52 protein-coding genes, 1 tRNA gene and 1 riboswitch (2 of these 54 running past the window's edge) are annotated in these 57428 nt (G+C 71.1%); of the genes, 36 read left to right on the plus strand and 17 right to left on the minus strand.

Translation table 11 applies throughout. The features are described 5' to 3' along the window. Positions 1-834, plus strand: the 3' portion of a protein-coding gene (locus ABZY45_RS22610; protein ID WP_356742390.1) for a hypothetical protein. It extends 33 nt beyond the left edge of the window; only the last 834 of its 867 coding nucleotides appear in the window; its start codon lies beyond the left edge, outside the window; it ends in the stop codon at positions 832-834. Positions 835-921: 87 nt separating this feature from the next. Here the strand turns inward: ABZY45_RS22610 and ABZY45_RS22615 are convergent, their stop codons facing one another. Then, entirely contained in the window at positions 922-1653 is a 732-nt protein-coding gene (locus ABZY45_RS22615) for an HNH endonuclease family protein (protein ID WP_356742526.1), read from the minus strand. A 170-nt stretch (positions 1654-1823) separates the two neighbouring features. Between ABZY45_RS22615 and ABZY45_RS22620 the strand changes: the two genes are divergently transcribed. Beyond that, on the plus strand, positions 1824-2150 hold the full coding sequence (locus ABZY45_RS22620) for a hypothetical protein (protein WP_356742392.1): 327 nt from the start codon (positions 1824-1826) through the stop codon (positions 2148-2150). Positions 2151-2270: 120 nt separating this feature from the next. Then, complete coding sequence (locus tag ABZY45_RS22625) at positions 2271-3023, plus strand: N-acetyltransferase (RefSeq protein ID WP_356742393.1); 753 nt, start codon at positions 2271-2273, stop codon at positions 3021-3023. Between the two features lie 163 nt (positions 3024-3186). Here ABZY45_RS22625 and ABZY45_RS22630 read toward each other — a convergent pair whose 3' ends face one another. Next, positions 3187-3999 (minus strand): DUF4190 domain-containing protein, encoded by an 813-nt coding sequence (locus tag ABZY45_RS22630; protein WP_356742394.1) that lies wholly within the window; start codon positions 3997-3999, stop codon positions 3187-3189. 213 nt (positions 4000-4212) lie between these two features. Here ABZY45_RS22630 and ABZY45_RS22635 point away from each other — a divergent pair, with 213 nt between their 5' ends. The 14 genes from ABZY45_RS22635 to ABZY45_RS22700 all read left to right on the plus strand — a co-directional run bounded on the left by ABZY45_RS22635 (position 4213) and on the right by ABZY45_RS22700 (position 21323). Next, positions 4213-6321 carry an N-6 DNA methylase gene (locus ABZY45_RS22635; protein ID WP_356742395.1) on the plus strand — a complete coding sequence of 703 codons (2109 nt, stop codon included), beginning with the start codon at positions 4213-4215 and terminating at the stop codon, positions 6319-6321. 147 nt (positions 6322-6468) lie between these two features. Beyond that, positions 6469-7095, plus strand: a complete 627-nt coding sequence (locus ABZY45_RS22640; RefSeq protein ID WP_356742397.1) for a hypothetical protein — start codon at positions 6469-6471, stop codon at positions 7093-7095. Next, positions 7092-8648 (plus strand): serine/threonine-protein kinase, encoded by a 1557-nt coding sequence (locus tag ABZY45_RS22645; RefSeq protein ID WP_356742398.1) that lies wholly within the window; start codon positions 7092-7094, stop codon positions 8646-8648. The genes ABZY45_RS22640 and ABZY45_RS22645 overlap by 4 nt, the downstream gene beginning before the upstream one ends. Positions 8649-8818: 170 nt before the next feature. Further along, positions 8819-9475: a SurA N-terminal domain-containing protein gene (locus ABZY45_RS22650; protein ID WP_356742399.1), complete on the plus strand. Its 657-nt coding sequence runs from the start codon at positions 8819-8821 to the stop codon at positions 9473-9475. 29 nt (positions 9476-9504) lie between these two features. Then, positions 9505-10491 carry a nucleoside triphosphate pyrophosphohydrolase gene (locus ABZY45_RS22655; protein WP_356742401.1) on the plus strand — a complete coding sequence of 329 codons (987 nt, stop codon included), beginning with the start codon at positions 9505-9507 and terminating at the stop codon, positions 10489-10491. Further along, positions 10488-11783 (plus strand): cytochrome P450, encoded by a 1296-nt coding sequence (locus ABZY45_RS22660; protein WP_356742402.1) that lies wholly within the window; start codon positions 10488-10490, stop codon positions 11781-11783. Before ABZY45_RS22655 ends, ABZY45_RS22660 begins: the two co-directional genes overlap by 4 nt. A gap of 105 nt (positions 11784-11888) precedes the next feature. Then, on the plus strand, positions 11889-12887 hold the full coding sequence (locus tag ABZY45_RS22665) for a transglycosylase family protein (protein ID WP_356742403.1): 999 nt from the start codon (positions 11889-11891) through the stop codon (positions 12885-12887). A gap of 290 nt (positions 12888-13177) precedes the next feature. Continuing rightward, positions 13178-13349, plus strand: a riboswitch (cyclic di-AMP (ydaO/yuaA leader). Next, on the plus strand, positions 13350-14036 hold the full coding sequence (locus ABZY45_RS22670) for a transglycosylase family protein (protein WP_356742404.1): 687 nt from the start codon (positions 13350-13352) through the stop codon (positions 14034-14036). Between the two features lie 442 nt (positions 14037-14478). After that, positions 14479-15765: a phosphopyruvate hydratase gene (gene eno / locus ABZY45_RS22675; RefSeq protein ID WP_073753119.1), complete on the plus strand. Its 1287-nt coding sequence runs from the start codon at positions 14479-14481 to the stop codon at positions 15763-15765. Positions 15766-15859: 94 nt separating this feature from the next. Then, a complete protein-coding gene (locus tag ABZY45_RS22680) occupies positions 15860-16330 on the plus strand; it encodes a septum formation initiator family protein (RefSeq protein ID WP_356742406.1) in 471 nt (156 codons plus the stop codon). Between the two features lie 70 nt (positions 16331-16400). Next, a complete protein-coding gene (locus tag ABZY45_RS22685; protein WP_356742527.1) occupies positions 16401-16934 on the plus strand; it encodes a DUF501 domain-containing protein in 534 nt (177 codons plus the stop codon). 35 nt (positions 16935-16969) lie between these two features. Continuing rightward, positions 16970-17911 carry a Ppx/GppA phosphatase family protein gene (locus ABZY45_RS22690; RefSeq protein ID WP_356742408.1) on the plus strand — a complete coding sequence of 314 codons (942 nt, stop codon included), beginning with the start codon at positions 16970-16972 and terminating at the stop codon, positions 17909-17911. Positions 17912-18359: 448 nt separating this feature from the next. Next, positions 18360-19766 (plus strand): NAD(P)/FAD-dependent oxidoreductase, encoded by a 1407-nt coding sequence (locus ABZY45_RS22695; RefSeq protein WP_356742410.1) that lies wholly within the window; start codon positions 18360-18362, stop codon positions 19764-19766. Between the two features lie 252 nt (positions 19767-20018). Then, positions 20019-21323, plus strand: coding sequence for a cyclopropane-fatty-acyl-phospholipid synthase family protein (locus tag ABZY45_RS22700; RefSeq protein WP_356742412.1), 1305 nt, complete (start codon positions 20019-20021; stop codon positions 21321-21323). Between the two features lie 77 nt (positions 21324-21400). Here the strand turns inward: ABZY45_RS22700 and ABZY45_RS22705 are convergent, their stop codons facing one another. The 3 genes from ABZY45_RS22705 to ABZY45_RS22715 form a co-directional block, all read right to left on the minus strand. Further along, a complete protein-coding gene (locus ABZY45_RS22705) occupies positions 21401-23926 on the minus strand; it encodes an FtsX-like permease family protein (RefSeq protein WP_356742414.1) in 2526 nt (841 codons plus the stop codon). A gap of 56 nt (positions 23927-23982) precedes the next feature. After that, positions 23983-24750: an ABC transporter ATP-binding protein gene (locus ABZY45_RS22710; protein ID WP_356742416.1), complete on the minus strand. Its 768-nt coding sequence runs from the start codon at positions 24748-24750 to the stop codon at positions 23983-23985. A gap of 170 nt (positions 24751-24920) precedes the next feature. After that, the gene (locus ABZY45_RS22715; RefSeq protein ID WP_356742417.1) at positions 24921-25940 is read right to left on the minus strand and encodes a LacI family DNA-binding transcriptional regulator; all 1020 of its coding nucleotides are present in this window, start codon (positions 25938-25940) and stop codon (positions 24921-24923) included. A 224-nt stretch (positions 25941-26164) separates the two neighbouring features. Between ABZY45_RS22715 and ABZY45_RS22720 the strand changes: the two genes are divergently transcribed. The 8 genes from ABZY45_RS22720 (at position 26165) to ABZY45_RS22755 (ending at position 35491) form a co-directional block, all read left to right on the plus strand. Further along, on the plus strand, positions 26165-27898 hold the full coding sequence (locus ABZY45_RS22720; protein ID WP_356742419.1) for an ABC transporter substrate-binding protein: 1734 nt from the start codon (positions 26165-26167) through the stop codon (positions 27896-27898). Between the two features lie 83 nt (positions 27899-27981). Further along, the gene (locus ABZY45_RS22725) at positions 27982-28977 is read left to right on the plus strand and encodes an ABC transporter permease (protein WP_145808978.1); all 996 of its coding nucleotides are present in this window, start codon (positions 27982-27984) and stop codon (positions 28975-28977) included. Beyond that, the gene (locus ABZY45_RS22730; protein ID WP_356742421.1) at positions 28974-29879 is read left to right on the plus strand and encodes an ABC transporter permease; all 906 of its coding nucleotides are present in this window, start codon (positions 28974-28976) and stop codon (positions 29877-29879) included. The genes ABZY45_RS22725 and ABZY45_RS22730 overlap by 4 nt, the downstream gene beginning before the upstream one ends. A gap of 4 nt (positions 29880-29883) precedes the next feature. Beyond that, positions 29884-30828, plus strand: coding sequence for an ABC transporter ATP-binding protein (locus ABZY45_RS22735; RefSeq protein ID WP_356742423.1), 945 nt, complete (start codon positions 29884-29886; stop codon positions 30826-30828). Then, a complete protein-coding gene (locus ABZY45_RS22740; RefSeq protein ID WP_356742425.1) occupies positions 30828-31721 on the plus strand; it encodes an ATP-binding cassette domain-containing protein in 894 nt (297 codons plus the stop codon). Before ABZY45_RS22735 ends, ABZY45_RS22740 begins: the two co-directional genes overlap by 1 nt. Beyond that, positions 31718-34123, plus strand: a complete 2406-nt coding sequence (locus tag ABZY45_RS22745; protein WP_356742427.1) for a glycoside hydrolase family 2 protein — start codon at positions 31718-31720, stop codon at positions 34121-34123. Before ABZY45_RS22740 ends, ABZY45_RS22745 begins: the two co-directional genes overlap by 4 nt. Positions 34124-34372: 249 nt before the next feature. Next, positions 34373-34459, plus strand: a tRNA-Leu gene (locus tag ABZY45_RS22750). Positions 34460-34603: 144 nt separating this feature from the next. Beyond that, positions 34604-35491, plus strand: a complete 888-nt coding sequence (locus ABZY45_RS22755; protein WP_356742428.1) for a Bax inhibitor-1/YccA family protein — start codon at positions 34604-34606, stop codon at positions 35489-35491. A 79-nt stretch (positions 35492-35570) separates the two neighbouring features. Here the strand turns inward: ABZY45_RS22755 and ABZY45_RS22760 are convergent, their stop codons facing one another. Continuing rightward, positions 35571-35801, minus strand: coding sequence for a DUF4287 domain-containing protein (locus ABZY45_RS22760; protein ID WP_356742429.1), 231 nt, complete (start codon positions 35799-35801; stop codon positions 35571-35573). 100 nt (positions 35802-35901) lie between these two features. Between ABZY45_RS22760 and ABZY45_RS22765 the strand changes: the two genes are divergently transcribed. Then, the gene (locus ABZY45_RS22765; RefSeq protein ID WP_356742431.1) at positions 35902-36231 is read left to right on the plus strand and encodes a hypothetical protein; all 330 of its coding nucleotides are present in this window, start codon (positions 35902-35904) and stop codon (positions 36229-36231) included. On the opposite strand, the gene ABZY45_RS22770 is transcribed toward ABZY45_RS22765, so the two are convergent. From ABZY45_RS22770 to ABZY45_RS22780, 3 genes are all read right to left on the minus strand, one after another. Further along, complete coding sequence (locus ABZY45_RS22770) at positions 36228-37067, minus strand: hypothetical protein (RefSeq protein WP_356742433.1); 840 nt, start codon at positions 37065-37067, stop codon at positions 36228-36230. The genes ABZY45_RS22765 and ABZY45_RS22770 overlap by 4 nt on opposite strands. A 376-nt stretch (positions 37068-37443) precedes the next feature. Continuing rightward, positions 37444-38664, minus strand: coding sequence for an acetyl-CoA C-acetyltransferase (locus ABZY45_RS22775; RefSeq protein WP_356742435.1), 1221 nt, complete (start codon positions 38662-38664; stop codon positions 37444-37446). Between the two features lie 225 nt (positions 38665-38889). Further along, complete coding sequence (locus tag ABZY45_RS22780) at positions 38890-39990, minus strand: SGNH/GDSL hydrolase family protein (protein WP_356742529.1); 1101 nt, start codon at positions 39988-39990, stop codon at positions 38890-38892. A gap of 155 nt (positions 39991-40145) precedes the next feature. Here ABZY45_RS22780 and ABZY45_RS22785 point away from each other — a divergent pair, with 155 nt between their 5' ends. Further along, positions 40146-41549, plus strand: a complete 1404-nt coding sequence (locus ABZY45_RS22785; RefSeq protein WP_356742437.1) for a cystathionine beta-synthase — start codon at positions 40146-40148, stop codon at positions 41547-41549. Between the two features lie 312 nt (positions 41550-41861). On the opposite strand, the gene ABZY45_RS22790 is transcribed toward ABZY45_RS22785, so the two are convergent. Next, the gene (locus ABZY45_RS22790; RefSeq protein WP_356742439.1) at positions 41862-42281 is read right to left on the minus strand and encodes a hypothetical protein; all 420 of its coding nucleotides are present in this window, start codon (positions 42279-42281) and stop codon (positions 41862-41864) included. 128 nt (positions 42282-42409) lie between these two features. Between ABZY45_RS22790 and ABZY45_RS22795 the strand changes: the two genes are divergently transcribed. Further along, entirely contained in the window at positions 42410-43213 is an 804-nt protein-coding gene (locus tag ABZY45_RS22795) for a maleylpyruvate isomerase family mycothiol-dependent enzyme (RefSeq protein ID WP_356742441.1), read from the plus strand. A gap of 118 nt (positions 43214-43331) precedes the next feature. Here ABZY45_RS22795 and ABZY45_RS22800 read toward each other — a convergent pair whose 3' ends face one another. Beyond that, positions 43332-43913 (minus strand): thioredoxin domain-containing protein, encoded by a 582-nt coding sequence (locus ABZY45_RS22800; RefSeq protein WP_356742443.1) that lies wholly within the window; start codon positions 43911-43913, stop codon positions 43332-43334. 177 nt (positions 43914-44090) lie between these two features. Between ABZY45_RS22800 and ABZY45_RS22805 the strand changes: the two genes are divergently transcribed. Together ABZY45_RS22805 and ABZY45_RS22810 are read left to right on the plus strand one after the other, a co-directional pair. Beyond that, positions 44091-44933 (plus strand): MurR/RpiR family transcriptional regulator, encoded by an 843-nt coding sequence (locus ABZY45_RS22805; protein ID WP_356742445.1) that lies wholly within the window; start codon positions 44091-44093, stop codon positions 44931-44933. 220 nt (positions 44934-45153) lie between these two features. Further along, positions 45154-45693, plus strand: a complete 540-nt coding sequence (locus tag ABZY45_RS22810; RefSeq protein ID WP_356742530.1) for a hypothetical protein — start codon at positions 45154-45156, stop codon at positions 45691-45693. An 18-nt stretch (positions 45694-45711) separates the two neighbouring features. Here ABZY45_RS22810 and ABZY45_RS22815 read toward each other — a convergent pair whose 3' ends face one another. The 4 genes from ABZY45_RS22815 to ABZY45_RS22830 all read right to left on the minus strand — a co-directional run bounded on the left by ABZY45_RS22815 (position 45712) and on the right by ABZY45_RS22830 (position 47850). Further along, positions 45712-46086, minus strand: a complete 375-nt coding sequence (locus tag ABZY45_RS22815) for a hypothetical protein (RefSeq protein WP_356742447.1) — start codon at positions 46084-46086, stop codon at positions 45712-45714. A 62-nt stretch (positions 46087-46148) separates the two neighbouring features. Beyond that, entirely contained in the window at positions 46149-46616 is a 468-nt protein-coding gene (locus ABZY45_RS22820; protein WP_356742448.1) for a roadblock/LC7 domain-containing protein, read from the minus strand. A 38-nt stretch (positions 46617-46654) separates the two neighbouring features. Beyond that, positions 46655-47449: a helix-turn-helix domain-containing protein gene (locus tag ABZY45_RS22825; protein WP_356742450.1), complete on the minus strand. Its 795-nt coding sequence runs from the start codon at positions 47447-47449 to the stop codon at positions 46655-46657. Further along, positions 47446-47850, minus strand: a complete 405-nt coding sequence (locus ABZY45_RS22830) for a hypothetical protein (RefSeq protein ID WP_356742451.1) — start codon at positions 47848-47850, stop codon at positions 47446-47448. Before ABZY45_RS22830 ends, ABZY45_RS22825 begins: the two co-directional genes overlap by 4 nt. 487 nt (positions 47851-48337) lie before the next feature. On the opposite strand from ABZY45_RS22830, the gene hutU reads away from it, so the two are divergent. The 4 genes from hutU to hutI all read left to right on the plus strand — a co-directional run bounded on the left by hutU (position 48338) and on the right by hutI (position 53950). Continuing rightward, positions 48338-50002, plus strand: coding sequence for a urocanate hydratase (hutU, locus tag ABZY45_RS22835; RefSeq protein WP_356742452.1), 1665 nt, complete (start codon positions 48338-48340; stop codon positions 50000-50002). Between the two features lie 17 nt (positions 50003-50019). Further along, positions 50020-51234: an allantoate amidohydrolase gene (locus ABZY45_RS22840; protein WP_356742531.1), complete on the plus strand. Its 1215-nt coding sequence runs from the start codon at positions 50020-50022 to the stop codon at positions 51232-51234. After that, entirely contained in the window at positions 51225-52595 is a 1371-nt protein-coding gene (locus ABZY45_RS22845) for a formimidoylglutamate deiminase (protein ID WP_356742454.1), read from the plus strand. Before ABZY45_RS22840 ends, ABZY45_RS22845 begins: the two co-directional genes overlap by 10 nt. A gap of 158 nt (positions 52596-52753) precedes the next feature. Next, a complete protein-coding gene (gene hutI / locus ABZY45_RS22850; RefSeq protein WP_356742456.1) occupies positions 52754-53950 on the plus strand; it encodes an imidazolonepropionase in 1197 nt (398 codons plus the stop codon). Positions 53951-54084: 134 nt separating this feature from the next. On the opposite strand, the gene ABZY45_RS22855 is transcribed toward hutI, so the two are convergent. Continuing rightward, positions 54085-55065 (minus strand): RNA polymerase sigma factor SigF, encoded by a 981-nt coding sequence (locus tag ABZY45_RS22855; RefSeq protein WP_356742458.1) that lies wholly within the window; start codon positions 55063-55065, stop codon positions 54085-54087. 290 nt (positions 55066-55355) lie between these two features. Between ABZY45_RS22855 and ABZY45_RS22860 the strand changes: the two genes are divergently transcribed. Then, positions 55356-55724 carry an STAS domain-containing protein gene (locus ABZY45_RS22860; RefSeq protein WP_356742460.1) on the plus strand — a complete coding sequence of 123 codons (369 nt, stop codon included), beginning with the start codon at positions 55356-55358 and terminating at the stop codon, positions 55722-55724. A gap of 202 nt (positions 55725-55926) precedes the next feature. Then, on the plus strand, positions 55927-56418 hold the full coding sequence (locus ABZY45_RS22865) for an ATP-binding protein (RefSeq protein WP_356742462.1): 492 nt from the start codon (positions 55927-55929) through the stop codon (positions 56416-56418). An 88-nt stretch (positions 56419-56506) separates the two neighbouring features. Here ABZY45_RS22865 and ABZY45_RS22870 read toward each other — a convergent pair whose 3' ends face one another. Continuing rightward, positions 56507-57428, minus strand: partial view of an oligopeptide:H+ symporter gene (locus ABZY45_RS22870; RefSeq protein ID WP_356742464.1) — the 3' portion only. It continues 569 nt past the right edge of the window; 922 of the gene's 1491 nt are visible here — the last part of the coding sequence; its start codon lies beyond the right edge, outside the window — the gene reads right to left on this strand; the stop codon is at positions 56507-56509.

The raw sequence follows: 57428 nt of genomic DNA on the forward strand, positions 1-57428 counted from the left end.
TGGCACCTGCTGGAGCCGCTGCACGCCGTCGTCTACTACGCGCCGGAGGCGTTCGAGGAGGCTGGCGCGCTCGGATACGCCACGGACGAGCGCTGGCCGAGCTACTTCGCGTGGCGTGCCGCCCCGCTCGGTGCGGCGGGGGCGGAACAGGTGACCGGCACCTTCCACAGCTTCAGCCCCGCGATGACCGGGGCCTACATCCCCGCGGGCTGGTCGGTGGCCACCCCGGACGCGGTGCTCGCGGCGCGGAGCCGGGCGGTGGACCGGGCCTACCGCGCGCTGTTCGGCGACCGGGTCGAGGGGCCGGAGCTTGCCGAGGCCGCCGCGCTCGTGCGGCGTGCGGCCCAGGCCGCGGACGTGACCGGACGCCCGCTGGCGGCTGCCAACGCCGCGCTGCCGTGGCCCGACGCGCCGCACCTGACGCTCTGGCAGGCGTCGACGGTGCTGCGGGAGCACCGGGGCGACGGCCACGTCGCGGCGCTGATCGCGGCGGGCCTGGATCCGGTGGAGTCGCTGGTCTCCTTCGCGGCGGTCGGCGCCGCACGACCGGAGGTGTTCGCGAGCCGGGGGTGGAGCGCGCAGGAGTGGGAGGCGGCCCGGGGCCGGCTGGCCGGGCGGGGGCTGCTGGAGGCGGACGGTACGGCGACGGACGCCGGGCGGGCGCTGCGCGCGGAGGTCGAACGGCGTACGGACGAGGCCGCCTCGGGTCCCTGGCGGGCCCTCGGTACCGAGGAGCGGGAGAGGCTGGCGGAGCTTCTGGGACCGCTGTGGGTGGAGGTGATCGGCTCGGGGCTGCTGCCGTCCGAGACGACGCTGGGTATCGGGAAGGTCTAAGGGCCCGGGCGCCCGTCAGCCGCCGCCGCACTGCACGGCGTCGTACCTGTCCGGCGCCGTGTCAGCGCCGCGCTGCCCCGCGCCGCGTCAGCCGCCGCACTGCGTCAGCATCGCCTGCTTGTCCGCGCTCGTCACGGCCAGTTCGTACTTCCGGGCGACCTGCGCGAACCGCACGGCGTAGGAGCAGCGGATCGCCTTGTCCGGTGGCAGCCAGGACGCCGGTCCGGAGTCGCCCTTGGCGCTGTTGGCGCGGCCCTCGACCGGCAGCAGGTTGAGCACGTCGTTCGCGAGTTGCTTGCGCTTGCTCTCGGGCCAGCGGGCCGCGCCCATCTGCCATGCGTACGACAGCGGCACCACGTGGTCTATCTGGACCTCCGAGGCGTCTGCCTTCTTCCAGGCGATGTCCTTGCCCGTGTACGGGTCGTGGAGGGTCATCGAGACGATCACGCAGTCGGACCCGGAGCGGAACTCGATCTTCTGGCCGTCGCGTTTCAGCAGGTCGTTCCGCGTGTCACAACCGTTCCTCGCGAGGGGGACACCGTCCGCCGTGTCCATCCACGCGTAGCCGAACTTGTCGCGTTCGTAACCCGTTTTGGGCCCGCGGCCCTTCGTGGACAGCTCCTCGATGAGGTCGCGGCCCTTCGCCTCGTCCCCCTCCGAGGAGATCGCCGCCAGGCCCGGCTTCGTGCCGTCCGGGTCGTCCAGCGGGCTGGTCCCCTGCGCACCGGAGGCCGCCGAGGAGACCCCGCCGCCGGGAAGACCGCTGCCGTCGGGGAGCCCGGTCCCGTCGCAGCCGGTCAGCAGCGCCCCGAGCGCCAGGGCGGCACAGCCGGCGACCCGGCCTCGGGGGAGCCGGAGGGAGCGCCCTGCGGGGCGACGGGACGGGGGCGTTGCGCGGATACGGGTCACGAGGCATCAGGGTAGGCGCAGGGTACGGGCGGAGGGGAGGGTGCCTCGGCGCGCAGGGCGACGGTGTGAATACTGAGCCCATGGTGAAATGGCGGCTGACGGCAGTGGGCGTGAACCTGCTGCTCGGGGTGCCGGGCGTCGTTCCCGCGTGGCTGGTGTGGTACTTCCTGGCGAACGGTCCGCTCGCGAATGCGGGCTGGACCTCGCGGGAGCCCACGGAGAACGACGGCATGATGCTCTGGCTGATCATCGTCGTACCGGTGGTCGCGGTGTTCGGGATCATCTGGTGGCTGGTCAACGAGCCGCTGGGCCGCAGGGCGGCGATGGACCCGCGGCTGTACTGGCCGGTCTGCGTCTCGCTGAGCCTTCTGCCGACGGGTGCGCTCGTCGTCGGCAGCTATCTGTGAACCGGTGACGGTGCCCTTGCGTGCGCGCCTGCCCCGCGCGTGCGAGGGCTGAACGCACACCCTTCGGGGCCCACGCCGAATCCGGTTGGCGACGGCGGTCGGCCTGTCTACCGTGGCCGGATGGATGTGAAGATCACCACGCTCGCGGAGCGGCCCCAACTCGCAGGGGCGCTGGACGACATGCCCGACACCTGGCCCGCCTTCGTCCTGGAGGACCTGGTGGGCTGGGCGAACTTCCCCCGCATAGCCGTGGAGTTCCCCGAGTTCGTACTCGTCGCCACCGACGCCGACGGTGCCGTCGCTGCCAGGGGTTACAGCGTGCCGTTCGCCCTGGGGGCGCCCGGGCGGGGGGAGTTGCCGGAGGGCGGCTGGGACCAGGTGCTGCTGTGGGCCTTCTCCGACCTGCGGCACGGGCGTACCCCGGACACCGTGAGCGCGATCGAGATCACGGTTGCCGCGGGGCGGCTCGGCGAGGGCATCTCCGGGCGGATGGTCGCCGCGATGCGGGAGAACACACGACGCCTCGGATTCAAGGACCTCGTGGCTCCGGTCAGGCCGAGCGCGAAACACGCCGAGGCCTCCGTGCCGCTGGAGGAGTACGCCCGGCGCACCCGTCCGGACGACGGGCTGCCCGTCGATCCCTGGCTGCGGGTGCATGTACGGGCGGGCGGGGTGGTCGAGACGGTCGCCCCGGTCTCGATGACGGTGAGCGGGTCGCTGGAGCGCTGGCGGGCGTGGACCGGGCTGCCGTTCGACACGGAGGGGCCGGTGGAGGTCCCGGGAGCACTGGTTCCGGTGCTCTGCTCTCCCGCGCACGGGTACGCGGTGTACGTCGAGCCGAACGTCTGGGTGCGGCACTCCACCGGCGGCTAGCGACAACGGAACCTGCCCGCCCGGGCACGGGAGCAGAGGCCCCGGCCCGGGTACGGGAGCGGGGCCGGCCACGCCCTGGGGCCGGGAGCCGTGCCGGCCACATCCGAAGGCGCCCCTCCGCTGAGCGGTGGAGGGGCGCCTTCGGATGTGGCCCGCCGTCATGTCAGAGCTTCAGGTCCCACTGGTCGGCGTCCCAGTCGAAGCCGGGGGAGACCTCGACGGTCAGGTTCTCGGCGTCGGCCGGGGTGTCGAAGGCGTACTGGGCCGTGATCTTCTTGCCCGGCAGGACCGTGCCGCTGAAGCCTTCGCCGACCTTGCCGTCGAAGATCTGCTCGGCGTCCACGCCGTCCTGCCCCGCGCGGGCGTCGACGGAGGTGAGCGTCGCGTCGAACTTCTCCTTGCCCTTGTTCTCGATGACGACCGAGACCGTGTAGGCCTTGTTGCCCTTGGTGTGCCCGATGGCGAACTCGTCGGCGGTGTAGGCGGTGGGGGCGCTGACGGTGACCTCCAGGCCGTCCTCGTAGACAGCTGTGTCTCCTGCTTCCAGGGTCTCGGCCGCACCCTTGGCGTCGTCCTTGGCCGCGTCACCCCCGGAGTCCGCCGGCTTCGCAGCCGCGCTGGCCGGGGCCGAATCGTTGATCTCGTCCACCACGTCGTCCACGGCCTTGAAGGTGAGGACGGCTCCCACCACCGACAGGATCAGCGCCACCAGGCCGAGGACCGCGCCGAACGTGGCCACACCCTTGTTGGTGGCCTCGCCGCGCTTGGCCCGCCCGCGCCCGGAGAGGCCCAGGATCAGGGCGATGAGGCCGAGGATGCCCGCGAGCCAGAAGAACAGCGGGATGAGACCCGAGACCGTCCCGATGATGCCGAGGACCAGGGCGGCGATACCGAGGCCGTTACGGGCGGGGCGCGTGCCGGGCGCCTGGGCCGGTGCGTACGGCTGCTGGGGCTGCGGCTGCGTGTACTGGGACATGGGTGTGCCCTTCGAGGAAGAACGGGAAGTGTGAGCGGTGCCGCGCAACCGTGCGGTGTGCGGTGGGTCAATAAGAACAGTTGCTGTGAACCAAGTCAACACTGTTCACGGTGACCTCGTGGTGTCCTCGGTGTGAACCGATGGGTGGGGTGCAATCGGTATGCTCATCCACACAGCAGGCGACACCGATGTGGGCGAACGGGAGACAGGCCAGTGCCGGAGAACTCGACAGAGGTGACCGCCGCCGGAATCGCCCGGCTCGCGGGCGTCGGCCGCGCCGCCGTCAGCAACTGGCGCCGCAGGCACGCCGACTTCCCGAAGCCCGTCGGCGGCACCGAGGCCAGCCCTTCCTTCGCCCTGACCGAGGTCGAGCAGTGGCTCCGCGACCAGGGCAAGCTCGCGGAGATCCCACTGCGCGAGCGGGTCTGGCAGCAGCTGGCGGGCCACCCCGGCGGCGCCGTCACCGCCCTCCTCCACGCGGGCTGCGCCCTTCTGCTCGTCCGGGACAGGCCCACCGCCTGGCTGGAGATCACCGCCGTATCGGACGCCCGCATGGCCGGGGTCCTGCCGGGCGCCCTGGAGCACGTGCTCGCGGACCGCTTCGGAGCCGGATGTGCCGTCCCCACGCCCACCGAGAAAGCGCTGCTCCCGTCCGTGCCGCTGCTTCGCGCCGTCGCCGAACTCGCCGCGGAGACCGGGGCCCGGCAGGCCTTCGACTTCCTCTTCAACCGGCAACTCGACGCCAATCCGCGTCAGTACACACTCACGCCCCCGGGCCTCGCCGAGCTGATGGCCGACCTCGCGGTACCCGCACGGGACGCCGCCGGCACGAGCGGCAGGCGCGCCTCACGCACGGTGCTCGACCCCGCGGCCGGAACCGGCGCCCTTCTGCGCGCCGTCGGCCGCCCCGCCGCGTTGTACGCCCAGGAGGCCGACCCCGACCTGGTGGCGCTCACCGCCCTCCGCCTCGCCCTGCACGCTCCGGGGGGAGGTGCCGAAGGGTCCACACCGTCCGTACGGACCGGCGACACCCTGCGCACCGACGCCTTCCCCGGACTCACCGTGGACGCGGTGCTGTGCCACCCGCCGTTCAACGAGCGCAACTGGGGCCACGACGAACTGGCCTACGACCCGCGCTGGGAGTACGGCTTCCCCGCCCGCACCGAGTCCGAACTGGCCTGGGTCCAGCACGCCCTCGCCCATCTCCGTGAAGGGGGTACGGCCGTGGTGCTCATGCCCCCGGCCGCCGCCTCGCGCCGCTCGGGCCGGCGCATCCGCGCCGACCTGCTCCGCCGCGGCGCGCTGCGCGCCGTGATCGCGCTCCCGGCCGGTGCCGCCCCGCCGTACGGCATCCCGCTCCACATCTGGGTGCTCCGCAAGCCCGGAGCCGAGCAGCCCCCGGCCCCCGAACTGCTCGTCGTCGACACGGCCGAGCCCGAGTCCGCGGGCACGGCCTCCGGCCGTGACCGGCTGGACTGGCCCGCTCTGCGTGCGGCGGTGCTGGACGCCTGGACCGCCTTCGACGTGCCGGGACGCCGTGAGCCCTTCGAGGAGCGCCCGGGGACCAGCCGGGCGGTCCCCGTCATCGAACTCCTCGACGACGACGTGGACCTGGCCCCCGCCCGCCACCTGCCACCGCAGGCCGCCGGCGGCGGTGCGGCCGAGCTGGCGCGCGTACGGAAGCGGCTGGACGACACCCTGAAGCTGACAGCCCGGCTCACCCCGCCGCCCGCCGTCCCGGGCGAACCGGCCCGGCGGCCCTTCACCACCGTCGGCGAACTGGCCCGTGCGGGCGCTCTGCGCCTGCGCACGGGTTCCGGTGCGTCGGGTGGCGCCGCGCGGGTCCTCACCGAGCACGACGTCCTGGCCGGCACGGCCCCGAGCGGCACGGCCGCAGCGCCGACGACAACCACGGAGACCGAGCCGCTGCTCCTGGAGCCGGGCGACGTCGTCGTGCCGGTACTGGGCGGCGGCTCGGTGGCCAGGGTCGTCGACGAGGCCACCGCCGGAGCCGCGCTGGGCCGCAACCTCCAGCTGCTGCGCCCGGATCCGGCAGCACTGGACCCCTGGTTCCTCGCCGGTTTCCTGCGTGCCACCGCCAACAACAGGCAGGCCAGCAGCTATGCCTCCACGGCGACCCGGCTGGACGCCCGGCGCCTCCAGGTGCCGCGCCTGCCCCTCGCCGAACAACGGCGTTACGGCGAGCGGTTCAGGGATCTCGCCGCCTTCGAGGACGCCCTGCGCACGGCCGGGAGGCTGGGCGGGCAGCTGGTGCAGGGGATGTACGACGGGCTCACGGAGGGCACGGTCGCCCCCGGGTGAGGTGGGCCGGGCGGGCGCCGGACGAGGTGGGCCGTGCGGTGAACCGTGACGGGAACCACAACGGTTGTGCACAACCCGGGACCGGTTGTCCGTGTCGGTGTATACGCTCACTGCACACGTCCGACCCACGCCCTCCGGGAGCAGCACATGCACGGCTACGGCTATCCGCCGGAGCAGCAGCCGAAGCGTCGTCCGTCCTCGGCCACGCTCGTCACGCTGCGCGTGGTCTTCGTGGCGCTCACCTTCCTGAGCTGTGGCCTCCTCGCCTGGGCGGCCATGCTGCGACTGGCGATCGTGACCCGCAAGCAGCGCGACTGGTGGCTGCTCGCCCTCGTGTTCGCGCTGAACGTCGGACTCGTCGGCTACCTCGGGACGTTGCCGGACGAGGATGAGGTGATGTCGGACGCCCAGGCGCTCATCACGCTCACCTGGATGCTGGTCGTCTTCGCGGGCACGGTCACTTACTACCTCTACGCGGAGATCCGCCACTACGGTCCGTACGGCGGCCCGCAGGGCGTTCCCTACGGCTACGCGACCCCGCGGCCCGGGGTCTCCGCGTCGCCCGCCGCCGGATACGGACAGCAGACCCTGCCCGTCCCGCCGCCCCTGACGCCCGCCCCGTCCTACGGCTATCCGCCCGCCCCGCCGCAACGGCCCGCCGCCACGCCCCCGTCGGACACCCCGAGGCCCGCGGCGCCCCAGCGCCTGGACCAGGTGCGTGCCGAACTCGACGAGCTGAGCGACTACCTCCGCAAGGAGGGTGACGGTCGGTGAACGGGCGTGTGATCGCCGGGCGTTACGAGCTGGCGACCATTCTCGGCCAGGGCGGCATGGGGCAGGTCTGGACGGCGTACGACCAGCGTCTCGACCGCAGGGTCGCGGTGAAGCTCCTGCGCCCGGACAGGGTCGCGGGCCCGTCGGGCAGCCAGGCAGCCGACGACCTGCGCCGCAGATTCGTCCGGGAGTGCCGGGTCACCGCGCAGGTCGACCACCCCGGACTGGTCACCGTCCACGACGCGGGGAGCGACGGCGAGGACCTCTATCTCGTCATGCAGTACGTCGAGGGCGCCGACCTCGCCGACCATCTCGCCGAGCACGACCCCTACCCGTGGCCCTGGGCCGTCGCGATCGCCGCGCAGCTCTGCGCGGTGCTCTCCGCCGTGCACGCCGTGCCGATCGTCCACCGCGACCTCAAACCGCGCAACGCGATGGTCAAGCCGGACGGCACGCTCACCGTGCTCGACCTGGGCATCGCCTCCGTCATGGACACCGACACGACCCGTCTGACGCACACGGGTTCACCGATCGGCTCCCCGGCCTACATGGCCCCCGAGCAGGCGATGGGCGGAGCCGTCGGCCCGTACACGGACCTGTACGCCCTCGGGGTGCTCCTGCACGAACTGCTCAGCGGCAACGTGCCGTTCGCGGGCTCCACCGCCCTGGGAGTGCTGCACCGCCATCTCTACGAGCCCCCGCTCCCGGTCCGTCATCTCAGGCCCGAGGTCCCCGAGGCGCTCGAAGCCCTCGTCCTGCGGCTGCTCTCCAAGGACCCGCAGCACCGTCCCGCCTCCGCCCAGGAGGTGTACGAGTGCCTGCGGCCCCTGCTGCCCTCCGGGGGTTCGCCGGCCGGGCCGCTCGACCCGACCCGGCCCTTTCTGCGTCCGCAGGCACCCTGGCCGGACCGGGCGGCGGCCCCGGCGCCCGCGCCCGTGCCCGCCCAGCAGGCACCGGCCGCGCCGCACGAGCCGCCCTCCCGCCCGAACGTGGCGCAGGCCGTCGACGACGTGAAGCGGCTCCTTGGCGAGGGCCGTATCACCCAGGCCGTCGACATACTCGGGGGCATCCTTCCCGCCGCCGCGGCGGAGCACGGCGAGCACTCCCCGGTCGTGCGGATCCTGCGCAAGCAGTACGCCGCCACGCTCATGGACGACGGGCAGTACCGTCGCGCCCTCCCGGAGCTCCGCCGTCTCGCCGACGACCGCACCGCGGAGGCGGGCCCCGCCGATTCCCAGACCCTCCAGTACCGCTACGACGCGGCGCAGTGCCTGGAGCAGCTCGGCGAGGCGGCCGCCGCGCTGGCCGAGTACCGCGCGGTCCTCCCGTACTACGAGAACGCCTACGCGCACTCCGAGGGCCCGGGCCGGGCCTTCGACATCCGTCATCGCATCGGTCACCTGCTGCTCGGGGTGGGCGACCACGCGGCGGGCCGCGCCCAGTTGCAGGCACTCCTGTACGACACGGAGCGCGCCTACGGCCCGCACCATCCGCTTCCCACGGAGCTGCGGCGTCAACTGACCCACCACCAGGACGTCCGCGGCTCGGTGTGAGCCCGGCGGCGCCCGAAAAGGGGGAGCCGGCGGTGTTTTCGGCGCCGACCCCACACTGACGGGTCCGGAAATCGTTGGTCGAAGCAGTGGCCCGAATCACGTCCACTGCCTAACATCGATCACCGCAAGGCTTTGTGCACTGATGCACAAACTCTCCCCGGGAGGCTCCTTTGCACCGCCGTCGTCGCACCGCGCTCGCCCTTTCCGCCGCCACGCTCCTCGCGGCACCGCTCCTGACCGCCTGCGGCAGCGAGGCCCATCCGGGCGCCGCGGCGGTGGTCGGCGGCGACCGGATCGACGTGGCCACGGTCCAGGCGCAGGCGTCCGACGTGCGCAGCGCGCAGCGGACGTCGGAGCGGTCCGAGGAACTGGTGACGAAGTCCGGGCAGTTGAACCGGGCCAAACTGCACGGCCTGATCTTCGGCCAGGTCCTGGACCGGGCCGCGAAGGACGCCGGGGTGACCGTCAGCCGTAAGGAGATCCAGCAGATCCAGGCAGCCGCCGCCGCACAGTCCGGTGGTGACGAAGGGCTGCGGACGGTGATGCTGGAGCAGCGCTGGGTGGCCCCGGACCAGATCGAGAACGACCTGCGCAAGGAGGTCCAGCTTCCGAAGCTGGCGCGGGCGCTCGGTGCCGATCTCCAGACGCCGGGCGGCCAGGCGGTCGTCGGGAAGGCGCTCACCGAGGCGTCGAAGGCCCTGCACATCGACGTCAATCCGCGCTACGGCAGCTGGGACGACGAGAAGGTCCAGCTGAGCACGTACAAGGCGCCGTGGATCACGCAGGTCACCACCTTCCAGGCGCAGGAGCCCGAGGCAGGCGCCTGACCCCGTCCGGCCGGAGGTAGGTTCGAGGCGTGAACGCTGAAGACCCCGGCCGCATCGTCCTGCTCACCGCCAGCCACCGGGTCGCGCCCGGACTGCTGTCCTGGCCCGCCTGGCAGACGCTGCACGCCGCAGAACGGGTGGTGTGCCCCGAGCGGGACCACCCGCAGCTGCCGTACCTGCGGGAGGCGGGCGTCGCCGTGGAGCACGCCGCCCCCTCGGCGGAGGAGCTGGTGGACGACTGCGCGGGCGGCCGGACCGTGGTGGTGCTGGTGGGCGGCGAGGGGAACCAGCCGCTCACCGACGGGCTGGCCCGCCTCGGCGGTTCCGGCCGCGTGCACATGCCGGACCTGGAGTTGCTGCCCGGTTCGTACGACCTGCCCGGCGCGCGGCTCCTGGACCTGGTGCAGGTCATGGACCGGATCCGGCTCGCCTGCCCGTGGACCTCGCAGAAGACCCACGAAGGGCTCGCGAAGTACGCCATCGAGGAGGCGTACGAACTGGTCGAGGCCATCGAGGACGGCGACAGGGACGAGCTGCGCGAGGAGCTCGGGGACGTGCTGCTCCAGGTCGTGTTCCACGCGCGCATCGCGCAGGAGGACCCGGAGGAGCCGTTCGGGATCGACGACGTCGCGGGGACGATCGTCGACAAGCTGATCCACCGGCACCCGCACGTGTTCGGCGACGAGACCGCCGAGACCCCGGAGGACGTCCGCGCGCACTGGCTGCGTACGAAGGCGATCGAGAAGCAGCGCGACTCCGTCACCGACGGGGTGCCGCTCGGCCAGCCAGGTCTTGCACTGGCGGCCAAGCTCGGAGGCCGCGCCCGTACGGCGGGGATCGACGCGGCACTGCCCCAGGGGGAGGGGGTCGGCTACCGGCTGCTCGCCCTCGCGGTGCGCGCCGAGCAGGACGGCATCGACCCGGAGGCCGCTCTCCGGGCCGCCGCCCGGGCCTACCGGGACGCGATCCGGGCGGCGGAGGGGCTCGGGGCGGGTCCCGATAGCGTCGAGGAGTGAACGACAGCCCCCGCACCGCCTCCGCGCCCGACGCGGCACCCGAACTCTTCACCTGGGAGTTCGCCACCGACCCGTACCCCGCCTACGCCTGGCTACGGGAGAACAGCCCCGTCCACCGCACGGCGTTGCCCAGCGGGGTCGAGGCCTGGCTGGTGACGCGGTACGCGGACGCCAGGCAGGCCCTCGCCGACACCCGGCTCTCCAAGAACCCGGCGCACCACGCGGGGTCCGCGAACGCGAAGGGGAAGACCGGTATCCCGGGGGAGCGCAAGGCGGAGCTGATGACGCATCTGCTGAACATCGACCCCCCGGACCACACCCGGCTGCGCCGACTGGTGTCCAAGGCGTTCACCCCGCGCCGGGTGGCGGAGTTCGCGCCCCGCGTGCAGGAGCTGACGGACCGCCTCATCGACACGTTCGTGGAGGAGGGGAAGGCGGATCTCATCCACGACTTCGCCTTCCCGCTGCCCATCTACGCGATCTGCGATCTGCTCGGAGTGCCGCGCGAGGACCAGGACGACTTCCGTGACTGGGCGGGCATGATGATCCGGCACGGTGGCGGTCCGCGCGGCGGGGTGGCCAGATCGGTCAAGAAGATGCGTGGCTATCTCGCCGAACTCATCCACCGCAAGCGGGAGAACCCCGGTGACGACCTGATCTCCGGGCTGATCCGGGCGAGTGACCACGGCGAGCACCTCACCGAGAACGAGGCCGCCGCCATGGCCTTCATCCTCCTGTTCGCCGGATTCGAGACGACCGTGAACCTCATCGGCAACGGCACCTACGCGCTGCTGCGCAATCCCTCCCAGCGCGCCCGCCTGGAGCGGTCGCTCGCCGCCGGGGAGACGGACCTGCTCGCCACGGGCATCGAGGAGCTGCTGCGTTACGACGGGCCGGTGGAGCTCGCGACGTGGCGCTACGCCACCGAACCCGTGACGCTGGGCGGTCGGGAGATCGCGGCGGGGGACCCCGTCCTGGTGGTGCTGGCCGCCGCCGACCGGGACCCCGAGCGCTTCCAGGATCCGGACACGCTGGATCTCGCGCGGAGTGACAATCAGCACCTCGGATACGGACACGGCATCCACTACTGCCTGGGGGCGCCGCTGGCCCGGCTGGAGGGTCAGGTGGCTCTCGCGACCCTGCTCCGCCGCCTCCCCGACCTGCGGCTCGCTGCGGAACCTGCCGATTTGCGGTGGCGCGGCGGGCTCATCATGCGTGGACTGCGCACGCTTCCGGTCGAGTTCCGGCCGGGGCGCTCCGGCGAGGAAAGTGACAGCCTGTCAACTCTGTGACTTTCACGTGATCTCCGCTGCATCGACTTGTGACACACGTTCGAGTAGGGCTAGGTTCACCGTTCGACTCACCCGTCACATGTCAGTCACACGGAAGGCAATCCCATGGGCTCCGCGACCGGCAGACACCGTCGCCCTCGTCAGGCACCCGCCATCGTCGTCGCCGCAGGCGTCACCGGATCGGCCATCGCCATCCCGCTGCTGGGCGCGGGCGGCGCGCAAGCCGCCGAGGCGACGACCTGGGACCGGGTCGCGGAATGCGAGAGCGGCGGCATGTGGAGCGCCGACCTCGGCAACGGCTACTACGGCGGACTGCAGTTCTCGCAGGACACCTGGTCGGCCTACGGCGGTACCGCCTACGCGCCCCGGGCCGACCTCGCGAGCCGCTCGCAGCAGATAGCGGTCGCGGAGAAGGTGCTCGACGACAAGGGCCCGCAGGCGTGGCCCAGCTGCGCCGTGATCTCCGGGCTCGCCCTGGACGGGACGCTGCCGGGCATCGACCCGGGCGGCGAGCCGTCCGACGGGTCCACGGAGAGCCCGTCCCCGTCCGGGACCCCCTCGTCCAGGGCCTCGGCCCCGGCGGAGGCGACGGAGGGCACCGGCGGGAAGACCGAGGACACCTCCGACAGCAGGACGGACAAGGCCGGCAGGGCCGACTCCTCGGCGAGCGCCGACGCCTCGCCGTCCGCCACCCCGTCCCCCGAGGCCTCGGAGACCGGCGCCTCGAAGGAGGACGCGGCGAACGGCGGCAAGCACCGCGGCACGCCCGCGCCCGAGTCGAGCGCGGAGCCGGGCCTGGAGGACGGGCGCGAGTCCGGCCGGCACGCCTCCCGGGGCGACTCGGACGCGCGCCAGGACGCGGACGGCTCGTACACCGTCCGTACGGGCGACAACCTCTGGGCGATCGCGGACTCGCAGGAGCTCCCGGGCGGCTGGCCCGCGCTCTACGAGGCCAACAAGGACGAGCTGGGCTCCGACCCGGACCTGATCCTGCCCGGCCAGAGCCTGGACCTCGGCCTCACGGCCCAGACGCAGGACACCCAGGACACGCAGGATGCGAAGGATGGTCAGGACGCCCAGGCGAAGGCCTCGGCGGGCAACTGATCCAAAGCGGGAAAACACCCCGAAACCAGGGGTAGTTCAGAGGCCTATGTCCACTTATGCGTAAGTGAGACATGGGTCTCTTTGCTGTGATCGGGGTGCCCCGTCCGTCCGGTCCGTCCATATTGGCTCCGACCTGCGCAAACGATCCGCGACCCCGCGCCGGTACGTGCTGATTAACCGTTATGTCCATCTTTGAATGTAGGGGTTGGGTGTGTTTACGGTCGGAGCCGCTCGCACCGCGGGCACCTTCGACCGTCACGCCGAATCCTGCCGTCGGCCGAAGGGGACCGACGCGTAAAGCGCCGTAGGCAGGAGCGGGGGACCCAGGTAGGCGCCGGACCCGGCCGTCGGAAGACGGGTACGGGTACGGCTCGGGGTGAAGTCGTCCGCGAGTGCGGGCGACCGGGCAACTCACAGGCCCGAACCCGACAGCTCACCTCGTAGGCGTCGGTGAGGAGAACCATGCTGCTTTCCAGCAAGGGCAAGCACCGTCGCCCGTCCAAGGCCGTCCGTGTCGCCACCCTGGCCGGTGTCGCCGGTGCTGCCGTCGCCGTGCCGCTGATGGGCGCCACCAACGCCTCGGCCGCCTCCGTCCAGACCTGGGAAGCCGTCGCCCAGTGTGAGTCCGGTGGCAACTGGTCCATCAACACCGGCAACGGCTACTACGGCGGTCTCCAGTTCTCGCAGTCCAGCTGGGCCGCCGCCGGCGGTACGCAGTACGCCTCCCGTGCCGACCTGGCCACCAAGAACCAGCAGATAGCCGTGGCCGAGAAGCTCCTCGACCTCCAGGGCCCGGGTGCCTGGGCCTGCGCCGGTGCCGGCGGCCTGACGAACGACGGTGTGGACCCGGGTGTCGACACCGGCTCGGGCTCGGCCGAGAAGGCCCAGCCCGAGCGCACGGCCGAGCAGCCCGCCTCGCGCAGCGAGACGCGCACGGAGCCGAAGGCCGAGAAGACCGTCACGACCCCGACCGGCAAGAAGGTCGAGAAGGGTGACGGCGAGTACAAGGTGAAGGCCGGAGACACCCTCGGCAAGATCGCCGACGCGAAGAAGGTCAAGGGCGGCTGGGAGAAGCTGTTCGAGCTGAACGACGACATCGTCGACGACGCCGACCTGATCTTCCCGGGTCAGCAGCTCCACCTGAAGTAGTCGGTCCACCTGAAGAACTCAGGTCCCACCTGAAGTGGATCCAGGTTCCGCGCCCTGAAGCGGGACAGGCTCCACCGAAGCGGTACGGGCTCCACCGAGGCAGTGCAGGTCCCATCTGGAGCGGTCCGGGGTTCTTCCTCCTGCCCCGGAGTCCCGGCCCGGCGCGCCCACCCCCCTGCGCGCCGGGCCGGGGTCGTGTCCGGTGCTCCGCGGGCGGCGCGGAGCCGTGTACGGAGACCCCGCGGGACACGCTTTCGTTCAACTGTTGTAGTTACTTGCCAGTAAAATTCTGGAGCTTTGCCCGTAATGCAGGCCCTTGGGTCCTTTTTCGTCCCAGGGGACGGGCGGACGGCCGACGGATCAGGCGGAGCCGGTTAGGCTCGTGCCGCAAGGCCACAGTGACCCTGCACAACCAGTGTCAGATCCCAGAAGGAGATGCCTCGTGCCGTCCATCGACGTCGTCGTAGCCAGGGAAATCCTCGACTCCCGGGGCAACCCCACGGTCGAGGTCGAGGTTGGCCTCGACGACGGCAGCACGGGACGTGCTGCTGTTCCGTCCGGCGCCTCCACCGGTGCGTTCGAGGCCATCGAGCTTCGCGACGGTGACCCCAACCGCTACCAGGGCAAGGGCGTCGAAAAGGCCGTCCTCGCCGTGATCGAGCAGATCGGCCCGGAGCTCGTCGGTTACGACGCCACCGAGCAGCGCCTCATCGACCAGGCGATGTTCGACCTGGACGCGACCGAGAACAAGGGCTCCCTCGGCGCCAACGCCATCCTCGGTGTCTCGCTCGCCGTGGCGCACGCCGCGTCCGAGGCGTCCGACCTCCCGCTCTTCCGCTACCTCGGCGGCCCGAACGCGCACCTGCTGCCCGTTCCGATGATGAACATCCTGAACGGCGGCTCGCACGCCGACTCCAACGTGGACATCCAGGAGTTCATGATCGCGCCGATCGGCGCCGAGTCCTTCTCCGAGGCCCTGCGCTGGGGTGCGGAGATCTACCACACGCTCAAGAAGGTCCTGAAGACCAAGGGCCTGTCCACCGGTCTCGGCGACGAGGGCGGCTTCGCCCCGAACCTCGAGTCCAACCGTGCCGCCCTCGACCTCATCCTCGAGGCCATCAAGGAGGCCGGTTACGTCCCCGGCCGCGACATCGCGCTCGCGCTCGACGTCGCCGCGTCCGAGTTCTACAAGGACGGCGTCTACGAGTTCGAGGGCAAGTCCCGTTCGGCCGCCGAGATGACCGAGTACTACGAGGAGCTCGTCTCCGCGTACCCGCTGGTCTCCATCGAGGACCCGCTGTACGAGGACGACTGGGCCGGCTGGAAGGTCATCACCGACAAGCTCGGCTCCAAGGTGCAGATCGTCGGTGACGACCTGTTCGTCACCAACCCCGAGCGCCTCGCTCGTGGCATCGAGGAGGGCTCCGCCAACGCCCTGCTCGTCAAGGTCAACCAGATCGGTTCGCTGACCGAGACCCTGGACGCCGTCGAGCTGGCCCAGCGCAACGGCTTCAAGTGCATGATGTCCCACCGCTCCGGTGAGACCGAGGACGTCACCATCGCCGACCTCGCCGTCGCCGTGAACTGTGGCCAGATCAAGACCGGCGCCCCGGCCCGCTCGGACCGCGTCGCCAAGTACAACCAGCTGCTGCGCATCGAGGAGATCCTCGACGACGCCGCGGTCTACGCGGGCCGTTCGGCGTTCCCGCGGTTCCGCTTCGAGGGCTGACGGCCCGAGTCCGGGGCACCAGCCTCCGTCCGTCCCCGCATCCGGTCCCGTACCGTGTGCGGGGACGGACGTGCGTAACGGGGAGGCGTGAGACATGGCCGGGAAGGACCGCGACCGGTTCTCCACCGCGACCAGGCTGCGGCTGCTCGGTGAGCAGACCGCGGCCCGCGTCTACCGGTCCCAGAACCGCCGTCAGGCACGACGGTCCCGGCTCACCGGCCGGGCCGCGTTCCTCGCGCTGATCGTCTGCTCCCTGGTGGTCGCCCTCGCGTATCCGATGCGGCAGTACATCTCCCAGCGCGACGAGATCGCCGAACAGGAGAGGCTCTCGCGGGAGGCGCGTTCGCGGACCGAGGAGCTGCGTGACGAGAAGGCGCGGCTCAAGGACGACGCGTATATCCGCCGTCTCGCGCGCGAGCACCTGCACTACGTGCTGCCCGGCGAGACCGGATATACGGTGGTCGACCCGGACGCGGCCGAGGTGCGCCGCGGCGAGCCGGGGGCGAGGGGCCGGCCCTGGCACTCCAACCTCTGGGACGGCGTCGACAGCGCGGACCGGGAATGACCTTCCGGACGCGCCGGGCCCTCTCCTCGCACCGATTCATACAGTCCGACCGATGACATTCAAGGCAGGCATGGACACGCCCCCTCCGCAGACCGAATCCACCACGCCCACCGATGCGGACATCGCCGCGTTCGAGCTTCAGCTCGGCCGCCCGCCGCGCGGTCTGCGCGCCATCGCGCACCGCTGCCCGTGCGGCAACCCGGACGTGGTCGAGACGCAGCCCCGTCTGGAGGACGGCACGCCGTTCCCGACGACGTACTACCTGACCTGCCCACGTGCCGCGTCCGCGATCGGCACGCTGGAGGCCAACGGGGTCATGAAGGAGATGACCGAACGCCTGGCCACCGACCCGGAACTGGCCGCCGCCTACCGGGCCGCGCACGAGGACTACATCGCCCGTCGTGACGCCATCGAGGTCCTGGAGGGCTTCCCGAGCGCCGGTGGCATGCCGGACCGGGTGAAGTGCCTCCACGTCCTGGTCGGCCACTCGCTGGCGGCCGGCCCCGGGGTGAACCCGCTGGGCGACGAGGCGATCGCGATGCTGCCGCAGTGGTGGGCCAAGGGCCCCTGCGTCACGCCGTGCGGCGAGCCCGACGCGTCCTGACCCCCGCGCGGTCCACGTACAACCACAGGAGCCCCATGACCCGCGTTGCCGCCATCGACTGCGGTACCAACTCCATCCGCCTGCTCGTCGCGGACGCGGACCCCGCCACCGGACGGTTCACAGAGCTGGACCGCCGGATGCGGATCGTCCGGCTCGGCCAGGGGGTCGACCGGACCGGCCGGCTGGCGCCCGAGGCGCTGGAGCGCACCTTCGACGCGTGCCGCGAGTACGCGGACGTCATCAAGGAACTCGGCGCCGAGCGGATCCGGTTCGTCGCCACCTCCGCCTCCCGCGACGCGGAGAACAGCGCCGTCTTCGTCCAGGGGGTGCTGGACATCCTGGGTGTCGAGCCCGAGGTCGTCACCGGTGACCAGGAGGCGCAGCTCTCCTTCGACGGTGCCACCAAGGAGCTGGAGGGCAGCGACCACCTGGAGAAGCCGTATCTCGTCGTGGACATCGGCGGGGGCTCCACCGAGTTCGTCGTCGGCGACGACCGGGTGCGTGCCGCACGGTCGGTGGACATCGGCTGCGTACGCATGACCGAGCGTCATCTCGTCCAGGACGGCGTGGTCGTGGACCCGCCCACGCCCGACCGGATCGCCGCGATCCGCGCGGACGTCGGCGCCGCCCTGGACCTCGCCGAGGAGACCGTGCCGCTCGCCTCGGCGGCCACGCTCGTCGGCCTGGCCGGGACGGTCACGACGATCGCCGCGATCGCGCTGGGGCTGGAGGAGTACGACTCGGAGGCGATCCACCACTCCAGGGTCTCCGCCGGGCAGGTCCGGGAGATCACCGCGCGGCTGCTCGCCTCGACGCACGAGGAGCGGGCGGCCATCCCCGCGATGCACCCCGGCCGGGTCGATGTCATCGCTTCCGGGGCCCTCGTCCTGCTCGCGGTGATCGAGCGCACCGGAGCCGAGGAGGTCGTCGTCAGCGAACACGACATCCTCGACGGAATCGCCTGGTCCGCCGCCTGATCACAGCGGCGCGGCAGGCGCGGTGAGATGCCGCTCATACGCATTCCGGCCTGCACCTTTGAGCCCGCCGAGGCCCCTTCGGACCCGTCCGGAGGGGCCTTTCGCGACGCGCCGCCACGAACTTCGTGAACTTCTTCACAAGGAATTCGGCCCCTCCGGGGGAAGTTCTTCGTCCGGAGGGCCGCACGGGTCGCCCGCGGGGCCGTGCGGCGGTGATGCGGGGGTGTTGCCCGGGTGTGGCGGGGATGTGCCCCGGGGTGCTGGTTCACCTCGCCCGGTGCCTCAAGGGCCAGCTCACAAGCGGTGAACAACGTTCGCCGGGCCGCCGTGGTTCCCCGTCGGCGTCATGACCTGGGTCACGTGGGCGGCGAAGTGTAGCAGAGGGTCGCGCATACCTTGTGAAGGGGCTCACGAGCATGCCCCCCGAGGGGGGTGGATACTCGATGGCATGAGCACCACGGAGCGTCCCAGGATCCTCGTTGTAGGCGGTGGGTACGTAGGCCTGTACGCAGCTCGTCGCATTCTGAAGAAGATGCGGTACGGGGAGGCGACCGTCACGGTCGTCGACCCACGCTCGTACATGACGTACCAGCCCTTCCTCCCCGAAGCTGCTGCCGGCAGCATCTCGCCTCGGCATGTCGTCGTCCCGCTGCGACGCGTGCTGCCCAAGGCTGAGGTTCTCACCGGCCGTGTCACGACCATCGATCAGGACCGCAAGGTCGCCACGGTCGCGCCGCTCGTCGGCGAGGCCTACGAGCTGCCCTTCGACTACCTGGTCATCGCGATGGGCGCGGTCTCCCGTACCTTCCCGATCCCCGGCCTCGCCGAGCAGGGCATCGGAATGAAGGGCATCGAGGAGTCCATCGGCCTGCGCAACCACGTCCTCGAGCAGCTGGACAAGGCCGACTCGACGACCGATGAGGACGTCCGCCGCAAGGCGCTGACGTTCGTCTTCGTGGGCGGCGGCTTCGCCGGCGCGGAGACCATCGGCGAGGTCGAGGACATGGCCCGCGACGCGGCCAAGTACTACACCAGCGTGAAGCGCGAGGACATGCGCTTCATCCTGGTCGACGCCGCGGACAAGATCCTTCCCGAGGTCGGCCCGAAGCTGGGCGCCTACGGCAAGGAGCACCTGGAGAGCCGCGGGGTCGAGGTCTACCTCTCGACGTCCATGGACTCCTGTGTCGACGGCCACGTCGTCCTGAAGAACGGCCTCGAGGTCGACTCCAGCACGATCGTGTGGACCGCCGGTGTGAAGCCGAACCCGGCGCTCGCCCGCTTCGGTCTGCCTCTCGGCCCGCGTGGCCACGTGGACACGTCCGAGAAGCTCCAGGTGCAGGGCACCGACTACATCTGGGCCGCGGGCGACAACGCCCAGGTCCCGGACATGGTCGGCCGCCGTGCGGGCAACCCGAACGCCTGGTGCCCGCCGAACGCCCAGCACGCGCTGCGTCAGGCCAAGGTCCTCGGTGACAACGTCATCTCCGGTATGCGGGGCTTCCCGCAGAAGGAGTACAGCCACGCCAACAAGGGTGCGGTCGCCGGACTGGGCCTGCACAAGGGCGTCGCGATGATCGTCATGGGCAAGGTGAAGATCAAGCTCAAGGGCCGTCTCGCCTGGTACATGCACCGTGGTTACCACGGCATGGCGATGCCGACCTGGAACCGCAAGATCCGGATCTTCGCCGACTGGACGCTCGCGATGTTCCTGAAGCGCGAGGTCGTCTCGCTGGGCGCCATGGAGACTCCGCGCGAGGAGTTCTACGAGGCCGCCAAGCCGAGCCCCGCGCCCGTCGCGGCCAAGGCCGACGGCGAGAAGAGCAAGACCGAGGGTGAGAAGGCCAAGGCCTCCTGACCTCCGCGCGTCACCGAAGGGGTCGTCCGCCATCCGTGGTGCGGACGGCCCCTTCGGCGTGTCCGGGGGCCGCCAACTAGTTGGTCGGTGCAGGCATTTTGCCCTTCCGTTGCCCGTCGGCGGGATGGCCTGGGGGGCCGGTTGCGTTGACCCTGGTGTACCTCGCCGTGGCCCCGAGGTGTCGCGGCCCGGTTCGGGTGCGTCTATGCGAATTTAGGCACGTTCGGAAACACCACCACGGAGGTGTGCGCCATGGCAGACGCCGCATCGCGGCTGACCGCTCTTGCCGAAGAGTTGCTGGGAGAACCCCTGCCGGTCCGGATCCGGGCCTGGGACGGCAGTGAATCCGGGCCGCCGGGTGCACCCACCCTCGTCCTGCGTCACCGCCGTGCCCTGCGCCGGCTGCTCTGGAAGCCGGGCGAACTGGGCCTGGCCCGCGCCTGGGTGGCCGGCGAGATCGACGTCGACGGTGACCTGTACGCGGTCCTGGACGCCATGGCCTCCCTGCTCTGGGAGCGTGGCGCCGAAGCGAAGGACACCGTCCACCCCGTCCGCGATCCGAAGGTGCGTGCCTTCGGCCGCGGCCTCGTCGAGCTGGCCGGTCCCTGGCCGCCGCCGCCCCCGCCCGCCGAGGAGGTCCGCCGCCGGACCGGGCCGCTGCACACCAGACGCCGGGACAAGGAAGCGATCAGCCACCACTACGACGTGGGCAACGACTTCTACGCGATGGTCCTCGGCCCCTCGATGGTGTACTCCTGCGCCTACTGGCAGGACGGCTCCACGCTCGAGGACGCCCAGCGCGACAAGCTCGACCTCGTCTGCCGCAAGCTCGCGCTGAAGGAGGGCGACCGCCTCCTCGACGTCGGCTGCGGCTGGGGCTCCATGGCCATCCACGCCGCCCGCGAGTACGGCGCCCGGGTCACCGGGGTGACCCTCTCCACCGAGCAGGCCGCCTTCGCCCGCAAGCGCATCGCGGAGGAGGGCCTCACCGACCGGATCGAGATCCGGGTCCAGGACTACCGGGACGTCAGGGACGGTCCGTACGACGCCATCTCCTCGATCGGCATGGCCGAGCACGTCGGCTCGGTCCGCTTCCGTGAGTACGCCGACGACCTCTACGCACTCCTCAAGCCCGGCGGCCGGCTGCTCAACCACCAGATCGCCCGCCGCCCCGAGAAGGACGAGTCGGCCTACCGCATCGACGAGTTCATCGACGCCTATGTCTTCCCCGACGGGGAGCTGGCCCCGGTCGGAAGCACCGTCTCCACCCTGGAGGCGGCCGGCTTCGAGGCCAGGGACGTCGAGGCGATCCGGGAGCACTACGCACTGACCCTGCGCCGGTGGGTCACCAACCTGGAGGAGCACTGGAAGGAGGCCGTACGGGCCACCTCGCCCGGGCGGGCCCGGGTCTGGCGGCTCTACATGGCCGCCTCGGCCCTCTCCTTCGAGCACAACAAGATCGGCGTCAACCAGATCCTCGCGGTGCGCCCGCTGGAGGGCGGCGGGTCCGCCATGCCGCTGCGGGCCCGGGACTGGACGGCGTCGGCGAACGGCTGACGGCGAACGGCTGATCCGCGCACACGAAAGGGCCGGTACCCGCGGGTACCGGCCCTTTCCGCACGGAGCCGGCCGCGCTACTCCGTCTTGATCGCGGTCAGCATGTTCAGCTTCGCTCCGCTGCGTGCCGGCCAGAGGGAGGCCAGCACACCCACGAGGCCCGCCAGCGCCAGGAAGAGCGCGAGCCGGTCCCACGGGATGACCAGGGCGTAGTTCGGCACGGAGGAGGCGATGGTCTCACCGATCGCCCAGCCGAGGAACGTGCCGAGGGCCACGCCGACCACCGCCCCGAAGAGCGAGATGACCACGGCCTCCAGCCGGATCATGCGCTTGACCCTGCGCCGGTCGAGGCCGATCGCCCGCAGCATGCCGATCTCCTGCTGCCGCTCGAAGACGGACATGGCCAGGGTGTTCACGACTCCGAGCACCGCGATGACCAGGGCCATCGCCAGCAGCCCGTACATGAGGTTCAGCGCGGTGTTGATGAATCCGCCGAACATGTCCCGGATGCCCTGCTGGTCCATGACGCTCATCGCGGGGTTGTCGCCGAGCGCGTCGACCACTGCCTGCTCGGAGGCATCGGAGGCGCCGCCCTCCATCTTCACGTAGATCTCGACGATGCTCGGCATGGACTCGTGCGGGGCCACTACGTCCGTCGACACGAGGACCGGCGAGACGAACTCGTTCTGCTCGAAGACCGCGCCGATCTTCAGGGACTCCTTCTTGTCGTCCTGGAAGGTCACCCGCACGCTGTCGCCGGTCTTCCAGCCGTTCGACTTCGCGGTCTTCTCGGCGACGGCGATCTCGCCGTCGCCGAGAGAGGCGAGGGAGCCGGAGACCGTGTCGATCGCGAGCACCTTCTCCACGTCACCTGGGGTGACGCCGGACGCCGAGAGGCCCTCGTCGCCGACCGTGAGCCAGACGGACTGCTGGGGCGAGACGGCTTCCACGCCGTCGGCCTTCTCCAGGGCCGTGAGCGCCGACTCGTCGAGCGGGCCGCCACTGGCCATGGAGACGTGGTAGTCGGCCTTGATGTGGTCGGTCGTCATGCGGTCGATCGCCTGGCCGAGCGTGACGCCCAGCACTGAGATACCGGTGACCAGGGTGAGCCCGATCGCCAGTGCTGACGCCGTGGCTCCGGTGCGCCGTGGGTTACGGACGGCGTTCTGGGAGGCCAGCTTCCCGGAGACCCCGAAGAGCTTCTGCAGCGCGGGGCGCACCAGGGCGATCACAGGCTTCGACAGCAGCGGGATCAGCACGATGACGCCGATCAGGGCGAAGAACGCCCCGACACCGATGATCACGCGGCCGTCGTTGCCGATCAGCGCGCCCGAGACGATCGCCGCGGCGCCGAGGAGGGTGATCGCTCCGCCGATGGAGTTCCGTACGACCAGCGAGCGGGGGGTGGCCACGGCGTGGACGCTGTTCATCGCCGCGACCGGGGGGATCTTCGCGGCCCGGCGGGCGGGCAGCCAGGCGGCCAGCACGGTGACCAGGACACCGACGCCGAACGCGGAGAGTACGGCGGTGGGGGAGACGATGAGCGGGCCCCCGGGGATCTTGCCTCCGAAGAGGGTCGTCGCGGAGCGCAGCCCGACCGCGAGAGCGAGGCCGAGCGCGAAACCGATCACCGAGGCGATCGCGCCGACGACAGCCGCTTCGAGCAGGACCGCGCGCTTGACCTGCCGGCGGGAGGCACCCACGGCGCGCATCAGCGCCAGTTCCCTGGTCCGCTGGGCGACCAGCATCGTGAAGGTGTTGGCGATCAGGAAGATGCCCACGAAGAGGGCGATGGCGGCGAAGACGAGCAGGATCTGATTGAGGTTCTTCAGGCCGGCCTCGGTCTGCTCGGCCTGCTCGTCGGCGAGGGCCGCCCCGGTCTTCGCCTCGGCGTCCTCGGGCAGCAGGGGCTTCACCGCGGCCAGCAGCGCGGTGTCGGATGCGCCGGGCTCGGCGACGACGGTGATGTCCTTGAACTCACCGGGCCGCAGGTAGAGCCGCTGGGCGACGGCGGTGTCGAAGAGTACGAGGCTGCCGCCCGCGTTCACGGCGCCGTCCTCGGTGGTGAAGACACCGGAGAGGGTGTACTCCTTCACCGGCCCGTTCGTGGCGACCCGGACCTTCTCGCCGACCCGGTAGCCGCCCTTGTCCGCGGTGGTCCGGTCGAGGGCGACCTGCCCCGCCCCGCCCGGGCCGGTGCCGTCGGTGAAGTCGTACTGGGCGTCCTCGCCGTCCGCTCCAGGGGCGAAGTTCGACCCGGTGTTGGACCAGCCGTTGCCGATGAGCTTGCCGTCGGGGTCGGCGACCCCGGCGAATCCGGAGACCCGCCCGGTGGCCTCGGCCACGCCGTCGAGTTCCTGGATCTTCCTGAGCGTGGCCGCGTCGACCGCGGGGGTCTCCTCGTCGCCGCGCTCGGCCCAGGTGGTGACGGCGACGGCCACGTCGTCGTAGTTCTTGGCAGACTGGTTGCGGAAGGCGTTGCCGAGGGTGTCGGTGAAGACGAGGGTGCCGGAGACGAACGCTACGCCGAGCATGACGGCGAGCACGGTCATCAGCAGCCTGGCCTTGTGCGCGAGCACATTGCGCAGGGCGGTACGGAACATGTCTGTGTGTCCTGGGATGGGGTCCGGAAGGGGGTCGGGAGCGGCGGCCGGCCGCGTCAGCTCGTGCGGCCCTTCGCCTCGAACGCCTTCATCCGGTCGAGCACGCCGTCCGCGGTGGGCTGGGTCATCTCGTCGACGACGGCACCGTCTGCGAGGAAGATCACGCGGTCCGCGTAGGAGGCGGCGACGGGGTCGTGGGTCACCATCACCACGGTCTGGCCGAGCTCGCGCACCGAGTTGCGCAGGAAGCCCAGGACCTCGGCGCCGGAACGGGAGTCGAGGTTCCCCGTCGGCTCGTCGCCGAAGATGATCTCCGGCTGCGAGGCCAGGGCGCGGGCCACCGCGACGCGCTGCTGCTGGCCGCCGGAGAGCTCGGTGGGACGGTGCTTCAGCCGGTCGGAGAGGCCCACCATGTCGATGACCTTCTGCAGCCAGGCCGCGTCGGGCTTACGGCCGGCGATGTCCATCGGCAGTGTGATGTTCTCCAGCGCGGTCAGCGTGGGCAGCAGGTTGAAGGCCTGGAAGATGAAGCCGATCTTGTCCCGGCGCAGCTGGGTGAGCTGCTTGTCCTTCAGCGTCCCCAGCTCGGTCTCGCCGATGCGTACGGAACCGCTGCTGAAGCTGTCGAGACCGGCCACGCAGTGCATCAGCGTGGACTTGCCGGAACCCGAGGGGCCCATGATCGCGGTGAACTCGCCCTGCGGGAAGTCGACGGTCACCCGGTCCAGGGCGACCACCTGGGTCTCACCCTGGCCGTAGACCTTCGACAGCTCCGTGGCACGGGCGGCGACCGCGGTGGTGCGGTGAACGGTGGTGGTCGTCACAGGGGTACTCCTGGTTCGGGCGGCTGGTGCGCTGGGACCCCTCCATCGTCTCCGTCGATTTCCGCCCGGTCGTCAGTCCCCGTGCCCGTTCCGGGGGCCCTCTTGAGTCGCACCCGCCCACCCGCGGCGTACGTCTGAGGTAGGAGACCGGCCCCGAGAGGCCCGGGTGTTCACCGGGGCGGGGCGGTGGATCCGCGGGGCACCAGGCGGGCCGTCGCGTCCTCGAAACCGGGGGCCGTGCCGTCGGCCACCATCGTCAGGAGCGTACGGGCCGCGTGGCTGCCGTACGCGGAGATGTCCCTGCTCAGGGCGGTCAGCGGGGGCCGCACGACACGGGAGAGCTGGGAGTCGTCCCAGGCGACGAGCGAGAGATCGGCGGGCACGTCCAGGCCCATCTCCTGGGCGACGGAGAGGCCGGCGACGGCCATGATGTCGTTGTCGTAGATGACGGCGGTGGGCCGCGCGGCCGAGCTGATCAGCCGCCGCGTGGCGTGCGCGCCCTCGTCGCCGGAGTAGTCGGTGTGCACCACCACCGGCTCGTCCAGGCCGAGTTCGGCGCTGATCTCGCGCTGGGCACGGTCGCGCAGCTGGGTGTGGATCAGCTCGGGCATGCCCGCGACCCGGGCGACGGAGCGATGGCCGAGCGCGCTCAGGTACGTCAGGGTGTCCCGCAGCGCCGCCGCGTCGTCCGACCACACGGGTGTGAGCGATCCGGCCGCCGACGGGTGGCCGATCACGACGGCCGGCATGCCCAGCTCGGCGATGCCCTCGATCCGCGGGTCGGGGGAGCGCACATCGGCGACGAACACCCCGTCCACGCGGCCCTCGCCCCACCAGCGGCGGTACATCTCCAGCTCCTGCGCCGGGTCGGTGACCACCTGGAGGAGCAGGGCGCAGCTCCGGGCGGACAGCTCGGTCTCGATGCCGCTGATGAGCTCCATGAAGAACGGCTCGACCCCGAGCATCCTGGCAGGCCGCGACAGTGCGAGCCCCACGGTGCCGGCGCGCGCGTGGGTGAGGGCGCGGGCCGCGCTGTTGGGGCGCCAGCCGATCTCCTGCGCGATGGCCTTGATCGAGGCGCGGGTCGCGGGGGAGACCCCGGGGCGGTCGTTCAGGGCGTACGACACCGCGACCTTGGAGACCCCGGCGCGACGCGCGATGTCGGCGATCGTGGGGCGGTGCTTGGACATGCGACCTCGCTTAACCGGTTCGTTTTCATGCGGCATCCTAGCCGCAGGCTCCTGACCTCTGTCTTCCCCGAAGCGGTCCAGACCTCTCGCAGGATCACTGGAAAAACTGGAATGGGAGCGCTCCCGCTCTCTTGACACGGCTTCGGGGCCCCCATACCTTCACGGCACTTACCCGGTTCAGTAACTCCGCTCGGCAGGGACGGCGCGGGGGAAAAGGAGGGGCTATGGGTACGCGTACCCGGCTGCGGGTCACCACCGCACTCGCCGTGTTCACACTCGCCGCGACCGCGTGCACGGGAGGCGGTTCGGACACGGCCGGCAGCGGCGGTCCGGTCGGCAAAGGCGGCTCGCTGCCGCGCAACGAGACGCTCTACACGACCGGCACCCAGTGGGGGCCTCCGGCCAACTACAACCCGCTGCGCAACTGGGACCACGCGACCGGCACCAAGGGACTGGTCTACGAGACCCTGTTCCACTTCGACCCGAACGAGGGCAAGCTGAACCCCTGGCTCGCGGAGTCGGGCAGCTGGACCGGTGACAAGGCGTACGAGGTGAAGCTCCGTCCGGGCATCACCTGGGCCGACGGCAAGCCGCTGACCGCCAAGGACGTGGCGTACTCCTACGGCCTCGGCAAGATCGAGGCCTCCGCCTTCCACTCGCTGTGGAGCTGGCTGTCCGACGCGACGGCGGTGGACGACACCACGGTCCGCTTCACCTTCAAGGAGGCCCGCTACCAGGAGTGGGACTCCACCCTCTACAGCCAGCCGATCGTCCCCGAGCACGTGTGGAGTTCGCGCACCGACGAGGACATCCTCAACGGAGTCAACGACAAGCCCGTCGGCACCGGGGCCTACAAGCTGAAGAGCAAGACCCAGGACCGGGTCGTGTGGGAGCGGCGCGACGACTGGTGGGGCACGAGGGCGCTGAGCATGACGCCGGCCCCGCGCTACATCGTGGACGTCTCCAACCCGAGCAACGAGGTCGTCATCGGCCAGCTGGGTCAGGGCCAGCTGGACCTCAGCAACAACTTCCTGCCGGGCGCCTCCTCGCTGATCAAGAGCAAGAAGGTCGTGTCGTACTACGACAAGGCCCCGTACATGCTCTCGGCCAACACCGCGTGGCTGGTGCCCAACACCACCAAGAAGCCGATGGACGACGCCGCCTTCCGCCGGGCACTCGCCGCGTCCGTCGACACCGGGAAGATCGTCAAGGGTGTGTACGGCGACCTCGTCAAGCCGGCCTCCCCGACCGGGCTGCTGCCGCAGTGGGAGCAGTTCGACGACAAGGCCCTCATCGCGGAGAAGGGCTTCACGCACGACGCCGCCGCCGCGAAGAAGGAGCTCGCGGACGCAGGCTACAAGGACAAGGACGGCGACGGCTTCGTCGAGAACAAGGACGGCTCCGCCCTCAGCCTGAAGCTGGCCGTGCCCTCGGGCTGGACCGACTGGATGGAGGCGGCCAAGGTCATCGCGGCCGGGGCGAAGGACGCGGGCATCAAGATCAGCACCGAGTTCCCCGACCAGAACGCCCTCAACGAGCAGCGCGGCAAGGGCGACTTCGACCTCGTCATCAACAACGAGCGCCAGCTGTCGAACACCCCCTGGACCTACTACGAGTACATGTTCCAGCTGCCGATCCAGAAGCAGCAGAACACGGTCAACTTCGGGCGCTACGAGAACGAAGAGGCCTGGAAGCTGGTCCAGGAACTCGGCGGGGTCAAGACCGACGACACCGCGGGCATGAAGGCCGCCGTGTCGAAGATCCAGGACATCCAGCTGACCGAGATGCCCATCATCCCCCTCTGGTACAACGGCCTGTGGTCGCAGTCCACCACCGGAGCCTGGAAGAACTGGCCGTCGGACGCCGCCGGAGCACCGAAGACCGCACCGGCCCTGTGGCGCAACTGGCTGGAGATGGGCGGCTTCGAGACGCTCACCCAGCTCAAGCCCGCCAAGTGACGTCGCCGACTCCATGACCGCCCCGCCGTGTGCGCACACCTGACCGTGCGCGCACGGCGGGGCTCTCCACCAGGGGAGCACCCTTGCGCCGCTATTTCGCCCGCAAACTTCTGATCTACGGACTGACCTTCGTCGTCGCCGTCACCGTCAACTGGATGATCCCGCGCTTCATGCCCGGAGACCCGGTCTCCGCCATGGTCGCCCGCGCCAGGGTCTCGCAGCCGGAGGCGGCGGAGGCGATGCGCACGTACTACAACAACCTGTTCGGCTTCGACGAACCCTTGTGGCAGCAGTACCTCCACTTCTGGGGGGCCCTGCTCCAGGGCGACTTCGGGATCTCCATCTTCGTCTTCCCGACCCCCGTCGGGGACGTCCTGCTCGACGCCCTCCCGTACACCCTCGGCCTGATGATCCCGGCCGTCCTGCTCAGCTGGTTCGTGGGCAACTGGATCGGCGCGCTGTCCGCCCGGCGCAAGGTCCTCGACAACACCGTGCTGCCGGCCGGATATCTGCTCACCGCCATGCCGTACATGTGGATCGCCGTCATCCTCGCCTGGGCGCTCGGGGCCAAGGCGGGCTGGTTCCCCATATCCGGGGGCTACAGCCTGGACATCCAGCCCGGCTGGAGCGCCGACTTCGCCCTCGACGCGCTGCACCACTGGGTGCTGCCGTTCCTCTCGCTGTTCCTGGTCGCGCTCGGCGGCTGGGCCATCGGCATGCGGAACATGATCATCTACGAGCTGGAGTCCGACTACTCCTCGTACCTCGCGGCCCTCGGGGCACCCCAGCGGCTCATCCGCCGTTACGCGTTCCGCAACGCCGTCCTGCCCCAGGTCACCGGGCTCGCCCTCCAGCTGGGCGTGCTGGTCGCCGGAGCGCTCGTCACCGAGATCGTGTTCGCCTACCCGGGGCTCGGCTCGCTGATCCTGGCCGCGATCCAGAACCAGGACTTCTTCCTGCTCCAGGGCGCCTTCCTGTTCATCGTCATCGGCGTACTGATCGCCAACTTCCTCATCGACATCGTGTACGTCGTCGTCGACCCCCGCACCCGTACGGGCATGGCAGGAGGCACGTCATGAGCACACTGCCCGACCCGGCGCCCGAGGCCCCCTCGGCCGAGGCGCCCGTGGCCAAGCCGGGCCGCGAGTCGCTGCACTACGCGGTGCGCAACCCCAAGCTGATCATCGGCGTGACCCTGGTCGCGATCCTGCTCGCGGTCGGCGTCGTCGGCCCGATGCTGCTCGACAGCGGCAACCCCAACGAGTACGTGGGCCCGCAGGCGTCCGCGCCCGACGGCACCTACTGGATGGGCACGACCACCTTCGGCCAGGACGTGTACGCGCAGTTCGTGCACGGGCTGCGCGCCACCTTCCTGGTGGGCGTCGTCGGCGGTGCCATCGCCGCCGTCATCGCGATGGTCGTCGGCTTCCTCGCCGGCTACCGGGGCGGCATCACCGACGAGATCCTCAACATGCTCACCAACGTCGTGCTGGTGATCCCCGCCCTCGCCGTCCTGCTGATCATCAACGCCTACATGGGGGTGCGCAGCGTCGCCGTGCAGGGACTGTTCATCGGCCTGACCTCGTGGCCGTGGGCCGCCCGCGCGATCCGGGCGCAGACCTTCTCGCTGCGCACCCGGGAGTTCGTGGACCTGGCCCGGCTCAGCGGCAGCGGCACCTGGCGGATCGTCTTCCGCGAGATCGCGCCCAACATGAGCTCGTACCTCTTCATGATGTTCATCCTGCTCTTCGGCGGGTCCATCCTCATCGCCTCCTCGCTGGACTTCATCGGGCTCGGCCCGACCGAAGGCGTCTCCCTGGGCCTGATGCTCCAGAGCGCCCAGCAGTGGAGCGCGCTCCAACTCGGCATGTGGTGGTGGTTCGTCCCGCCGGGCGCCGGGATCACCGCGATCGTCGGCGCGCTCTACGTCGCCAACGTGGGCCTCGACGAGGTCTTCAACCCGAAGCTGAGGGAGTCCTGAGCAGATGACCCTGACCGTCAAAGATCTGCGGGTCCACTACCGCACGCTGCGCGGCGAGGTCCGGGCCCTGGACGGCGTCGGCTTCGACCTGGCGGACGGCGAGATCCTGGGCCTGGCGGGCGAGTCCGGCTGCGGCAAGACCACCCTGGGCAAGGCCCTCATCCGGCTCGACGGCCGGATGAGGCACGTGGGCGGCAGCGTGACGCTGGACGGCGACGAACTGCCGTTGTCCGACGACCGGGCGATGAACGCCTACCGCTTCCACAAGATCTCGCTCGTCCCGCAGTACTCGATGAGCGCGCTCAACCCCACCCGCCGCATCGGACGCATGATCCGCGAACTCCTCGCCTCCCGCGGAGTCACCGTGGACACCGGCGAACTGCACCGCAGGCTCGCCCTGGTGGGCCTGGAGCCCGAGGTCCTGGACCGCTATCCGATCGAGCTGTCCGGGGGGATGAAGCAGCGCGCCGTCATGGTGATCTCCACGCTGCTCGACCCGTCCGTCCTCGTCGCCGACGAGGTCACCTCGGCCCTGGACGTCTCCAACCAGCAGGCCGTCGTGGGCGCCCTCACGGGCCTCCGTGACAAGGGCCTGGTCACCAGCATGATCTTCGTGACCCACGACCTGGGGCTGACCTCGCACATCGCCGACTCGATCATGGTGATGTACGCGGGCAAGCTCGCAGAGAAGGCCCCCACAAAGGTGCTGACGACCGAGCCACGCCACCCGTACACCAAGATGCTGATCGGTTCTCTGCCCCAGGTGGGCGCCCGGTACAAGGACAAGCCGCTCAGCGGCATCGAGGGCTCCCCGCCCTCCCTGCTGGACCCTCCCGCCGGCTGCCGCTTCCGCGACCGCTGCCCGCTCGCCGACAGCGGGTGCGCCGAGGAACCCCCGGTCGTCGAGGTAGCTCCCCGCCACACCGTCGCATGCTGGAAGGCGGCCTGATGCTGACCCTCGACCGTGTCACCAAGACCTTCCGGGCCGGTGCCTTCGGCGGCGGCTCCACCACCGCCGTGGACCGGGTCTCCTTCTCGGCGGCACCAGGCGAACTGGTCTCCCTCATCGGCGAGAGCGGCAGCGGCAAGTCCACCATCGGCCGCATGGTGCTGGGCCTCACCCAGGTCAGCTCCGGCAGCCTCACCCTGGACGGCGAACAGGTCCGGCCCGGCAAGGACTTCTACCGCCGCGTCCAGGGCGTCTTCCAGGACCCCTTCAGCTGCTACAACCCGGTCTTCAAGGCGGACCGCGTCTTCGCGCTGGTGCGCCGCGCCTACCACCCGGACGTCTCCGACAAGGAGTGGGCGGACCGCGTGGAGAAGGCCGTACGTGACGTACGCCTTGACCCCGGCCAGGTGCTCGGCCGCTACCCGCACCAGCTGAGCGGCGGACAGCTCCAGCGGCTGCTGATCGCCCGCGCCCTCCTGCTCGACCTGCGTTTCCTGGTCGCCGACGAGATCACCAGCATGCTCGACGCCTCGACCCGCATCGACGTGCTGAATCTCCTCGCCGGCCTCAAGGAACGCGGTCTCGGTGTCCTCTACATCACGCACGACCTGTCGCTCGGCACGTATCTGGCCGAGAAGACCGTGGTGCTGCGCAGCGGCCGTGTCGTCGAACGCGGGGACACCCAGAAGGTCTTCGGCAACCCACTCCACCCCTACACCCGCACACTGCTCGCCGCGGTGCCCCGGCTGAACCAGCCCTGGACCGCCGCCGAACCCGTGGAGGCCTGCGCCTACCACGAGGGCGGCGCGCGGGACGGCGACCTGTACGAGACCGAGCCGGACCACTTCGTGGCCTGCGCCGGGCTCCCCGACTGCGGAAGGACCCCCGCGTGACACCGCGCCACCTGCCCCTGCACGACGGCTGGACGCTCACAGCCGACGGCCCCGTACCGGTGGGCCTTCCCGCAGGCGGCGTACCGGCGGCCGTCCCCGGCTGCGTGCACACCGACCTGCTGGCCGCCGGGCTGATCGACGACCCGTACCTGGACGACAACGAGAAGCGGCTCGGCTGGATCGGCCGTACCGACTGGACGTACCGCACCGAGTTCGTGTGGGCCGGTGACGGGCACGAGTTCACCGACCTGTGCTTCGACGGCCTCGACACCGTCGCCACGATCCTGCTCAACGGCACCGAGATCGGCTCCACCGCCAATCAGCACCGCGGCTACCGCTTCCCCGTCCGGCCGCTGCTGCGCGAGGGCCTCAACACCCTCGCCGTCCGCTTCACCGCGCCGTACACCTACGCCGAAGCCCTGCGGGACGAGCTCGGCGACCGGCCCGGCGCCTACACCGAGCCGTACGCCTTCATCCGCAAGATGGCCTGCAACTTCGGCTGGGACTGGGGGCCGACGCTGGTGACCTCCGGCATCTGGCGGCCGGTCGCGCTGGAGTCCTGGACGGGCCCGCGCATCGCCGAGGTGAAGGTCCTCGCCGACCTCGACGGGGACGGGGTGCCGCGCCTGGCCCTCACCCTGGACGTGGACCGGGCGGGGGACGGCCCCCTGGAGGCGTCGGTGGAGGTGGCCGGCGAACGGGCCGTGCTCACCGTCCCTGCCGGGGAGGACCGCGGTGCCGTCACCCTCTCCGTCCCCGGGGCCGCCCGCTGGTGGCCGCACAGCCACGGTGAGCAGCCCCTGTACGACGTCACGGTCCGCCTCGGGGACGAGGCGTGGAGCGGCAGGACCGGCTTCCGGGGCGTCGTCCTGGAGCGCGAGGCGTTCCGTATCTCGGTCAACGACGAACCCGTCTTCGTGCGCGGGGTGAACTGGATCCCCGACGACTGCTTCCCGGCGCGGATCACCCGGCAGCGGATCTCCGACCGCCTCGACCAGGCGGTCGCGGCCGGCGTCAACCTGGTCCGCGTCTGGGGCGGCGGTCTCTACGAGAGCGACGACTTCTACGAGCTGGCCGACGAGAAGGGGCTGCTGGTCTGGCAGGACTTCCCGTTCGCCTGCTCGGCCTATCCGGAGGAGCAGCCGCTGTACGACGAGGTGGCGGCCGAGGCACGCGAGAACCTCGTCCGGCTCGCTCCGCACCCGTCGCTGGTGCTGTGGTGCGGCAACAACGAGAACCTGGAGGGCCACGCCGACTGGGGCTGGCAGGAGAAGCTGGAGGGCCGCACCTGGGGCCACGCCTACTACCACGAGCTGCTGCCCGCCCTGTGCGCCGAGACCGACCCGACCCGTCCGTACTGGCCGGGCTCGCCCTACTCCGGCTCCCCGGAGCTGCCCCCGAACGACCCCGCCCGGGGCACGGTGCACCTCTGGGAGGTCTGGAACCGGGTGGACTACACGCACTACGCCGACGCGGCGCACCGCTTCGTGGCCGAGTTCGGCTTCCAGGGCCCGCCCGCGTACGCCACCCTGCGCCGTGCCGTCAGCGGGCCGCTCGGCCTCGACGCTCCGTTGATCGCCCACCACCAGAAGGCGGAGGACGGCGACGCCAAGCTGCTGCGCGGTCTGGGGGACCACCTCCCGCAGCCCACGTCCTTCGACGACTGGCACTGGCTCACGCAGCTGAACCAGGCCCGCGCGGTCGCCTTCGGCATCCGTCACTTCCGCTCGCACACCCCGTACTGCATGGGCGCGATCGTGTGGCAGCTCAACGACTGCTGGCCGGTCGTGTCCTGGTCCGCGGTGGACGGCGACGGCCGCCGCAAGCCGCTCTGGTACGCACTGCGCTCGGTGTACGCCGACCGTCTGATGGCCGTACGCGACGGGGCCCTGCACCTGGTCAACGACTCGCCCCGCCTCTGGGAGGGCGCGCTGCGGCTGACCAGGCGCTCGCTGGACGGCGCGGTCCTGGCCGAGGAGACGGTCGTGGTGGGCACGGCGGCCCGCGGAGTCACCCGTGTGCCCCTGCCGCCCTCGGTCGCCGAGCCGGCGGACAGCTCGGGCGAGGTGCTCGTGGCGGAGCTGGGCGATCTGCGGACGGTCGAGTTCTACGAGGAGGACACCCGCCTGGCGCTGCCGCGGGCCCGCTACGACGTGGCCGTCACACAAGGTGACGAGTCGGGCATCGGATACCGGGTCACGGTGACGGCGCGGACACTCCTGCGGGATCTGTCACTCTTCCCCGACCGGCTCGACCCCGCGGCCGAGGTGGACGACATGCTCGTCACCCTGCTGCCGGGTGAGAGTGCCGTGTTCCACGTCACGGGAGCGGTGCTGAAGGACCCGGAGGCCCTGGGCCGGCGGCCGGTCCTGCGGTGCGTCAACGACACCGCCGCCGGGTGAGGTGGCGGGGCCCTGGCGAACGGTGGCGCGGCCCATGGCGAATGGGCCGTGCGAGTGCGGCGAGTTTCCGTCATTCCCGTTTGCCGGGGTTCGTACCGATCGGACGGTCCGGGCGTGTGCTGATGCGGTTCGGACTGTCTGACGGACCCTCAAGCAGTCAATAAAATAAGACAACATCGAGCGGGTGTTCCGCTGTTCGAGGGACGCCCCCGGATAGGGTCTTGTGCCAACGCGGAGTCGCGCGCCCACGCCCGGGTGGTGGAATGCAGACACGGCGAGCTTAAACCTCGCTGCCTCCTCGGGGGCGTGCCGGTTCGAGTCCGGCTCCGGGCACCACCGCACCGGCGGTGGCATCCGGCAGACCGCGCGGTACTTCAGGCGTCAACTTCCTCAAAGATCCTCCTCTGGCACTAGGGCCATTGTTTTGCCTACCCATTACTCTTGTGACAAGGCCACGCACGGTGGCCATGGAGGAGTGAAATGAGGAGCAGCAACCCGGTCTTCTCGCGACGGGGGTTCAGCCGCGACAACGGCTACGCGGGCTTCAACGCGGCGCCGCAGGCCGGGGCCCCCGCAGCGGGTGCCAACCCGTACGCGCAGGGTGCCGCCGCCAACCCGTACGCCACGAACCCCTACGCCCAGCAGGACACCCAGTACGGCGCCCCGCAGGCGCCGGCGCGCTCCGGCGCGATGACGATCGACGACGTCGTCACGCGTACGGCCATGACGCTGGGCACCGTGGTGCTCACCGCCGCGCTCTCCTGGGCCCTTCTGCCGGTCGACGAGGCCAATCTCGGCAAGTCCTACGGCATCGCCGTCGGCGCCGCCCTGGTGGCGTTCGTCTTCGCGATCATCCAGTCCTTCAAGCGCAAGGCGTCGCCCGCGCTGATCCTGGCCTACGCCGCCTTCGAGGGTGTCTTCCTCGGAGTGATCTCCAGCACGGTCAGCACCTACATCAGCCCTGGCACGGTGATGCAGGCGGTCATGGGCACCATGTGTGTCTTCGCCGGTGTCCTCATCGCGTACAAGATGCGCTGGATCCGCGTCACCCGCCGTTTCTACGGCTTCGTGATGGCCGCGGCCATGGGCTTCGTGCTCCTGATGATGGTCAACCTGCTGTTCAGCGTGTTCGGTGGCGGTGACGGCCTCGGCTTCCGCAGCGGCGGCCTCGGCATCCTCTTCGGAGTCATCGGCATCATCCTCGGCGCGTGCTTCCTGGCCCTGGACTTCAAGCAGGTCGAGGACGGCATCGCCTTCGGCGCCCCGCGCGAGGAGTCCTGGCTGGCGGCCTTCGGCCTCACCCTGACCCTGGTGTGGATCTACCTGGAGATGCTGCGTCTGCTCTCCATCCTCAACGGGGACGACTGACCCCGTAGGTGTCACGACGACGGACGGCCCGCAGGCGCATCGCCTGCGGGCCGTCCGTCGTCGCGGGGTGCGCGCGTCCTCAGCGGAGCTTCCGGGCGGCCCGCCGCAGGTCGTACTCGTGGATGATCGCCTTGGCGTGGCCGTAGGCGAGGTCGTGTTCGCTCCGCAGCCAGCTCACCTTCTCCTCGAAGCGGAAGAGAGAGGGGCCTTCGTCGACGGTGCGGAGCCAGTCGGCGATGTCGCGACCGGTGCAATGGGGAATGCGGGAGAGCAGGTTGCGATGGGTTTCTTCGGAGAAGACTTGGGACATCGGCGCCTCCGACGCAGTGCGCGTTGCTGTTCCTTCCCGACACCGTGCCCGAGCATCCGCGCGTTGGCAACCATCCCGTAGGGGCGCGTAGGGTCACGGCGTGCTCGATACGACCCCACTCGTCACCGCCGTCGACCGATTCGCCGACCGGCTGCGCAGCGCCCCGCAGAGCCGGCTCCAGCGCGGCGCCGCCGCGGAGGGCCTGGCCACGGCCCGGGAGCTGTCCGCCCGGGCCCAGCGCGCCGAGTCGCCAGGCCGGGAGCCGCGGGTCATGCCGGACGCGGGGATGTTCGCGGTCGGTGACCAGCTCGCGGTCGCGGGCCGGGACCTGGCGGTGGCACTGGAAACGGCCTCGCCCCAGGAGCTGGACGAGGCCGTGCGGTGTGTCGACGAGGCGGCGGCGCGTGCGTTCGCACCCGGCCCCCGCTAGAACGAGGCGATGACGCGGTCGGCGAGGATGTAGACGTTCTCCTCGCCGCACGAGAAGGTCAGCGCGTAGGCGCCGGAGACCCCGGAGCCGCCGAGCAGGACCGGCTGCTGACCCGAGCGCAGCGAGTCGGCGAGCCGCTCGGCGGTCTCCCGGTGACCGGGGGTCATACAGAGCGTGGTGCCGTCCGCGAAGACGTACACGTCCAGCGTCCCGAGCGGGCCGGGGCGCACGTCCGTGAGCTCCGTACCGGTGTCGGCGAGCCGCTCCAGACGGTTCACGGTACGCTCATGGTCGGTGACCACCGGTGTCTGCACGGGGACGAAGTCCGGGTGCGAGGGGTGGCGGCGGCGGGCCGCGGCCAGCTCGGGGGAGTCCTCGGCGAACTCCGCGTACCCCGCGATCTCGGGCAGGTCGGTCAGTTCCGCGAGCTCCGCCAGTTCGTCGAGTGCGTCACCGGCGTCGAGGTCCATCGCCTCCAGGCCCGCGAAGTCGCTCTGGCGGGGCATGAAGAACGGGGTGTCCTCGCCCAGTCCGCCCAGCAGGGACGGGGCGTCGGCGGCGTCGCGGGCTTCCTGGGCGGCCCAGAAGGCGCGCGCCTCGGCCAGCTCGCGCTCCCGCTCCTCGGCGAGCGCGTCGGCGACGGCCGCGCGTATCTCCTCGGCGGGGGTCGTGGTGCTGCGGTCCTGCTGTTCGGGGACGGAAACGCGGAGGCTCCGGCCCTCCGCCAGCTCCGCGCGCAGGGCGCTGACCTGCTTGCGCAGCCCGTGAGCAGCGTGCAGAGCGGCGGCGCCGACGGCCGTGGCAGCGGCGGTGGTCAGCAACAGGGCAAACGGCATGGCGCTCACTGACATACTCCCGGTTTCAATCGACACCCCCGACTTCCTACATCAGCTTGTCCTGTACTCGTGCCTCCTGTCAGTGCATTACGTCACGAAATGGACAGGTCTTTGGGCCCGGTGTTTAGCTCTGAGGTAGGTGTGACCTGCGCAAACGACTCTCCCCCAGGACGCAGATCACATCCTGGGGGAAATTCGGTCACGATCGGGGCTCGGCCGGTTCGACACGGCCCTCGCGTGGGAGTGCTGGACGCGTTCTCGCCCCTGTGCGAGGGCTCGGCTCAGCCGCTCTGCGTGGTCGGTCGCGTTCGCTTCGCCTCCGCTGCGGGCTGGTGCCGCCCTCGTACCTCGGGCGACCCCAACCCTCCGCTGCGGCTCAGCTCAGCCGCTCGATGACCATGGCCATGCCCTGGCCGCCGCCCACGCACATGGTCTCCAGACCGAACTGCTTGTCGTGGAACTGCAGGCTGTTGATCAGCGTGCCGGTGATGCGGGCGCCGGTCATGCCGAAGGGGTGGCCGACGGCGATGGCGCCGCCGTTGACGTTGACCTTGTCCAGGGGCAGGCCGAGGTCCCGGTAGGACGGGATGACCTGCGCGGCGAACGCCTCGTTGATCTCGGCCAGGTCGATGTCGTCGATGGTCAGCCCGGCGCGCTTGAGCGCCTGCTTGCTGGCCTCGACCGGGCCGTAACCCATGATCTCGGGGGACAGGCCGGAGACGCCGGTCGAGACGATGCGCGCCAGCGGGGTCAGGCCCAGCTCGCGGGCCTTGGTGTCGGACATGATGACGAGCGCGGCGGCGCCGTCGTTGAGCGGGCAGCAGTTGGCGGCGGTGACGAGCCCGTCGGGGCGGAACACCGGCTTCAGGCCCTGCACGCCCTCCAGGGTGACGCCCGCGCGCGGGCCGTCGTCCTTCGAGACCACCGTGCCGTCCGGTGTCGTCACCGGCGTGATCTCGCGCTCCCAGAAGCCGTTCTTGAGGGCTTCCTCCGCCAGGTTCTGCGAGCGCACGCCGAACTCGTCCATGTCCTGGCGGGTGACGCCCTTGACGCGTGCCAGGTTCTCGGCGGTCTGGCCCATCGCGATGTACGCGTCCGGGACCAGGCCCTCCTCGCGCGGGTCGCTCCAGCTCGTGCCGGACTGCTCCGCGCGGGCCGCGGTACGGGCCTCGGCCTCGGCGAAGAACGGGTTGCGGGTGTCCGGCAGGCTGTCGCTGTTGCCCTTCGCGAAGCGGGACACCATCTCGACGCCGGCGGAGATGAACACGTCGCCCTCGCCCGCCTTGATGGCGTGCAGCGCCATGCGGCTGGTCTGCAGCGAGGACGAGCAGTAGCGGGTCACCGTGCAGCCGGGGAGGTGGTCCATCCCCATCTGCACGGCGATGATGCGGCCCAGGTTGTTGCCCTGCTCGCCGCCGGGGAGGCCGCAGCCGAGCATCAGGTCGTCGATGTCCTTCGGGTCCAGCTCGGGGACCTTGGCCAGCGCGGTCTGGATGATGGTCGCGGTCAGGTCGTCCGCGCGCAGGTCCTTGAGGGACCCCTTGAAGGCCCGGCCGATGGGCGAACGGGCAGCAGAGACGATCACGGCTTCGGGCATCACGCGGCTCCATGAGGACTGGAAGGCAGGAAGGCTGGGCTGCCTTGGAAGTTACCCGGACGTATAGCTGAGGTCACCCGGCAGGCGATGTGATGCGGACCTCTTTTCTAAGCAACCGCTCAGTCGCCCGCAATGTTCCCGCATGGACGGAACGTGGACGGGAATCCCCGCATGGACGGAACGCGGACGGAAGGCCCGCCGCGCCCGTACGCCCGGCAGGCGCTCCTACGCCCGGCGCCAGGTCGCCCCGAAGCCGTGGCCGGGCATCCTGCCCTTCGTGCCCGTCCCGGCGTCCTTCCCGTCGCCGTTGCCGCTTCCTGTACGGCTGCCTGTGCCGCCCCCCGGCTCCCTGTCCTCGTGGCGCACGGGCTCCGTGTGGGCGGGCAGGCGCCGCCGCCTGCGGTGCTTGAGCAGGGCCCAGGGCGCCCGGGCCCCCGTGACCTCCGTGCCGGCCTCCCTCGCCGCCCTGGAGGCCGCCTTGGCCACCGGGAGCATGCCCTCGCGCCGCGAGCTGTCCAGATGGTCGGACTCCGGCCACAGCCCGAGCGCCGCGCACAGCGTGGGCAGCATCGCCATGGAGGCGGTCGCGTACCCCTCGGCCGAGGGGTGGTAGTTGTCGGGCCCGAAGAGTTCCCGGGGGTTCGCCTCGAACTCCGGTCCGAGCAGGTCGCCCAGCGAGACCGTCCGGCCCCCCTGTTCCACCGCGCCGATCGTCTGGGCCGCCGCCAGCTGCCGGCTCACCCGCCGCGCCAGCCAGCGCAGCGGCTGGTAGACCGGCTCGATCGTGCCCAGGTCGGGGCAGGTCCCCACGACGACCTCCGCGCCTGCCGTGCGCAGCCGTCGTACGGCCGTGCTCAGGCAGCGCACGGACTGGGTGGCCGGCATCCGGTGGGTCACGTCGTTCGCGCCGATCATGATCACGCAGACGTCCGGCACCCCGGAGGGATCCGCCAGGACCAAGGACACCTGGCGCTCCAGATCGTCCGACCGGGCACCCGGCAGTGCCACGTTCCTCAGATCCACCGGCCGCTCCGCCACCGCCGCCAGCCCGGACGCCAGCAGCGCCCCCGGGGTCTGGCCGGCCCTGCGCACCCCCTGGCCGGCTGCCGTCGAGTCGCCCAGCATCACGAAGCGCAACGGATCGGCGGGCCCGGCGAACGCCACCCCGTACCGTCCGTCCGCGCTCGGCGGGACGGGCGCCTGGCCGCCGCCCACCTGCCGTTTCGCCAGCTGCACCTCGGCCAGCACCAGGCCGACCGTCGCCGCGCCGATCAGCCCTACGCTGCCGCCCCCGTAAGCCGCACCCGCCGCGATCCGCCGTGCCACCCTCGCTCTCGACACAGTCCGGTCCACCTCCTCCGTGCAGTACAGCCGTACACAGCACTACCTGCCCCGTGGGGGGCATCGCTCAATCGCTTCGGCCGATCTCGTGCCCGTACGCATACTCTTGGCTCACCATCACGGAGATCCCGGAGTACACGGTGCAATTCCACGATTCGATGATCAGTCTTGTCGGCAACACCCCGCTGGTCAGGCTGCGCAATGTGTCGGCAGGCATTCAGGCGACGGTCCTGGCCAAGGTCGAGTACTTCAACCCCGGCGGGTCGGTGAAGGACCGCATCGCGCTGCGCATGATCGAAGCCGCCGAGCAGAGCGGCGAGCTTCAGCCCGGCGGCACCATCGTCGAGCCCACCAGCGGCAACACGGGTGTCGGGCTGGCCATCGTCGCCCAGCAGAAGGGCTACAAGTGCATCTTCGTCTGCCCGGACAAGGTGTCCACGGACAAGATCAACGTGCTGCGCGCGTACGGCGCCGAGGTCGTGGTCTGCCCGACGGCCGTCGACCCGGAGCACCCGGACTCGTACTACAACGTCTCCGACCGTCTGGTCCGTGAGACCCCCGGAGCCTGGAAGCCCGACCAGTACTCCAACCCGAACAACCCGCGCTCGCACTACGAGAGCACCGGTCCCGAGCTCTGGAAGCAGACGGACGGGCGGATCACCCACTTCGTCGCGGGCGTCGGCACCGGCGGCACGATCACCGGGACGGGCAGCTACCTCAAGGAGGTCAGCGAGAACCGGGTGCGGATCATCGGCGCCGACCCGGAGGGCTCCGTCTACTCCGGCGGCTCCGGGCGCCCGTACCTCGTGGAGGGCGTCGGCGAGGACTTCTGGCCGAGCGCCTACGACCGCACGGTCACGGACGAGATCGTCGCGGTCTCCGACAAGGACTCCTTCCAGATGACCCGCCGCCTCGCCAAGGAGGAGGGGCTGCTCGTCGGCGGCTCCTGCGGCATGGCGGTCGTCGCGGCCCTGGAGGTCGCGAAGCGGCTGGGCCCCGAGGACGTGGTCGTCGTCCTGCTCCCCGACAGCGGGCGCGGCTACATGAGCAAGATCTTCAACGACGAGTGGATGGCCGACTACGGCTTCCTGGAGGACTCCGGCCCCTCCGCACGGGTCGGCGCCGTCCTCGACTTCAAGGACGGGCCGCTGCCCTCGCTCGTCCACATGCACCCGGAGGAGACGGTCGGCGAGGCCATCGACGTGCTCCGGGAGTACGGCGTCTCCCAGATGCCGATCGTGAAGCCCGGCGCGGGGCACCCGGACGTCATGGCCGCCGAGGTCATCGGCTCGGTCGTGGAGCGTCAGCTCCTGGACGCCCTGTTCACCCAGCGGGCCACGCTCTCCGACCCGCTGGAGAGGCACATGTCGGCCCCGCTGCCGCAGGTCGGCTCGGGTGAGCCGGTCGAGGACCTGATGGCGGTGCTCAGTGGCACGGACGGTGCCGACGCGGCGATCGTGCTGGTCGAGGGCAAGCCGACGGGTGTCGTGAGCAGGCAGGACCTGCTGGCCTTCCTCGCCAAGGGCACGGCGGCCAAGTCGTAGGAAGCGTGTTCCCGGGGTTAGCGAAAACGGTACGAGCGCGACACGTGGGCGCAGCACCGGCTTAACACGGCTCCGGCAGAGTAATGGGTGTCGGCAGGGAAACCCGCCGGCACCTGATACGGCGACACGGACTACGGAGCGGCTCCCGGACCTCCACCGTCGCCCGGACGCGAGACCCGGCCCTGACCCGGGACCGCGTCCCTCGCGGGGACCGCCGTCGTCCCGCCCCCTGGGCAACCGGGGGTGCGGCGGTCCCCGCGATTATCCGTGTGTGCGGTCGACGCCTCGGTCGGCCCAGTTGCCTCGGTCGCCTCAGCCGTCCCAGTCGGAGGACGTCCGCTTCCTCGCCTGGTTCGACGGCCACGTCCGGGCGGCATGCACGGCGTTCACCCCGAAGATCCCGAGCCAGGCCACCACGAGCCCCTCGATCCCCGCGTTCGCGACGCCGATCGCGGACAGCGGGATGGCCAGCACCAGCGAGACGGCCGCGAAGCCGAAACGCTCCCCGAAGCCTCCCCCGGGCCTGGCCGGCTCCGCACCGCCCCGGGCGGTGGTCGTCCGCTGCTCGGCGAGGCTGCGCCGCATCCGCCGGTCGAGGGTGCCGTCGAGCCGCTGCTCGACCTTTTCCAGGAACGAGTCGATGAGCGCGGACTCGTATTCGGGCCCCAGCTCGGCGCGGGCCTGAAGGGTGGCGTCGAGCTCACGCCTGAGCTCGGGTTCACGGGCTTCCATGCGCTCCACGGTACGGCTCCGAGGCTTCCGGGTCAGTGGGGTCAGCCCCCGGTTTCGGCGGCCCTGTGAGCAGGGCGGGCCGTGCCTCCTCGGCGTAGCGTGGATGCCGGGAGACGGGAGGCGTGCCCATGGCCACCACGACGTCGTCCGCCCGTGCCGTTCCGCGTACGTACGGGACGCGGGCCCGCCTGGTCAACGAGGCGGAGCTGCGGGCGACCCTGTCCACGTTCCGTGAGCTCTCCGACGAGGACTGGCGGCGCCCCACCGTGTGCGACGGCTGGACGGTCCGGGACATGCTGGCCCACACCGTCGGGCAGTTCGAGGAGTTGCCCCGGCCCTGGGTCGCCGTCCGCCGGGTGCGCAGGGCCGCGCGGACCCATCCGGGGCTCGGCCGGCTCGACGGACACAACGAGTGCCAGATCGAGGACCGGAAGGCCGTCCCGGGGCGTGAGCTGATCGGCGCTCTCGCGCACTTCGCACCGCAGGGCCTCATCGCCCTGCGCCGGATGCCCGCCCCGGTCCGCCGCAGGATCCGGCTGAGCCTGCTCTACCCGGAGGCCAGAGCGCTGCCTGACGACTCGATGGACTACCTCGGCAACGTCCTCGTCACCCGTGACACCTGGATGCACCGGGTGGACCTCAGCGACGCCACCGGCGCCGAGCTGGTCCTCGACCCGCACGACCGGGAGGTCGTGGGCCAGGTCGTGCTCGACCTGGCTCTCTCCTGGACGGGGCCCGCGGCCGAACTCGACCTCCACGGCCCCGCGGGAGGCGACTACCTGCTGGGCATCGGCAGCCCGGCCGCCACGCTCCACGCGGACGCGGTCGACTTCGCCCGGCACCTGTCCGGGCGGCCGACGCGCGGCCGCCTGGAGCTGGAGGGGGACCCGGAGGCGGGGGCGGCGCTGCTGGCGGCCCGCGTCGTGTTCTGACGCCCGCCCGGAGCGGGGCCCGTGCCGGCCGGACAAGGGCGCACGGACGGAGCCCGGCACGGGGCGCCTCCGGAGGAGCAGGTGTTCACGGGGGTGCGCACCCCGAGGGCACGGGCACTCACAGGGGCGTGACCTCGGCGAGGAAGGCCTCAGGCGTGACCGCGTACCCCATGCTGTTCATGACGGCCACCGGGGTGCCGTCGATGAGGACCGTCGGGGTGGACCGGACACCGCTCTGCTCGAAGGCGGCCGACACCTGTGCCGCCCAGGGCAGATAGGTGCGCTCGCCGACCTTCTGCCGGAAGGAGTCGGTGTGCAGCGCCTCGACCTCTCCGGCCAGCCGCAGCAGGTTGTCCCGGTCGGCGAAGGCGTCGACGTCCTCGCTGGGCTGATCGGCGTAGAGCACCCGCAGGTACTGCATGAACGGCTTCTGTCCCTCGTCCGCCGCGGCTCCGAGCGCGGCCAGCGCCTCCAGGGACCCGCTGCCGCCCGCCGAATCGTCGATGAACGTGCCGAAATGGTGGTCCACCGCGAATCTGCCCTCGTCCGCGGCCCGCTCCATCACCGCCCCGAGGTCCAGCTCCATGCGCTTGCAGTAGGGGCAGCGCAGATCGGCGTAGACGCTCAGCACGTGGGCGGCGTCGGGGTCGCCGTAGCGGACGACGATGCCGCCGGGCCCTCTCGTATTGGCTGGGATCATGCTCCAAGGGTCGGCAGGGGAGAGCGGTCCCGCAATGCGAGCCCGCCGCCGGTCCGGCCGCGTCCCTCCGGGGAACCGGCCGGACCAGCGGATGTATATGGACATGCAGACTGCTTGCTGGCTGAATGGATTCCTCGGGTGCCGGACCGGCGCGGCGGAATCTCTGGAGGGGACAGCATGAGCGGGAGCGGCCCGGCGGCGCGGTTGCAGCGGCTTTTCGAGGGGCAGCGGCTCACGCCCACCCAGCGGCGTATCGCGCACTCCATGGTGCGGCGGGCCGCCGACGCCCCGTTCCTGTCGAGCGTCGAGCTGGCCGAGCTGGCCGGGGTCAGCCAGCCGTCCGTCACGCGCTTCGCCGTGGCCCTGGGGTTCGACGGCTACCCCGCTCTGCGCAAGCACCTGCGGGAGGTCGCACCGGCCGGTACGGAGGGCGGCGTCGAGGACTCCCTGAACGAGTATCAGCAGGCGGTGCTCGCCGAGATCGAGAATCTGCGCCAGCTGTCCGATCTGCTCGCCGATCCGGCCCCGGTGGAACGGGCGGGACGGCTGCTTGCCGCGTCCCGGCCGCTGCTCGTGCTCGGCCTGCGGGCCGCCTCCCCGCAGGCGCGGGGGTTCGGCTACTTCGCCGGCAAGGTGCACCCGGACGTGCGGGTGCTCGACGAGGGCGGCAGCATGCTGCACGACCGCATCGACGCCGCCCGGCGGGCGGGCGCGAGCGCGCTGATGTGCTTCGCCCTGCCGCGGCACCCCCGCGAGGCCGTGGACGCGCTGGCGTACGCGCGGGAGCAGGGGCTGACCGTCGTGACCGTGGCCGATTCGGCGTTCGCCCCGGTGGCCGCCCAGAGCGATCTGCTGCTCCCGGCCGCCGTGGGGACGGGCCTGGCCTTCGACACCGCGTGTGCGCCGATGCTGCTGGGACGGGCACTGCTGGAAGCGATGTGCGACGAACTGCCCGAGGCGCAGGCGCGGCTGGAGGAGTTCGACGCCAAGGCCGCCGCGCGAGGCCTGTTCGTCGAGTAGCCGGGGCCCCTGGGCCGGGCGTGAGAGTGGTGGGCCGGGGGCCGCGAAAGGCCCGGTCCCTGGCATGGGTTCGGTCGGTCTCCGAAAACCGGGCGGGCCGCTTCTGCGGATTCTCAGACATCGCTCATCTGTGCCTATTAATCTCCGCGCCCAGAAGGTGCACAGGGAGCTGCGGGAGAGGAGTACGGACGTGGGGCGCGGAGCGCAGTCGTTGGCGAGGGTGGCCGTGATCGTACGGGCCGGGGCCGCGCCGATGTGGTGGCCGGGGCTGCTGGCGGCAGCCGTCGGGGTGTTCGTACCGGGGCTCACCGGGCGGCGGATCGGTCTGCTGGCCGGCGCCGCGCTGTTCCTGGTGACCTTGGCCGTGGTGGCGTTCACACGGACGGGGCGGTACGCGGAGCTCGCCCGCGGCGCCACCCGCGCGGGGCGGAGCGACTTCCTCCAGGACCGGGACGTGACCGTGCGGAACTGGCGGCGCGGCCACCGGTGGTGGCTGCTCGGCGCGTTCCTGGTGGCGGTGGCGAGCGCGGCCGTGCTCCCGGGGGCCGGCGGGCTCGTGCTGGCCGGGGCGGGCGCCGGGCTCTGGCTGAAGGCCGCGCGGTTCGGCCGCCGTGAGCTGCGGGACGACGTCCTGTACTGGGTGCGCACCGACTGGGTGGCGAACGGCCGGCCCGCGGGCAGGCAGGTGAAGGCGTACCGGACGACCGGGCCCGTGGCGGGGGACGCCGCACCCGGTGGGGCGCGGCGTCGCCGCCTGTGAGCCCGGTTGGTCAGACGGTCAGACCTCCAGCTCGGCCTCGATCCTCCTCAGCTGGTGACGGGCCATCGCGAGGTTGGCCCTGACCTTGTCCAGGACGAGGTAGAGGAACAGGCCGTTGCTGCCGCGGGTCTTGAGCAGCCGGATCAGGTGGTACTGGCCGCCGAGGGTGATCAGGATGTCCTCGATCTCGTCCTTGATGCCCAGGTGCTCCATCGTCCGGAGCTTCGCGCGGATGACGTCCGTGTTGCCCGCGGCGGCGACCTCCAGGTTGAAGTCCTTGCCGCCGCCGAGGGTGCCCAGGGCCATGCCGCTCGTGTAGTCGACGAGTGCGACACCGAGGGTCCCCTCGATCGACGCCATCGCTTCTTTCAGTGACGCTTCGGTGTTGGCCATAGTGCTCGTTTCCTTTCCCTGGCCGGCCCGTTGGCCGGTCCGTTTCTGGCTGCGTACGGGTGTCACGTGGGATCCGGTGTCGTGGCGCGGCGGGGCAGGGCCCCGGACTGCTGTGCGCGCGGAGGGGCCGCCGACCGGTCGGCGTGTTCCTGTGCGGCGTCGACCACTTCGCCGATGCGCGCGCCGGCCCGGCGGCCTTCGAGGTGGAGGCGGCCTACGTTGATGCGGTCCTCGGCCAGCAGGGTGAGGACGGCGGAGGAGCCTGCCGCGTAGGTGGCGATGTAGCCGTTCTCGCCCCGGATCAGGAGTTCGCGGAATCCGCCGCGGCCGGTGGCATCGGCCATCCGGATCGATACGCCCAGCGCGGCGGCGGTGAGGGCGGCGACGCCCTCCGCCTCGATGCCCGGTGTGTCGTGGGCGACGACCAGGCCGTCGGTGCTGGCGGCGAGTGCGCCGGTCAGGAGCGGTACCCGGGCGCGTAACCGTTGGAGCTCGTCGAGGACATCCTTCACTTCGGCCTCGGGCACCATCAGCTGTCTCCTCCCGGCACGCTGTCTGAGCGCGCGTATCACAGGGCCTCCAATGCGTCTCTGAGCCGGCGCAGCAGGGCGACGTCGGGGTCCGTGGTGACCTCGGGCAGCGTGATCCGGCCGGGCTCGGACCCCGGCGGGGCCGGGCGGAGCGCTTCGACGAGTCCGGCCGCGGCGAGCCGGCGCAGATCGACCAGGATGTGGAAGGCGGAGCGGCCCAGTTCCCTGGCGATGTCCGTGGCCGTGCGCTCGCCGTCGACCAGGGCCAGGACACGGCGCTGACGCGGGGGCACCGGTGCGTCGACCGGGTGCGCCGTGGGGACGAGCGGGGCGCTGTCGGTGAGCGCGTCCGGCCAGATCCGGTCCAGGAGCTCACGTCGCCGTAGCGTCTCGCGCTGCACGGCGTGCACGGGTACAGGACGGACGGGACCCATCCAGTGGGAGACCCCGTATCGGAAGCGGGCCGGGGTGTGGGTGGGGGCCAGGGCGAAGAAGGCCGCGTCGTACAGCGCCCCCAGATGGCAGAGCTCCAGGGCGCCGCCGGGGACCCGGCCGCTGTCCACGAGGTAGCGGCCGACCCGTCGGCCGGCGCCCGCCTGGGCGACCGCGTCCCACCAGCCCTCGGAGCGCAGGGCCCCGCCGGTGGTCAGCAGGACGTCGATCCCGGGGGTGGCCGGGCTCTCGGCGTGGACGACCTGGCCGTCTGCGAGATAGAGGGTGCCGCGGTCACGCATCAGCGCGCCGGTCGCGCGCTCGGCGGCGAGCCGCTGGAGCATCGGGGACGGGGCGGCCCGTTCGGGCAGGTCCGCCGGGGCGGCGGTGGTGGGTCTCATGCCAGGACCAGCCGCTCCGCTATCTCGCCGAGTTTTATGCGGGCGAGGGCGAGATTGCCTTCCGCGCGGTCCAGCCAGAGGTGGAGGAAGACGCTGCTGTCGAACGCCGTCTCGACGAAACGGAGGATGTGGTAGCCGGGAGCGGTGGTGACGATGACGTCCTCGACGGCGGGGGCGGGCGGACCGGCCGGGCCGGCGGGCGCCTCTGCCTGGGCGAAGACGGGCTGTTCCGCGGCCATTCTCGCCACCTCGGCCGTCTCGGCGGCCGTGGCCTCGTGGTCGCCGTTGGGCGACTCACCTATGGTGCCGAGGGCGAGACCGCTGGTCCAGTCGACCACCGCGGCGCCCCGGGCACCGGGCAGCCTCATGACTTCGATGAGGCACTCGTCGATTCCGGGCACCGCGGATTCCCCTCCCGACGTGGCGTACGGATGTAGTGGAGAGGCTACGCAACGTGTGCGCGCCAAGGGGGAGTTCTGGCATTTTCCAGTGGTACATGCGAAGGGCCGCGCAGAGGCCCGCAGGTGGACGCGGGGCGGCCGGTCGGAAGTTGTCCGCCGACTGCCTGACCGTGGCTGAATTCGGCCCTTTGATGCGCGTTCTCAGGCACCCCCGGCGCCCGGCATCACCGACTTGTTGATCACGCAGAGGCCGATTCCGATCAGTCCGACAGGAGGAGCAGGAAGTCGCGGTCAGCGGGGCGACGCCGAAGCCGACAGGAAGGGCAGCCGGATCGCGCCTCCGATCCGTGGCGCGGTCGAGGTGACTCGCGGAGAGTGATGCGAGGACGAATGTCCCGGCCGGGCCGGGACCCCGCCTGTTGACTAGGACTATTCAGATCGCCAGGATGTGAATAGGAGAGTCACATTCGCTGAGGAGGCACCCGCCATGTCAGGACCCCGCCCCGTACGGGCACCGCGCGGTACGGAACTGAGCGCCCTGGGATGGCAGCAGGAAGCCGCCCTCCGCATGCTGCAGAACAACCTCGACCCCGAGGTCGCCGAGCACCCCGACAAGCTCGTCGTCTACGGAGGCACGGGCAAGGCGGCCCGTGACTGGCGGTCCTTCGACGCCATGGTCCGTACGCTGCGGACGCTCAAGCAGGACGAGACGATGCTCGTACAGTCCGGGCGGCCGGTCGGCGTCATGCAGACCCACGAATGGGCGCCGCGCGTCCTGATCGCCAACTCCAACCTGGTCGGCGACTGGGCCAACTGGGAGGAGTTCCGCCGTCTGGAGGCGCTCGGGCTCACCATGTACGGGCAGATGACCGCGGGCTCCTGGATCTACATCGGGACACAGGGCATCCTCCAGGGCACCTACGAGACGTTCGCCGCCGTCGCCGCCAAGCGGTTCGGCGGGACGCTGGCCGGCACCATCACGCTGACGGCGGGCCTCGGTGGCATGGGCGGCGCCCAGCCGCTGGCCGTCACGATGAACGACGGTGTCGCCCTCTGCATCGACTGCGACCCCCGAGCCATCGAGCGCCGGATCGAGCACCGCTACCTGGACGTGCGGGCCGACTCGCCGGCGCACGCGCTCCAGCTGGCCGTAGAGGCCCGCGACGCGCGGCGCCCGCTCTCCATCGGCCTGCTGGGCAACGCGGCGGAGCTGCTGCCGCGCCTGCTCGCCGAGGGCGCTCCCGTCGACATCGTCACCGACCAGACCAGCGCGCACGACCCCCTCGCCTATCTGCCCGTGGGTGTCGACCTCGACGACATGGCCTCGTACGCGGCCGAGAAGCCCGCTGACTTCACCCGGCGCGCCCGTGAGTCGATGGCCGCGCACGTCGAGGCCATGGTCGGTTTCATGGACGCCGGGGCGGAGGTCTTCGACTACGGCAACTCGATCCGCGGCGAGGCCCAGCTCGCGGGTTACGCGCGGGCGTTCGACTTCCCGGGCTTCGTGCCCGCCTACATCCGGCCCCTCTTCTGCGAGGGCAAGGGGCCCTTCCGGTGGGCCGCGCTGTCGGGCGAGGCGTCGGACATCCACAAGACGGACAAGGCGCTGCTCGAACTCTTCCCGGAGAACGAGTCGCTGCACCGGTGGATCCGCATGGCGGGGGAGCGGGTCCACTTCCAGGGGCTGCCGGCCCGCATCTGCTGGCTCGGCCAGGGCGAACGGGACAAGGCGGGCGACATGTTCAACGACATGGTCGGCAACGGCACCCTCGCCGCCCCGCTCGCGATCGGCCGCGACCACCTGGACTGCGGTTCGGTGGCTTCCCCCTACCGCGAGACGGAAGCCATGCTCGACGGCTCCGACGCGATCGCGGACTGGCCTCTGCTGAACGCCATGGTCAACGTCGCGTCGGGAGCGTCCTGGGTCTCCATCCACCACGGCGGCGGCGTCGGTATGGGCCGCTCCCTCCACGCGGGCCAGGTCTCCGTCGCCGACGGCACGAAGCTGGCCGGCGAGAAGATCCGCCGCGTCCTCACCAACGACCCCGGCATGGGCGTGATCCGGCACGTGGACGCCGGCTACGACATCGCGGAGTCGGTCGCGGACGAGCGCGGCGTGCGCATCCCGATGCGGGAGGAAGGCACCGCGTGAGCGACACCTTCCACGCCATGTGGCGCTCGCTGCTGCCCATCGGCCGCAGCGACGCCTCCGGCGGCTACCGCCGCTACGCCTGGACCGGGGCGGACGCGGAGTGCCGCCTGTGGTTCCGGGCGCAGGCCGAGGCGCGCGGCCTCGTCCACGAGACCGACCGCAACGGCAACCAGTGGGCCTGGCTCGGCGATCCGCTCGCGGGAGACGCCGTGGTCACCGGATCCCACCTCGACTCCGTGCCCGACGGCGGCGCCTTCGACGGCCCGCTGGGCGTGGTGAGCTCCTTCGCGGCGCTCGACGAACTCCGCCGCAGGGGAGCGGAGTTCACCAGACCGCTCGCCATCACCAACTTCGTCGACGAGGAAGGGGCCCGCTTCGGGCTCGCCTGCGTCGGGTCCCGGCTCGCCGCCGGGCAGCTGACCGTCGAGGACGCGCACCGGCTCCGGGACGGGGACGGCGTCTCGTTGCCGCAGGCCATGGAGGCCGCAGGACACGACCCCGACGCCATCGGGCCCGACCCCGGTCGCCTCGCCCGGATCGGCGCGTTCGTCGAGCTGCATGTGGAGCAGGGGCGCGCCCTCGACCTGAGCGGGGACCCCGTGGGCGTCGCCTCCGCCATCTGGCCGCACGGCCGCTGGCGGTTCGACTTCCGCGGTGAGGCCAACCACGCGGGCACCACCAGGCTCGCCGACCGGCGCGACCCGATGCTCACGTACGCCGAGACCGTGCTCGCGGCCCGGCGCGAGGCGGAACTCGCCGGTGGCCTGGCCACCTTCGGCAAGGTCGCCGTCGAGCCGAACGGGGTCAACGCGATCCCCTCCCTCGTGCGGGGCTGGCTCGACTCGCGGGCCGCGGACCAGGCGACCCTGGACAGCGTCGTCGCCGGTGTCGAGCGGGCCGCGCGGGAGCACGCCGAGCGGGCCGGGATCGATCTCACGGTCGTACGGGAGTCGTTCACGCCGGTCGTGGAGTTCCAGCACGCGCTGCGTGACGAGATGCGTCGGCTCCTGGGACGGCACGGTCCCGGCCCCTCGGGCCGCGCCGTGCCCGTGCTCGGTACCGGTGCGGGACACGACGCGGGTATTTTGTCCGCTTCCGTGCCGACCGCCATGCTGTTCGTACGGAACCCCACCGGGATCTCGCACTCACCCGCCGAGCACGCCGCGGAGGACGACTGCGTGGCCGGGGTGAGGGCACTCGCCGACGTACTGGAAGGTCTCGCGTGCAGCTGACAACGCAACCGACGGGCACACCGGTCACCGCGACGTACTGGATGTCGCACGCCTGGCTCGGCACCCACGTCGAGCCGGGGGTTCTCCTGGACGTGGCCGGCGGGCGCATCGCCGGTGTCCGCACGGGCATCGACGCGCCGCCACCCGGTGCCACCACGCTGCGCGGCCTGACCGTCCCGGGGCTGGCCAACACTCATTCGCACGCCTTCCACCGCGCCCTGCGGTCCACCGTGCAGGTGGGTTCCGGCACCTTCTGGACGTGGCGCGAGACGATGTACCGCACGGCCGCCCGGCTCACCCCCGACAGCTACTACGAGCTGGCCCGCGCCACGTACGCCGAGATGGCGCTCGCGGGCATCACCGCGGTGGGCGAGTTCCACTACCTGCACCACACGCCCGGCGGTACGCCCTATGACAACCCGAACGCCATGGGCGAGGCGCTCATCGCGGCGGCTGCCGAGGCGGGCATCCGCATCACCCTGCTCGACACCGCCTATCTCGCGGCCGGTTTCGGCGAGAAGCCCAGCCGGCACCAGCTCCGCTTCTCCGACACCACCGCCGACGCCTGGGCGGAGCGCGCAGGTCTCCTCAAGGGGGACGACGACATGGTGCGCATCGGGGCCGCGATCCATTCCGTACGGGCGGTCCCGGCCGGGCAGTTGTCCACCGTCGCGGAGTGGGCGCGCGAGCGCGCCGCCCCGCTGCACGTCCACCTCTCCGAGCAGACGGCCGAGAACGACGCCTGCCTCGCCGCCCACGGCCGCACACCCGCCCGGCTCCTCGCCGACCACGGGGTCCTCGGACCCCACACCACCGGAATCCACAACACCCACCTGGGCGCCGAGGACATCGAGCTGCTGGGCAGCTCCCGGACGGGCACCTGCATGTGCCCCACCACCGAACGCGACCTCGCCGACGGGATCGGCCCCGCCACCGCACTTCAGGCCGCGGGCTCGCCGCTCTCGCTGGGCAGCGACAGCCACGCCGTCATCGACCTCTTCGAGGAGGCCCGGGCGATGGAGCTCAACGAACGCCTGCGCACCCATGTACGCGGTCACTGGACAGCGGCCGCCCTCCTCAGGGCCGCCTCCGCCGACGGGCACGCCGCACTCGGCCGGCCGGACGCGGGCGTGCTGGAACCGGGCGCGCCGGCCGATCTCACGACCGTCGCGCTCGACTCCGTCAGGACGGCCGGGCCGGTGCCCAGGCTGGCTGCGGAAGCGGCCGTATTCGCCGCCTCCGCCGCGGATGTGCGGCACACGGTGGTAGCGGGACGGCACATCGTCCGGGACGGCCGGCACACACGCATCGACGACGTGCCGGGAGCGCTGGCCTCCGCCGTCTCCGCCCTGCACGGATGACCCCCCGGCGGACACCCCAGCCCGGAGCCCTCGCCCCCGCAGGGGCCCCGCCCCGCCCAGGGGTCCCGGCCTCCACCGGAGCCCCCGCCGGTGCCGAAACCACGCCCCCGCGCCCGGCCGTCCTGCCGGGCGGCGAACCCGACGAAAGCCGCACCCTGATGACGACCCCGACGACCCCCACGGCCCCGACGACCGCCATCACCCACATCGCGAACCTGGTCACCAACAACCCCTCCCTCGGCGACGGGACCCCCCTGGGTCTGATCCGGGACGCGGCCGTCGTCATCGAGGGCGACCGCGTCGTGTGGACCGGTGAGTCAAGCAAAGCACCCGCCACCGACAACGCCTTCGACGCGGGCGGCCGGGCCGTGATCCCGGGCTTCGTGGACTCCCACTCCCACCTGGTGTTCGCGGGCGACCGCACCGCCGAGTTCAACGCCCGCATGTCAGGCCGCCCGTACTCCGCGGGGGGCATCCGCACGACCGTCTCCGCCACCCGCGCCGCCTCCGACGAGGAACTGTCGGCCAACGTCGCGCGCTACCTCGCCGAGGCGCTCCAGCAGGGCACCACCACCCTGGAGACCAAGTCCGGCTACGGGCTCACCGTCGAGGACGAGGCGCGGTCCCTGCGCGTCGCCGCCCGCCACACCGACGAGGTCACCTTCCTCGGCGCCCACATCGTGTCCCCCGACCACGAACACGACCCCGCCGGCTACGTGGACCTGGTCACCGGCCCGATGCTCGCGGCCTGCGCCCCCCACGCCCGCTGGATCGACGTCTTCTGCGAGCGGGGCGCCTTCGACGAGGACCAGGCGCGCACGATCCTCACCGCGGGTCTCGCGGCCGGCCTGCAACCCCGGGTCCACGCCAACCAGCTCGGTCACGGTCCCGGCGTCCGCCTCGCCGTCGAACTCGGCGCGGCCTCCGCCGACCACTGCACCTACCTCGACGACGCCGACCTCGACGCGCTCGGCCAGGGCCACACCGTCGCCACCCTGCTGCCCGGCGCCGAGTTCTCCACCCGTGCGCAGTGGCCCGACGCCCGCCGGATCCTCGGAGCGGGCGCGACCGTCGCCCTGTCCACCGACTGCAACCCGGGCTCCTCCTTCACCTCCTCCATGCCGTTCTGCATCGCCCTCGCCGTACGGGACATGGGCATGACCCCCGACGAAGCGGTCTGGTCCGCCACCGCCGGAGGCGCGGCGGCGCTGCGCCGCACCGACATCGGCCGTATCACCCCCGGCGCCCGTGCGGACCTCGTGCTCCTCGACGCCCCCAGCCACGTCCACCTCGCCTACAGGCCGGGAGTCCCGCTGGTCAGGGCGGTGTGGCGGAGCGGACAGCGGGTCGTGTGACACCGACGCGCGAGCGGTCCGGTTTTCACCGGTCGGTGCCGGTCCGTGCTGCTTCGTCAACAATGCGGAAGGACCCGCCCGTCGGCCGGGGCAGGTCCTTCCGCAGGGGCGTTCCGGGGTGCCGGAACGCGGGCTCACTCCTCGACGGTCAGCCCCTTCCGGAGCTTGACCAGGGTCCGGGAGAGCAGCCGGGAGACGTGCATCTGCGAGATGCCGAGCTCTTCACCGATCTCCGACTGCGTCAGGTTGGAGACGAAGCGCAGGGAGAGGATCGTACGGTCGCGCAGGGGCAGCGCGGCGATGAGCGGCTTCAGGGACTCGACGTACTCGATGCCCTCGATGCCGTGGTCCTCGTAACCGATACGGTCCGCGAGGGCCCCGTCGGCGCCGTCGTCGTGGTCGTCGTGCTTGGCGTCCAGCGAACTCGCGGTGTACGCGTTGCTCGCGGCCATGCCCTCGACGACCTCGTCCCTGGTGAGGCCGAGGCGCTCGGCGAGCTCGGCGACCGTGGGCGCGCGGTCCAGCTTCTGGGCCAGCTCGTCGCCCGCCTTGGCGAGGTCGAGCCGGAGCTCCTGGAGCCGGCGCGGCACGCGCACCGACCAGCTGGTGTCACGGAAGAAGCGCTTGATCTCGCCGATGATGGTGGGCATCGCGAAGGTGGGGAACTCCACCCCGCGGCTCAGCTCGAAGCGGTCGATCGCCTTGATCAGGCCGATGGTGCCGACCTGGACGATGTCCTCCATGGGCTCGCTGCGCGAGCGGAACCGGCCGGCGGCGAACTTCACCAGGGCCAGGTTGAGTTCGACGAGGGTGTTGCGGACGTACGCGTACTCGTGGGTGCCCTCCTCGAGGGCCTCCAGCCGCGCGAAGAGCGTCTTCGAGAGAGCCCTCGCGTCCAGCGCGCCGATTTCGGCGTAGTGGGGGATCTCGGGAAGTTCTTCGAGCCCCTCGAACTCCTCGCCCGAGAACTCGTCGTCGGGGGCCGGAGCGGTGGTGCGGGTGCTGGTGCGCTGGCCGGGAACGGCGCTCGCCACAGCGGAGTCGGAATCGGTCGGTCCCTGAGGACATGCCGACGTCGCGATGTGGGTACGCGATACGTCGAGCCGGGGTGACATGGTTCTCCTCCATCGTTCTCGGCATATGGCTGCCGATGCCCATACGTGTTCCTGCGGTGAAGCGGCGCCTCCGAAGCCGATCGAGTCCTGTGATGATGTCCCTCTACCCTTACCCGGTCCCGACCGGGAGTTACAAGTGCCAAATACGCCTGTATGTCCGGTTTGTTGAGTTCTTCGACTACCGTGTGGCGAGGGAAACGCGTAATGTTTCAGGCACGTCGAGGGCATCCACGATGACAACCGCGGGCATACGATGCCGCGGACGGTGAGGGACGGCGAAGAGGGGCGGCATGGACCGCGGGACGGTCGGCAGTGCGAACCGGGGTCGGCTACAGGTCGATGTCCGGACAGAGGGCGGCAGCGAGGTCGTGACGCCGGTGGGTGAGCTCGATCACCACACCGCCGATCTGCTGCGCGAGCCGCTGGAGAGCGCGCTCGATCAAGGACGTACACGTCTGGTGGTCGACTGCTCACGCCTCGAGTTCTGTGACTCCACCGGGCTCAACGTGCTGCTCGGCGCGCGCCTGACGGCGGAGGCAGCCGGGGGAGGGGTTCACTTGGCCGGAATGCAGCCCGTGGTGGCTCGCGTCTTCGAGATCACGGGGGCGGAGGCGGTCTTCACCGTCCACGCCTCGCTCGAAGAGGCTCTCAGCAGCTGACGGCGGCGCTCTCCATGCGTCTTCCCCGTATCAGGCACCTCCCTTTTCGCACGTATCACGCTCATGGCGTAGGCGAAGTGGGTGTTGTCACCATTCAGCCGGGCAGGAGAGACCCCGTCGGGGTCTTGGAGCCCGCACACTCTGTATCTGATCAGTATCTGTTCGATGGCAACACACGGTGAATCGGTGAGGTGAAGCGCTGATGAGCACCACCCGGCAACATCCGCCGGGCGGCCTCGGCCGCGAGCCGGAAGGCACAGGCACCGCCTCTGCCGCGCCCGCTGATCGGCAATGGCGCACGCTCTCGCTGAGAGAGGCCACCGGCATCGTGCCCATGGCCCGTGACTTCGCCCGGCAGGCGCTCCACGAGTGGGGCTGGCTGCCCGCCTCCGGCGCCGACCGGCGGGCCGCCGCCGAAGACGTCCTCCTGGTGGTCTCCGAGCTCGTCACGAACGCCTGCCTGCACGCGGACGGCCCCGAAGAGCTGCGGATCGCCTTCTCCTCGAAGGTGCTCCGGGTCGAGGTCGTCGACCGCGGAGCGGGCCAGCCCGCGCCGCGCACCCCGCACCGCGCGGGGCGGCCCGGAGGGCACGGCATGTTCATCGTGCAGCGGCTCTGTCTGGACTGGGGCGTGACGCGCACGCCCGAACAGCCCGGCAAGACCGTCTGGGCGGAGCTGGCGGCACCCGCGTAGCTCCCGCTCACCTCGTTTCCGTACGCCACGACGACTCAGGGCCCGCACCGATCGGTGCGGGCCCTGAGTCGTCGTGGCGGGGTCCGTGTCAGCGGACGTCGCCCATGAGCTCCTTGACCTTGCCGCGGTACGAGAAGACCGCGACACCGGCGACGACCGCGAGGGCCGCCTGGAGGGCCACCACCCCGGTGCCGTTCAGCTCGACACCGGCGAGGGAGAGCAGACCCGTGGTGCAGTCACCCGCGGTCACGGCCAGGAACCAGACACCCATCATCTGGCTGGCGTACTTGGCCGGTGCCATCTTCGTCGTGACCGAGAGTCCGACCGGGGACAGCGTCAGCTCACCGACGGTCTGGACGAAGTAGATCGCGACGAGCCACATCGCGGCGGCCTTGTGGCCGTCGCCCGCGATCGTCAGCGGCGCCAGGAAGAGGAAGAACGACGCACCGACCAGCACCAGACCGGAGCTGAACTTCACGACCGTGCTCGGCTCCTTGCCCCGCCGGTTCAGCGCCAGCCAGAAGGCGGCGAAGACCGGGGCCAGCGCCATGATCAGAACCGGGTTGACCGACTGGTACCAGGAGACCGGGAAGTCCCAGCCGAGGACCGAGTTCTCCGCGGAGGAGTCGGCGAAGATCGCCAGGGTCGAACCGCCCTGGTCGTAGATCATCCAGAAGATGGCGGCGGCGACGAAGAACCAGATGTAACCGGACATCTTCTTCTGCTCGGTCTGGCTGAGCTCCTTGTCGCGCTTGATGCGCACGAGGACCATGACCGGGATGACCAGGCCGGCGATCGTGATCGGGACCAGCAGCCAGTTCAGCGTGTAGACGCCGGTGACGACGGTGCCGATGTAGAAGACGGCCGCGATGCCCAGCCAGATCATCGACTTGCGCAGCGTGGACGCGCGCTCGTCGGCGGAGAGCGGCTTCGGCACGACCAGGCTGCGCTCGTTCAGGTGGCGGGTGCCGAGCAGGAACTGGGCGACACCGAGTCCCATGCCGAGCGCG

The organism is Streptomyces sp. NPDC006516 (assembly GCF_040611875.1).
Taxonomy (GTDB): Bacteria; Actinomycetota; Actinomycetes; order Streptomycetales; family Streptomycetaceae; genus Streptomyces.

Excerpts from the sequence above, each read along its gene's own strand:
- ABZY45_RS22620 (WP_356742392.1), top strand. The coding sequence starts at position 1,824 with ATGGTGAAATGGCGGCTGACGGCAGTGGGCGTGAACCTGCTGCTCGGG.
- ABZY45_RS22625 (WP_356742393.1), top strand. The coding sequence starts at position 2,271 with ATGGATGTGAAGATCACCACGCTCGCGGAGCGGCCCCAACTCGCAGGG.
- ABZY45_RS22630 (WP_356742394.1), bottom strand. The coding sequence starts at position 3,999 with ATGTCCCAGTACACGCAGCCGCAGCCCCAGCAGCCGTACGCACCGGCC.
- ABZY45_RS22640 (WP_356742397.1), top strand. The coding sequence starts at position 6,469 with ATGCACGGCTACGGCTATCCGCCGGAGCAGCAGCCGAAGCGTCGTCCG.
- ABZY45_RS22665 (WP_356742403.1), top strand. The coding sequence starts at position 11,889 with ATGGGCTCCGCGACCGGCAGACACCGTCGCCCTCGTCAGGCACCCGCC.
- ABZY45_RS22670 (WP_356742404.1), top strand. The coding sequence starts at position 13,350 with ATGCTGCTTTCCAGCAAGGGCAAGCACCGTCGCCCGTCCAAGGCCGTC.
- ABZY45_RS22680 (WP_356742406.1), top strand. The coding sequence starts at position 15,860 with ATGGCCGGGAAGGACCGCGACCGGTTCTCCACCGCGACCAGGCTGCGG.
- ABZY45_RS22685 (WP_356742527.1), top strand. The coding sequence starts at position 16,401 with ATGGACACGCCCCCTCCGCAGACCGAATCCACCACGCCCACCGATGCG.
- ABZY45_RS22690 (WP_356742408.1), top strand. The coding sequence starts at position 16,970 with ATGACCCGCGTTGCCGCCATCGACTGCGGTACCAACTCCATCCGCCTG.
- ABZY45_RS22695 (WP_356742410.1), top strand. The coding sequence starts at position 18,360 with ATGAGCACCACGGAGCGTCCCAGGATCCTCGTTGTAGGCGGTGGGTAC.
- ABZY45_RS22700 (WP_356742412.1), top strand. The coding sequence starts at position 20,019 with ATGGCAGACGCCGCATCGCGGCTGACCGCTCTTGCCGAAGAGTTGCTG.
- ABZY45_RS22705 (WP_356742414.1), bottom strand. The coding sequence starts at position 23,926 with ATGTTCCGTACCGCCCTGCGCAATGTGCTCGCGCACAAGGCCAGGCTG.
- ABZY45_RS22715 (WP_356742417.1), bottom strand. The coding sequence starts at position 25,940 with ATGTCCAAGCACCGCCCCACGATCGCCGACATCGCGCGTCGCGCCGGG.
- ABZY45_RS22720 (WP_356742419.1), top strand. The coding sequence starts at position 26,165 with ATGGGTACGCGTACCCGGCTGCGGGTCACCACCGCACTCGCCGTGTTC.
- ABZY45_RS22730 (WP_356742421.1), top strand. The coding sequence starts at position 28,974 with ATGAGCACACTGCCCGACCCGGCGCCCGAGGCCCCCTCGGCCGAGGCG.
- ABZY45_RS22735 (WP_356742423.1), top strand. The coding sequence starts at position 29,884 with ATGACCCTGACCGTCAAAGATCTGCGGGTCCACTACCGCACGCTGCGC.
- ABZY45_RS22740 (WP_356742425.1), top strand. The coding sequence starts at position 30,828 with ATGCTGACCCTCGACCGTGTCACCAAGACCTTCCGGGCCGGTGCCTTC.
- ABZY45_RS22755 (WP_356742428.1), top strand. The coding sequence starts at position 34,604 with ATGAGGAGCAGCAACCCGGTCTTCTCGCGACGGGGGTTCAGCCGCGAC.
- ABZY45_RS22760 (WP_356742429.1), bottom strand. The coding sequence starts at position 35,801 with ATGTCCCAAGTCTTCTCCGAAGAAACCCATCGCAACCTGCTCTCCCGC.
- ABZY45_RS22770 (WP_356742433.1), bottom strand. The coding sequence starts at position 37,067 with ATGCCGTTTGCCCTGTTGCTGACCACCGCCGCTGCCACGGCCGTCGGC.
- ABZY45_RS22775 (WP_356742435.1), bottom strand. The coding sequence starts at position 38,664 with ATGCCCGAAGCCGTGATCGTCTCTGCTGCCCGTTCGCCCATCGGCCGG.
- ABZY45_RS22790 (WP_356742439.1), bottom strand. The coding sequence starts at position 42,281 with ATGGAAGCCCGTGAACCCGAGCTCAGGCGTGAGCTCGACGCCACCCTT.
- ABZY45_RS22795 (WP_356742441.1), top strand. The coding sequence starts at position 42,410 with ATGGCCACCACGACGTCGTCCGCCCGTGCCGTTCCGCGTACGTACGGG.
- ABZY45_RS22800 (WP_356742443.1), bottom strand. The coding sequence starts at position 43,913 with ATGATCCCAGCCAATACGAGAGGGCCCGGCGGCATCGTCGTCCGCTAC.
- ABZY45_RS22805 (WP_356742445.1), top strand. The coding sequence starts at position 44,091 with ATGAGCGGGAGCGGCCCGGCGGCGCGGTTGCAGCGGCTTTTCGAGGGG.
- ABZY45_RS22815 (WP_356742447.1), bottom strand. The coding sequence starts at position 46,086 with ATGGCCAACACCGAAGCGTCACTGAAAGAAGCGATGGCGTCGATCGAG.
- ABZY45_RS22820 (WP_356742448.1), bottom strand. The coding sequence starts at position 46,616 with ATGGTGCCCGAGGCCGAAGTGAAGGATGTCCTCGACGAGCTCCAACGG.
- ABZY45_RS22825 (WP_356742450.1), bottom strand. The coding sequence starts at position 47,449 with ATGAGACCCACCACCGCCGCCCCGGCGGACCTGCCCGAACGGGCCGCC.
- hutU (WP_356742452.1), top strand. The coding sequence starts at position 48,338 with ATGTCAGGACCCCGCCCCGTACGGGCACCGCGCGGTACGGAACTGAGC.
- ABZY45_RS22840 (WP_356742531.1), top strand. The coding sequence starts at position 50,020 with ATGTGGCGCTCGCTGCTGCCCATCGGCCGCAGCGACGCCTCCGGCGGC.
- hutI (WP_356742456.1), top strand. The coding sequence starts at position 52,754 with ATGACGACCCCGACGACCCCCACGGCCCCGACGACCGCCATCACCCAC.
- ABZY45_RS22855 (WP_356742458.1), bottom strand. The coding sequence starts at position 55,065 with ATGTCACCCCGGCTCGACGTATCGCGTACCCACATCGCGACGTCGGCA.
- ABZY45_RS22860 (WP_356742460.1), top strand. The coding sequence starts at position 55,356 with ATGGACCGCGGGACGGTCGGCAGTGCGAACCGGGGTCGGCTACAGGTC.
- ABZY45_RS22865 (WP_356742462.1), top strand. The coding sequence starts at position 55,927 with ATGAGCACCACCCGGCAACATCCGCCGGGCGGCCTCGGCCGCGAGCCG.